The sequence below is a fragment of the Pseudomonas sp. GW823-FHT06B06 genome (genome assembly GCF_058795195.1).
This window is the reverse complement of the sequence record NZ_JBXAHO010000002.1, coordinates 56421-112615: the sequence shown is the minus strand read 5'-3', so window position 1 is coordinate 112615 and position 56195 is coordinate 56421. Positions and strand designations below refer to the sequence as shown.

The following is a 56195-nucleotide window of genomic DNA, read 5'->3' as shown; positions in this document are numbered from 1 at the left end:
TGAGCAATCCACCGAGAAACAGACCCAATGAGTGAGGCGGCGGTCCAGATGGACGACGCCGGCGAGCTGCGGCTCAGCGGTGTGCTGGATTATCGCACCGGCCCTCAATTGCGCGAGCAGGGGCAGGCGCTGATCAAGGCCAGCAAGGCTGCGGCCGTGGTAGTCGATTGTTCGGCGGTGGAGAAATCCAGCAGCGTCGGTCTGTCGTTGCTGTTGTGTTTCATGCGAGATGCCCAGGCGGCCGGCAAGGCGCTGAGCATCCGCGGGATGCCAGAAGACATGCGCGAAATCGCTCAGGTCAGTGAACTGACCGAGCTGTTGGCGCATCCCTAACCCGCATCTATAAAGAAGCCCCCCGTCAGAGTCCTGCTTCCCGGGGTTCGCAGGCGCGGGGCTTTTTTGTATGATGTCCGACCCGCGCGCACAGGGCGCCGATTGAGGTTGAGCATGCAGGCCAACGAAGTGAAGAGCTTTCTTGAAGGAAAGCTGCCCGGAACGAAGGTAGAAGTCGAGGGCGAAGGCTGCAATTTCCAGCTGAACGTGATTAGCGATGAACTGGCGGCGTTGAGCCCGGTGAAGCGTCAGCAGCAGGTCTATGCCCATTTGAACCCATGGATCACCGATGGCAGCATCCATGCGGTCACTATGAAATTTTTCAGCAGCGCGGCCTGGGCCGAGCGCACCTGAGCCCACGGGCGTAGAGATTCTTATGGATAAATTGATTATTACTGGCGGTGCTCGTCTTGACGGCGAGATCCGCATCTCCGGGGCAAAGAACTCTGCCCTGCCGATCCTGGCGGCTACCCTGCTGTGCGATGGTCCGGTGACCGTTGCCAACCTGCCACACCTGCACGACATCACCACCATGATCGAATTGTTCGGTCGCATGGGGATCGAGCCGGTGATCGACGAGAAACTGGCCGTCGAAATCGATCCGCGGACCATCAAGACCCTGATCGCTCCGTACGAACTGGTTAAGACCATGCGTGCGTCGATCCTGGTGCTGGGCCCGATGGTTGCCCGTTTCGGTGAAGCCGAAGTCGCGTTGCCTGGCGGTTGCGCCATCGGTTCGCGACCGGTGGACCTGCACATCCGTGGCCTGGAGGCCATGGGCGCGATCATCGACGTCGAAGGCGGCTACATCAAGGCCAAGGCGCCAGAAGGCGGCCTGCGCGGTGCGCATTTCTTCTTCGACACCGTCAGTGTGACCGGTACCGAAAACATCATGATGGCTGCAGCCCTGGCCAAGGGACGCAGTGTCCTGGCGAACGCCGCGCGCGAGCCTGAAGTCGTCGACCTGGCGAACTTCCTGAACGCGATGGGTGCCAAGGTTTCCGGCGCTGGTACCGACACCATCACCATCGATGGCGTTGAGCGTCTGCACACCACCACCTACAAGGTGATGCCGGACCGTATCGAAACCGGCACCTACCTGGTGGCCGCAGCCGTGACCGGCGGGCGTGTGAAGGTCAAGGACACCGATCCGACCATTCTCGAAGCCGTGCTGGAGAAACTCCGCGAAGCGGGCGCCGAAATCACCACCGGTGAAGACTGGATCGAGTTGAACATGCACGGCAAGCGGCCTAAAGCCGTGAACGTGCGAACCGCTCCGTACCCGGCGTTCCCGACCGACATGCAGGCGCAGTTCATCTCCCTCAACGCCATTGCCGAAGGCACGGGCGCTGTGATCGAGACGATCTTCGAAAACCGCTTCATGCACGTGTACGAACTGCACCGCATGGGCGCCAAGATCCAGGTCGAGGGCAACACCGCCATCGTTACCGGCACCGAGAAGCTCAAGGGCGCGCCAGTGATGGCCACCGACCTGCGGGCTTCGGCCAGCCTGGTGATTTCGGCGCTGATTGCCGACGGCGATACCCTGATCGACCGCATCTACCACATAGACCGTGGTTACGAGTGCATCGAAGAGAAACTGCAGATGCTGGGCGCCAAGATCCGCCGCGTTCCGGGCTAGTTTCTGCTGCATGGGCGCAGGGACGTGCCCGTTGAATTGTTGTAAGTCGAGCCGGTTTCCGGCTCGATGTGTGTCCGGCGCCATTTGCGACCGGACATGAGTACCTTGATAAGGACTGACGTTTCCCATGTTGACCATCGCACTGTCCAAGGGCCGCATCCTTGACGACACCCTGCCGCTTCTGGCTGAAGCGGGCATCGTGCCGACCGAGAATCCGGACAAGAGTCGCAAGCTGATCATTCCCACGACCCAGGAAGATGTACGCCTGTTGATCGTGCGTGCCACCGACGTGCCGACTTATGTCGAGCATGGTGCCGCCGACCTCGGTGTTGCTGGTAAAGACGTGCTGATGGAATACGGCGGTCAAGGCCTGTACGAGCCATTGGACTTGCAGATTGCCCAGTGCAAGTTGATGACCGCCGGCAAGGTCGGCGCGGTCGAGCCCAAGGGTCGCCTGCGTATCGCCACCAAGTTCGTCAACGTTGCCAAGCGCTACTATGCCGAGCAGGGCCGTCAGGTCGACATCATCAAGCTCTACGGCTCGATGGAGCTGGCGCCGCTGATCGGCTTGGCCGACAAGATTATCGACGTGGTCGACACCGGTAACACGCTGCGGGCCAACGGCCTGGAGCCACAGGATTTCATCGCGGCCATCAGCTCCCGGCTGATCGTCAACAAAGCTTCGATGAAAATGCAGCACGCCCGTATCCAGGCGTTGATCGACACCCTGCGCAAGGCAGTGGAGTCTCGACACCGCGGCTGATTCACCCGCGCGACTTTGAGTTGCGCCGTCTATCCGCCTCATAGCCAGAATTCTCAGGTGCCCAAGCGGATCGAATGTTAGCTTCGGGCGCCTGAGTTTTTTGCCAATCCTATGAGGCTCTCGCTATGACCGCACCGACTGCAATTCGCCGACTCAACGCTGCTGACCCGGATTTCGCACATCATCTGGATCATCTGCTGAGCTGGGAAAGTGTGTCTGACGACTCGGTCAATCAGCGGGTGCTGGACATCATCAAGGCCGTGCGCGAGCGTGGCGATGCCGCGTTGGTGGAGTTCACCCGACAGTTCGACGGGTTGGACGTCGCCTCCATGGCCGACCTGATCCTGCCGCGCGAGCGCCTGGAACTGGCGTTGACCCGCATTACCGTGCCACAGCGCGAGGCCCTGGAAAAAGCCGCGGCCCGCGTACGCAGCTACCACGAGAAGCAGAAACAGGACTCCTGGAGCTACACCGAAGCTGACGGCACCGTGCTGGGCCAGAAGGTCACGCCGCTCGATCGCGCCGGTCTGTACGTGCCGGGCGGCAAGGCGTCGTACCCTTCTTCCGTGTTGATGAACGCGATTCCGGCCAAGGTTGCCGGTGTGACCGAGGTGGTCATGGTGGTGCCGACCCCGCGCGGTGAAATCAACGAGCTGGTGCTGGCTGCTGCCTGCATCGCGGGCGTTGACCGTGTGTTCACCATCGGTGGCGCACAAGCTGTTGCCGCGCTGGCTTATGGCACCGAAAGCGTGCCGCAAGTCGACAAAGTGGTTGGCCCGGGCAACATCTATGTCGCCACCGCCAAGCGTCACGTGTTTGGCCAGGTCGGTATCGACATGATTGCCGGCCCGTCCGAGATCCTCGTGGTATGTGACGGCCTGACTGATCCTGACTGGATCGCCATGGACCTGTTCTCCCAGGCCGAGCATGACGAAGACGCCCAGGCGATCCTGGTCAGCCCGGATGCGGCCTTTCTCGATCAGGTCGCCGCGAGCATTGCCAAACTGATGCCGACCATGGAGCGCGCCGAGATCATCGAAACCTCGATCAACGGCCGTGGTGCGCTGATCCAGGTGCGTGACATGGAGCAAGCCATCGAAGTGGCCAACCGCATCGCGCCGGAGCACCTGGAGTTGTCGGTTGCCGATCCGCAAGCCTGGCTTCCACAGATCCGTCATGCCGGCGCCATCTTCATGGGTCGCCACACCAGCGAAGCACTGGGCGACTACTGCGCAGGCCCGAACCACGTATTGCCGACTTCCGGCACGGCGCGGTTCTCGTCGCCGCTGGGCGTATACGACTTCCAGAAACGTTCGTCGATCATTTTTTGCTCGGAACAGGGCGCGTCCGACCTGGGTAAAACCGCTTCCGTGCTGGCCCGTGGCGAGTCGCTGACTGCCCACGCCCGCAGTGCCGAATACCGCATCATCGACGACAAGCAGGGGAACTGAGATGAGTAAATTCTGGAGCCCGTTCGTCAAGAACCTGGTGCCTTACGTACCGGGCGAGCAGCCAAAGCTGGCGAAACTGGTGAAGCTCAACACCAACGAAAACCCGTACGGTCCATCGCCCAAGGCCTTGGCTGCGATGCAGGCCGAACTGAACGACAATCTGCGCCTGTACCCGGACCCGAACAGCGATCTGCTGAAAAATGCCGTGGCCAAGTACTACGGCGTGCAGAGTAACCAGGTATTTCTCGGCAACGGCTCCGACGAAGTGCTGGCGCACATCTTCCACGGGTTGCTGCAGCACGATCAGCCGCTGCTGTTCCCGGACATCAGCTACAGCTTCTATCCGGTCTATTGCGGGCTGTACGGCATCAAGTTCGATGCAGTGCCGCTGGACGAGCAGTTCCAGATCAATCCTGCGGACTACGCAAAACCGAACGGCGGGATCATTTTCCCCAACCCGAACGCACCGACCGGTTGCCTGTTGGCGCTGGAGGCGGTCGAGCAAATCCTCAAGGGCAGCCCGGACTCGGTGGTCGTGGTGGATGAGGCTTACATCGACTTCGGTGGCGAGACGGCAATCACGTTGGTAGACCGTTATCCGAACCTGCTGGTGACCCAGACCCTGTCAAAATCCCGCTCCCTGGCGGGCCTGCGGGTTGGCTTGGCGGTGGGGCATCCGGACCTGATCGAGGCGCTGGAGCGGATCAAGAACAGCTTTAACTCCTATCCGATCGATCGCATGGCGAACGTCGGCGCGGCGGCGGCGTTCGAAGATCGTGAGTACTTCGACAAGACGTGCCGATTGGTCATTGAGAGCCGCGACAAGGTGGTCGCGCAGTTGCAGGCTAAGGGCTTTGAAGTGCTGCCGTCGGCCGCGAACTTCATTTTTGCCCGTCACCCCAAGCACGATGCGGCAGGCCTGGCAGCTAAACTGCGCGAGCAAGGTGTGATCGTCCGGCACTTCAAGCAGGAGCGAATTGCCCAGTTCCTGCGGATTTCGATCGGCACGCCTGAGCAAAACCAGGCCCTGATCGACGGCCTCGGCGACCTCTGAACCACAGCCAACCCTGTAGGAGCGAGCATGCTCGCGATGGACTAGAGAACGCAGTGGGGTGTCAGGCTTCCAGCGTTATCGTTGACGACCATCGCGAGCATGTTCGCTCCTACAGGGGTTTTGTGTTGATCGCTTAGTTTTCTTCTTTCTCTTTGACCGGTGCCGGTGCCGGTGCCGGTGGCGGGCGCAAGCCGATTTCCGCCGTGAGCTTGAGTTCCTTGCCGTTGCGCATCACCTCGATCGTGACCTTATCGGTCGGCTTGATCCGCGCGACCTGGTTCATCGAGCGTCGGCCATCGCCAGCCGGTTCGCCGTCGATGCTGAGAATCACGTCGCCCAGTTGCAGGCCGGCTTTCTGCGCCGGACCGTCGCGGAAAATCCCGGCGACGACGATGCCCGGACGCCCCGACAGGCCAAACGACTCCGCCAGTTCCTGGGACAATGGCTGCACTTCAATACCGAGCCAGCCGCGAATCACCTGGCCGTGTTCGATGATCGATTTCATCACTTCCATGGCCAGCTTCACCGGAATCGCGAAGCCAATGCCTTGTGAACCTCCTGACTTGGAGAAGATCGCCGTGTTAATGCCGGTCAGGTTGCCGTTGGCGTCCACCAGCGCACCGCCGGAGTTGCCGGGGTTGATCGCGGCGTCGGTCTGGATGAAGTCTTCGTAGTTGTTCAGGCCCAGCTGATTACGCCCGGTGGCACTGATGATGCCCATGGTTACGGTCTGGCCGACGCCGAACGGGTTGCCGATGGCGAGGGCCACGTCGCCGATGCGGATGTTGTCCGAGCGGCCGACAGTGATCGAAGGCAGTTTCTTCAGGTCGATCTTGAGGACCGCGAGGTCAGTTTCCGGGTCGCTACCAATCACCCGAGCCAGGGTTTCACGGCCGTCCTTGAGCGCCACCACGATCTGGTCGGCACCGCTGGTCACGTGGTTGTTGGTCAGGATGTAGCCTTCCGGGCTCATGATCACGCCGGAGCCCAGGCTCGACTCCATGCGTTTCTGCTTGGGCGAGTTGTCGCCGAAGAATCGACGAAACTGCGGGTCCTCGAACAGCGGATGATTGGGTTTGTTGATGACTTTGGTGGTGTACAGGTTCACCACCGACGGCGCGGCGGTGGTTACCGCGTCGGAATAGGACACCGGGCCTTGCTGCATACTGGTGGTTTGCGGGGCCTGTTGCAGGTTGACGTCGAGGCTTGGAAGCCCGACCCACTGCGGGTAACGCTGGATGATTAACAGAGCGACAAGCACGCCGGCCAACAGCGGCCAGCCGGAAAAACGCAGCGCCTTGAGCATTAAGTACGTCCTGAGAGAGTTGCAGGCGGTATGAGACCGCTCATAATGACGCGCATTATACGAGGCCACGCGTGCCTCTGAACGGGATATTTAGGAGTCTTTTATGGCCGTCGCCCTGAGCACCCTGGTCGAAGAAGCCGACCGTTACCTCGCTAGTTCGAAAATTGCCGATTACTGCCCCAACGGCCTGCAGGTCGAGGGCCGGCCGCAGGTGATGCGCATCGTCAGCGGCGTCACCGCCAGCCAGGCCTTGCTCGATGCTGCGGTGGAGGCCAACGCGGATCTGGTGCTGGTGCATCACGGCTACTTCTGGAAAGGCGAGAACCCGTGCATCACCGGCATGAAGCAGCGCCGCCTCAAGACCCTGCTCAAGCACGACATCAGCCTGCTGTCCTATCACCTGCCGCTGGACCTGCACCCTGATGTTGGCAACAACGTGCAGTTGGCACGGCAACTGGACATCACCGTCGAAGGTCCGTTGGACCCTGACAACCTGAAGATCGTCGGCCTGGTCGGTTCGTTGAACGAGCCCGCCACCCCCCGGGATTTCGCCCGCCGTGTGCAAGAAGTCATGGGCCGCGAGCCATTGCTGATTGAAGGCAGCGCAATGATCCGCCGCGTTGGCTGGTGCACCGGTGGCGGTCAGGGCTACATCGACCAGGCGATACTGGCGGGCGTCGATCTGTACCTCAGCGGCGAAGCCTCGGAGCAAACCTTCCACAGCGCCCGTGAAAACGACATCAGCTTCATTGCTGCCGGGCACCACGCCACCGAGCGTTACGGCGTGCAGGCGCTGGGTGATTACCTGGCGAAACGGTTTGCCCTTGAGCACATCTTCATCGATTGCCCGAACCCCATCTGACACTCAACCCCGAACCCTGTAGGAGCGAGCCCGCTCGCGATGGTCGTCAACGATAACGCTGGAAGCCTGACACCCCGTGGTGTTCTCAGGTACATCGCGAGCATGCTCGCTCCTACAGGCGACGGGTTTCGCCCAAACAGGCGGGCATATTCATATGCTCTTTCGATCTAGTTCGCGTCCTCATTAGAAGGGGGCGCTGTGCTAGGATTCCCCGCTCGAACACGGCCCGCTGGCCGTTCATAAGAATGTTTTCGTGAGTAGCCATGGTCGACAAACTGACGCATCTGAAACAGCTGGAGGCGGAAAGCATCCACATCATCCGCGAGGTGGCCGCCGAGTTCGACAACCCGGTGATGCTGTACTCCATCGGTAAAGACTCCGCCGTGATGCTGCACCTGGCACGCAAGGCGTTCTTCCCCGGCAAGCTGCCGTTCCCGGTGATGCACGTCGACACCCAGTGGAAATTCCAGGAGATGTACAGGTTCCGCGACAAGATGGTCGCCGAGCTGGGCCTGGACCTGATCACCCATGTGAACCCCGACGGCGTGGCACAAGGCATCAATCCGTTCACCCACGGCAGTGCCAAGCATACCGACATCATGAAGACCGAAGGCCTGAAGCAGGCCTTGGACAAATATGGTTTCGACGCCGCCTTCGGTGGTGCCCGCCGCGACGAAGAGAAGTCCCGCGCCAAAGAGCGTGTGTACTCGTTCCGCGACAGCAAGCACCGCTGGGACCCGAAAAACCAGCGCCCCGAGCTGTGGAACGTCTACAACGGCAAGGTCAACAAGGGCGAATCCATCCGCGTATTCCCGTTGTCGAACTGGACCGAGCTGGACATCTGGCAGTACATCTATCTGGAAGGCATCCCGATCGTCCCGCTGTACTTCGCCGCCGAGCGTGAAGTCATCGAGAAGAACGGCACCCTGATCATGATCGACGACGAGCGCATCCTCGAACACCTGAGCGATGAAGACAAAGCGCGCATCGTCAAGAAGAAAGTGCGGTTCCGTACCCTTGGCTGCTATCCGTTGACGGGCGCGGTGGAGTCCGAGGCCGAAAGCCTCACGGACATCATTCAGGAAATGCTCCTGACGCGAACTTCCGAGCGCCAGGGCCGTGTCATCGACCACGATGGCGCAGGCTCGATGGAAGACAAAAAACGTCAAGGTTATTTCTAAGGGGCTGTCATGTCGCACGCATCTGATTTGATCAGCGAGGACATCCTCGCCTACCTGGGCCAGCACGAACGTAAAGAGCTGCTGCGCTTCCTGACTTGCGGTAACGTCGACGACGGCAAGAGCACCCTGATCGGGCGCCTGCTGCACGACTCCAAGATGATCTACGAAGATCACCTGGAAGCGATTACCCGCGACTCGAAAAAAGTCGGCACCACCGGTGAAGACATCGACCTGGCACTGCTGGTCGATGGCCTGCAGGCCGAGCGTGAGCAAGGCATCACCATCGATGTCGCGTACCGCTATTTCTCCACCGCCAAACGCAAATTCATCATTGCCGACACCCCCGGCCATGAGCAGTACACCCGCAACATGGCCACCGGTGCCTCCACCTGTGACCTGGCGATCATCCTGGTCGACGCCCGCTACGGCGTGCAGACCCAGACCCGTCGCCACAGCTTCATCGCCTCGTTGCTGGGCATCAAGCATATCGTCGTTGCCATCAACAAGATGGACCTCAAGGACTTCGACCAGGGCGTGTTCGAGTCGATCAAGGCTGACTACCTGCAGTTCGCCGAAGGCTTGAAGATGAAGCCCACCACGATGCACTTCGTGCCGATGTCTGCGCTCAAAGGCGACAACGTGGTGAACAAATCCGAGCGCTCGCCGTGGTACACCGGCCAGTCGCTGATGGAAATCCTCGAGACCGTGGAAGTGGCGGGCGACCGCAACTTCACCGACCTGCGTTTCCCGGTGCAATACGTCAACCGTCCAAACCTGAACTTCCGCGGTTTCGCCGGCACCCTGGCCAGCGGCATCGTCAAGAAGGGCGACGAAGTCGTGGTGCTGCCGTCGGGCAAGAGTAGCCGCGTGAAATCCATCGTCACCTTCGAAGGTGAACTGGAGCACGCAGGTCCAGGTCAGGCGGTAACCCTGACCATGGAAGACGAGATTGACATCTCCCGTGGCGACCTGTTGGTGCATGCCGACAACGTGCCGCCGGTCACCGACAGCTTCGAAGCGATGCTGGTGTGGATGGCTGAAGAGCCGATGCTGCCGGGCAAGAAATACGACATCAAGCGCGCCACCAGTTACGTGCCGGGCTCCATCGCCAGCATCGTCAACAAGGTCGACGTGAACACCCTGGAAGAAGGCCCGGCCAGTGCGCTGCAGCTGAACGAAATCGGTAAGGTCAAGATCGCGCTCGACGCGCCGATTGCCCTCGACGGTTACGACAGCAACCGCACCACCGGCGCATTCATCATTATCGATCGCCTGACCAACGGCACCGTCGGTGCCGGCATGATCGTCGCGCAGCCGTTGGCGCATGGCACCAGCACCCACCACGGCAAGCTGGCCCACGTCGCTACCGAAGAGCGCGCGCAGCGCTTTGGCCAGCAACCCGCCACCGTGCTGTTCAGTGGCTTGTCGGGCGCGGGCAAAAGCACCCTGGCTTATGCAGTCGAGCGCAAACTGTTCGACCTGGGTCGTGCGGTGTACGTGCTCGATGGCCAGAACCTGCGTCACGACCTGAACAAAGGTCTGCCGCAGGATCGCGCCGGGCGCACCGAGAACTGGCGTCGTGCCGCGCACGTGGCGCGTCAGTTCAACGAAGCCGGTCTGCTGACCCTGGCAGCGTTCGTTGCTCCGAGTGCCGAAGGTCGTGAACAGGCTCGGGAGCTGATCGGCAAAGAACGCCTGCTGACGGTCTACGTCCAGGCCTCGCCGACGGTCTGTGCCGAACGTGACCCGCAGGGCCTGTACGCGGCGGCCGGGGATAACATCCCGGGCGAGTCCTTCCCGTACGACGTGCCGCTGGATGCCGATCTGGTGATCGACACCCAGTCCGTGTCGCTGGAAGACGGCGTGAAGCAGGTGCTGGAATTGCTGCGCAAGCGCGGCGCGATCTAAGCGCTGGCCGCAAATAAAAAACCCGCCGATGAGTGATCATCGGCGGGTTTTTTATTTCTGGGAGGCCCCCTTCGCGAGCAGGCTCGCTCCCACAGTTGATCTTCGGTGAACATTAACCTTGTGGGAGCGAGCCTGCTCGCGAAGAGGGCAGAACATTCACCGAACTACTTCGATGGATACTCGCGGTGCATCTGCGCAAGCAGAGCATCCTTGTCCTGCCACATCTGGTTGATCCAGCCCTGGAACTGCAGGCGATACTCACCGTCCTGGTCGTAGTTCTTGCCTATGAACTGCGGCGGAATCTTCAGCTCTTCAAAGTGCACCACCACATCCGCAACATTCCCGCACAGCAAATCCCGGAAACCCGGGCGCCCGGCTGGATAATGGATCGTCACGTTGACGATGGATTCCAGTTGTTCACCCATGGCATCTAGCACAAACGCAATCCCACCGGCCTTGGGTTTCAGCAGGTACTTGAACGGCGATTTCTGCTGGGCATGCTTGCCTTCGGTGAAGCGCGTGCCTTCAACGAAATTGAAAATACCCACCGGGTTGTTGCGAAACTTCGCACAAGTCTTGCGCGTGGTTTCCAGGTCCTTGCCTTTCTTCTCCGGGTGCTTTTCCAGGTAGGCCTTGGAGTAGCGCTTCATGAACGGAAAGCCCAGTGCCCACCAGGCCAGGCCGATCACCGGTACCCAGATCAACTCCTGCTTGAGAAAGAACTTCAGCGGCTGGATACGTCGATTGAGCACATATTGCAGCACCAGGATGTCGACCCAGCTCTGGTGATTGCTGGTGACCAGGTACGAGTGTTGATAGTCCAGGCCTTGCAGGCCGCTGACGTGCCAGCGCGTGCGACGGACCAGGTTCATCCAGCCTTTATTGACGCTGATCCAGGCTTCGTGGGTATGGCTCATCAACCAGTGTGCAATGCGTTGGGTGAATGCGAACGGCAGGACCTTGATCAGCGCCACACAGAACAGGAACGAGCACAGCAAAATCGTGTTCAGCGCCAGCAGCAGCGCGGCGATCACGCCGCGCGCCGGGGCAGGTAGAAAATCCAGCATTTACACATCCATAGGTCGGTTGGCCGCCTGAATCGCGGTCAGGGCAATCGTGTAGACGATGTCGTCGACCTGCGCGCCGCGCGGCAGATCGTTCACCGGTTTGCGCAGTCCCTGCAGCATCGGGCCGAGGCTGACGCAGTCGGCGCTGCGCTGTACGGCTTTGTGGGTGGTGTTGCCGGTGTTCAGGTCGGGGAATACGAACACAGTGGCGCGACCGGCCACCTGGCTGTTCGGTGCCAGTTGCCGGGCCACGGTTTCGTTGGCGGCGGCGTCATACTGCAACGGGCCGTCGATCAGCAACGAGTTTTGTTGTTCATGGGCAAGCAACGTCGCCTCGCGTACTTTCTCGACTTCCTCGCCACTGGCTGATTCACCGCTGGAATAACTGATCATCGCCACACGCGGAGTGATGCCGAATGCCGCCGCCGAGTCGGCGCTTTGCAGGGCAATCTCGGCCAGTTCGACGGCGCTCGGGTGCGGGTTCATCACGCAGTCGCCATAGACCAGCACTTCTTCGGGAAACAGCATGAAGAACACCGACGACACCAAGGTGCAGCCCGGTGCGGTCTTGATCAGTTGCAGTGCCGGGCGGATGGTATTGGCGGTGGAGTGAATGACGCCCGACACCAGGCCGTCGACTTCATCCAGCGCCAGCATCATGGTGCCGATCACCACGGTGTCTTCCAGTTGCTGCTCGGCCATCGGGGCGTTGAGGCTTTTGCTCTTGCGCAGGGCGACCATCGGCTCGACGTAGCGTTCGCGAATCAGGTCAGGGTCGAGAATTTCCAACCCCGGCGGCAGTTCGATGCCTTGCGCGCGGGCCACCGCTTCGACATCTGCAGGCTTGGCCAGCAATACGCATCGCGCAATGCCTCGGGCCTGGCAGATGGCGGCGGCTTGTACGGTCAGCGGTTCGCTGCCTTCCGGCAGGACGATGCGCTTGTTGGCGGACTGGGCGCGCTGGATCAATTGATAACGGAACACCGCTGGCGACAGGCGCATTTCCCGAGGCGTACCGCAACGCTGGTGCAGCCAGTTGGCGTCCAGGTGGCTGGCGACGAAATCGGTGATGATTTCTGCGCGCTCGCGGTCGTCGATCGGGATTTCCTTGTTCAAGCCATTGAGCTGGTTGGCGGTGTCATAGGACCCGGTGCTCACCGACAACACGGGCAAGCCCGCCTGCAGGGCGCCGCGACACAAGTCCATGATGCGCGGGTCGGGCAGGGTGTCGCTGGTCAGCAGCAGGCCGGCCAGGGGTACGCCGTTCATGGCCGCGAGGCTCACGGCGAGGATGATGTCGTCACGATCGCCCGGGGTTACCACCAGCACGCCGGGCTTGAGCAGTTCCACGGTGTTGCGCATGGTCCGCGCGCAAATGATGATCTTGGTCATGCGCCGGGTTTCGTAGTCGCCGGCGTTGAGTACCTGTGCGCCCATCAAGTCCGCTACGTCTCGAGTGCGCGGCGCATTCAGTTCCGGCTGATATGGAATACAACCGAGCAGACGGAAGTCGCCACTGCGCAACAGCGGCGAGTGTTCGTTCAGACGTGCGGCGAAGGCCTCCATGCTTTCCTCGGTCTTGACCTTGTTGAGGATCACGCCGAGGACTTTCGGATCCTTGGGGCCGCCGAACAATTGCGCTTGCAGTTCCACTCGGCCAGACAATTCGGTCAGTACTTCGTTTTCCGGTGCCGAAACCAGGATCACCTCGGCATCGAGGCTCTTGGCCAGGTGCAAGTTGACCCGCGCGGCATAGCTGGCGCTGCGGGTCGGGACCATGCCTTCGACGATCAACACATCCTTGCCGATGGCGGCCTGCTGATAAAGGGTGATGATTTCTTCCAGCAACTCATCGAGCTGGCCGTCGCCGAGCATGCGCTCGACATGGGCCAGGCCCAAGGGTTTTGGCGGTTTCAGGCCGTGGGTGCGCGCCACCAGCTCGGTGGAGCGTTCAGGGCCGGTGTCACCTGGATGGGGCTGGGCAATCGGCTTGAAAAAGCCAACCTTGAGGCCGGCCCGCTCGAGAGTGCGCACCAGCCCGAGGCTGATGGAGGTCAGGCCCACGCCAAAATCGGTGGGTGCGATAAAAAAAGTTTGCATGCGGATTCTCTAAAGGTGCATGGCAATGGTGCCGGCCTATAACTGGCCAACTACCGAAATTCAGTCGCCAAGGTTATCGCTAACCGAGCCTTGTGCGCACCAACCGCAATCAAAGGGCTGGCCTATTTTTTCCTGGCGCTGCGCAGGGTCCATGACCCAGGCCCGCAATTGCCAGGGTGGCTGATGGCGCAGGTGTTGGGTATGGCCGCACGAAAGCTCGGCCACCCAGTGGCCGTCCTCGTCCTGATGGAAGCCTGTGATCGTCGCACCCCGTCTGTCCGGGTTGTGTTCGCTTTCGGGCGATTGCTTCGCTAAACTGGGTCTTTCTATATTCTTATGCAAAAGGTCTCGCCCCATGCTGATCGCCGCCAATAAGGCTGTCTCCATCGACTATACCCTGACCAACGACGCTGGTGAGGTCATCGACAGCTCCGCCGGCGGCGCGCCGCTGGTCTACCTGCAAGGCGCAGGCAACATCATCCCGGGCCTGGAAAAGGCGCTGGAAGGCAAAGCAGTCGGCGACGAGCTGACCGTAGCCGTTGAACCGGAAGATGCCTATGGCGAGTACGCTGCCGAACTGGTCAGCACCCTGAGCCGCAGCATGTTCGAAGGTGTCGACGAGCTGGAAGTGGGCATGCAGTTCCATGCTTCCGCTCCGGACGGCCAAATGCAGATCGTGACCATCCGCGATCTGGACGGCGACGACGTCACCGTAGACGGCAACCACCCATTGGCGGGTCAGCGCCTGAATTTCCAGGTCAAGATCATCAACATCCGTGATGCCAGCCAGGAAGAAATCGCTCATGGCCACGTCCATGGCGAAGGTGGCCATCACCACTGATTTCTGCGCTAAGCTCAGATAGCTGGAGAGGCGCCCCGAGGGCGCCTTTTTAGTCTGCGGCTGTTCCAGGCGACACCACCAAGTGGCTGTTTCGAGAAGAACACGGGAATCTGGAGTACGTCATGAGTGCTTTTCACGAACTTAATTTGACAGCCCTGGATGGCCAGGTGCTGCCTCTGGCACCTTTCAAGGGGCAAGTCGTGCTGGTGGTCAACGTGGCCTCCAAATGTGGCTTGACGCCACAGTACGCGGCGCTGGAAAACCTCTACCAGCAATACAAAGGTAAAGGCTTCAGCGTGCTGGGCTTGCCATGCAACCAGTTTGCCGGTCAGGAACCCGGTACCGAGCAGGAAATAAAGAACTTCTGCAGCCTCAACTATGGCGTGACCTTTCCGTTGTCCAGCAAGCTGGAAGTCAACGGTCACGAGCGTCACCAGCTGTACAAGTTGCTGGCAGGCGAGGGCGCGGAGTTTCCTGGTGACATCACCTGGAACTTCGAGAAGTTCCTGCTGGGTAAAGATGGTCGTGTGCTGGCGCGGTTTTCACCGCGTACGGCGCCGGATGATCCGAGTGTTGTTCAGGCAATCGAGAAAGCGTTGGCCTGACATATCCCTTCGTAGGAGCCGGCTTGCTGGCGATGGTCGTCAACGATGACGCGCATCGCCTGACACCACGCAGTGTTTTCGAGTCCATCGCCAACAAGCCGGCTCCTACAACGTCCCCCTTTTGATGTTTAATCACCCATATCAATAGTGCTGTTCAGCGCGTGCAAGCCTCCATATTATAGCCGTCATAAAGACTATTCCCGTGGAGCGTCCCCATGCCCGTCAAAGCCTTGTTCAAACCGTTCCACCTCGGCACCCTCGAACTGCCGACCCGCGTCGTCATGGCGCCGATGACCCGTTCGTTTTCGCCGGGCGGCGTACCGAATTCCAAAGTGATCGAGTATTACCGCCGTCGCGCTGCGGCCGGCGTGGGCTTGATCATCACCGAAGGCACCACTGTCGGGCACAAGGCTTCCAACGGCTACCCGAACGTTCCGCAGTTCTACGGCGAAGCGGCGCTGACGGGCTGGAAAAAAGTCGTCGATGCGGTGCATGCCGAGGGTGGCAAGATCGTTCCGCAGCTGTGGCACGTCGGCAGTGTGCGCCGTATTGGCACCGAGCCGGACGCCAGCGTGCCGGGTTATGGTCCGTCGGAAAAAGTGAAGGACGGTCAGGTCGTGGTTCACGGTATGACCAAGCAGGACATTCAGGACGTGATCGCCGCGTTCGCCCAGGCGGCAAAGGATGCCCAGAGCATTGGCATGGACGGCGTGGAAATCCATGGTGCCCACGGCTACCTGATCGACCAGTTCTTCTGGGAAGGCAGCAACCAGCGCACCGACGAATACGGCGGTAGCCTGGCCAACCGTTCGCGTTTCGCCATTGAATTGATTCAGGCCACGCGTGCAGCGGTCGGCGAAGGTTTCCCGATCATCTTCCGTTTCTCCCAGTGGAAGCAGCAGGACTACACCGCGCGCCTGGTGCAAACACCTGAGGCGTTGGGCGAATTCCTCAAGCCATTGTCCGATGCCGGGGTGGATATTTTCCACTGTTCGACACGCCGTTTCTGGGAGCCGGAGTTCGACGGTTCCGAGCTGAACCTGGCGGGCTGGGCCCGCAAGCTCACTGGCAAGCCGACCATCACCGTAGGCAGCGTAGGCCTGGACGGTGAGTTCCTGCAGTTCATGGTCAACACCGACAAGGTGGCGCAGCCGGCCAGCCTGGAAAAACTGCTGGAGCGCCTGAACAACGACGAGTTCGATCTGGTGGCGGTCGGCCGTGCACTGTTGGTGGACCCCGACTGGGCGCAGAAAGTACGTGACGGTCGCGAGGAAGACATCCTGCCGTTCAGTCGTGAGGCGTTGATGACGCTGGTTTAAGCGGCGTCTGGAAGAATGCTTTCACGAGCAGGCTCGCTCCCACAGTGGTTATGCGTTGTACACAAAACCTGTGGGAGCGAGCCTGCTCGCGAAGACTGACTGAATGGCACCCAATATCTCAGGGCAGAGTCGGTGCATTCGGCACCACCACCTCCCCAACACAGGCCCCCCGCAACTGCCCCTCGAACTGCTCGACAATCGCCGCCCACCCCTGCCGACTGGCATGCTGGCGCGCATTGAGCCGCACACAGCGCAAGGTTTCGCGCTTCTCCAGCAACCACGTCGCGGCGTCACAAAATGCCTCTTCATCCCCCGGCATTGCCAGCACGCCGTTGTAGCCATGACGAATATGTTGCGCCGCTGCCGCCTGGTCGTAAGCCACCACCCCCAGTCCAGAGGCCAATGCCTCAAGCACCACATTGCCGAAGGTCTCGGTCAGGCTTGGGAACAGAAACACATCCCCGGACGCATAGTGACTGGCCAGGGCTTCACCGCGTTGTGTCCCGCAGAAAATCGCCTCGGGTAACTCGCTTTCCATCAGCTGTCGTTGCGGACCATCGCCCACCACGATCAGTTTCAGAATGCGCTGTGGATAAGTGCCCTTGAGCGTGTCGAAACAGCGTTTGAGCAAACCGAGGTTTTTCTCCGGTGCCAAACGGCCTACATGGATAACGGCAATGTCCTTCTCGCCCAGTCCCCATTGCTCGCGTAGCGCATTCAAGCGTTTGCTTGGGTGAAACAGCTGGCTGTCGACGCCGCGGGACAGCAATGCCAGGCGCTCGAAATGCCGACGTTCCAGCTCCATGCGCTGGCTGACACTGGGCACCAACGTCAGGTTCGAGCGATTATGGAACCAACGCAGGTAATGGGTCAGCAATCGAGTCAGCATGCCGAATCCATACTGGCTGGAGTACTGCTGGAAGTTGGTGTGAAAGCCGCTCACCACTGAAATACCCAGGCGTCGTGCCGCGCGCAATGCCGACAATCCCAAAGGACCCTCGGTGGCGATGTACAGCACATCCGGGCGATGACGCTTCCAGCGCCGCAGCAGCTTGTGCATCGACGACTGCCCCCATTGCAATCCGGGATAGCCCGGCAGCGGCCAGCCCCGGCACAGCAACAACTCATCGTCACTGCTCGCCGATTGATCGCAGCCCTGGCGTGGTCGCACCAATTCCACCTGGTGCCCGCGCGCGCGCAAACCGTCGCACAGGCGGCCAAGGGTATTGGCCACGCCATTGATTTCCGGAGGGAAGGTTTCGGTGATCAGGGTGATATGCAGGGCTGTCGTCATGGCCCCAGTGTCGGCTGAGGCCATGTCGGCGTTGTGACGACGAGATGATGGATTTGTGACCGATCTAGCGTTGGGTCACCAGATTCTCCGCCCCACGCTCGCGCACCCAGAACAAAGTCGCCCCGGCCACCGCCGCCGGCATCATCAGGATGTTGACCACCGGAATCAGCAACACCAGGTAAACACTCCCGCCGAAACTCATGCTCTGCCAGCGCTTTTCGCGCAACCAGGCGAGCATCTCGTTCCACCCAAGCTTGTGGTTGTCCGCCGGGTAGTCGATGTACTGGATCGCCATCATCCACACGCCGAACACCAGCCACAGCGGTGCCGCGATGATGTTCACCACCGGGATGAACGAAAGAATGAACAACCCGAGCGCCCGGGGCAGGAAATACCCGAGCTTGCGCATTTCCCGTGCGAGGGTACGGGGGATCATGGCGATCAGCTCACCCCAGCTGAAGGCCGGGAAGTCGTCGGTGCCGCGCACCACCACTTCGACTTTCTCTGCGAGAAAACCATTGAACGGCGCAGCGATGACGTTGGCCAGCATGGTGAAGGTGAAGAACACCATCAACACCACCAGCACGACGAAAATCGGCCACAGGATGTAACTGAGAAAACTCAGCCACTCGGGCAGGGACGGCATCAGTGTATCGACCCACAGGCTGAACTGATGGCCGGCCAGGTAGATCAATCCGACGAACAGCACCAGGTTGATTGCCAGCGGTAACAATACGAACAAACGCAAACTGGGGCTCAGGACCAGCTTGAGGCCTTCGCGCAAGTATTGCGGGCCGGACAGAACGGGGGCGGGCATAACAGGCTCCGGGCAGTGGGAAACGCGCCGACCTTACCGGCTTTGCCTGACCGGCGAAAGCGCGACAGCGACATCGACATTAACTGTAACAAAGGCGTCCTGGGAAACACTCTGTGGGGATAGAGACCACCTATGAGCTGGATTGTTAAACCGTATTTCCTTAATCTTCGCCCCCTCGATACGCTGCACCCAATCTTTTTACAGGACTGTCGAGTTCAAGCCTTCCCCAAGTGCTTTCAATGGTCCTTTTTTATTCCCGCCGGTCAGCCGGCGTTCCGCGCCAGGTATTCCGGGCCGGTCAACAGGAGCAGGTCATGTCTGAAGTTCGTCATTCGCGAGTGATTATTCTCGGTTCCGGCCCTGCCGGTTACAGCGCCGCCGTCTATGCCGCCCGTGCCAACCTCAAGCCACTTTTGATCACCGGCATGCAGGCCGGCGGTCAACTGACCACCACCACTGAAGTCGACAACTGGCCGGGTGATGTCCACGGCCTGACCGGCCCGGCGTTGATGGAGCGGATGCGTGAGCACGCCGAGCGCTTTGAAACCGAGATCGTTTTCGATCACATCAATGCCGTGGACTTCGCCGCCAAGCCTTACACCCTGACCGGCGACAGCGCGACCTACACCTGCGACGCCCTGATCATTGCCACCGGCGCCAGCGCTCGCTACCTGGGCCTGCCATCGGAAGAAGCGTTCATGGGCAAAGGCGTTTCGGCCTGCGCGACCTGCGACGGTTTCTTCTACCGCAACAAGCCCGTGGCTGTGGTCGGTGGCGGTAACACCGCTGTCGAAGAAGCCCTGTACCTGGCCAACATCGCCAGCACCGTGACCCTGATCCATCGTCGCGAAACCTTCCGCGCCGAGAAGATCCTGATCGACAAGCTCAACGCTCGCGTGGCCGAAGGCAAGATCATCCTGAAGCTGAACGCGACCCTGGACGAAGTCCTGGGCGACAACATGGGCGTGACCGGTGCCCGCCTGAAGAACAACGACGGCAGCTTCGACGAAGTGAAAGTCGATGGCGTGTTCATCGCCATCGGCCACACCCCGAACACTTCGTTGTTCGAAGGGCAGTTGACGCTGAAAGACGGCTACCTGGTCGTACACGGCGGCCGTGACGGCAACGCCACTGCGACCAACCTCGAAGGCATCTTCGCCGCCGGTGACGTGGCTGACCACGTCTACCGCCAGGCGATTACCTCCGCTGGCGCCGGTTGCATGGCGGCACTGGATGCCGAGCGTTACCTGGACAACCTGCAGAACGCTTGATCCTGTAGAAAAGAAAAAACCGGCTTCTGCCGGTTTTTTTGTGGGCAACACAAATGCCCCCCTGTAGGAGCTGCCGAAGGCTGCGATCTTTTGATCTTGATCTTATACAAAGCAAGATCAAAAGATCGCAGCCTTCGGCAGCTCCTACAGGGGACCGTATGTTCAGGTTAACTTCTGCAGGCACGCCTCAAGGATGTCGAGGCCTTCTTCAAGCACAGCCGCTTCAATCGTCAACGGCGCCAACAGCCGAATGATGTGCCGCGATTTTCCGCTGGGCATCAGCAACAACCCGGCGTCCCGGGCCAGGGCCAGCAGTTGCGTCAACTGCGCCGAAGCGGGTGTGCCGTCGGTCTTGATCAGCTCAATGCCGCGCATCGTGCCCACGCCGGTCAGGCGACCCAGGTACGGCGACAGCTTGTTCGCGTGCCAGGTTTCAACGCGACTGACTATCGCTTCCTCCTGTTGTGAGCCCCAGGCTCGCAGATTGGCGTCCGTCATTTCATCCAGGGTCGCGAGCGCTGCGGCACAGGCGATCGGGTTGCCGGAATATGTACCGCCAAGCCCACCCTTGGGCAAGTTATCCAGCAGCGACTTACGCCCGACCACCGCACCCAGCGGCATGCCGCCGGCGATGCTTTTGCCCAACAGGATCAGGTCCGGTTCGATGCCCAGGCGCGAGAACGCAAACCGCTGGCCAGTGCGGCCAAAACCAGACTGGATTTCATCGGCAATCAGTACGATGCCTTTTTCGTCGCAAAACGTGCGCAGCGCCTGGGCGAACTCGACATCCATGGCCAGGAAACCCGCTTCGCCCTGCACGGGTTCGACGATAAAGCAGGCCACGTCCTCGACGTCGATCTCGACGCTGAACAGGCGCTCCATGGCCTTGAGCGCCTCGACACAGGTCACGCCGTTGTCCCGGCTGGGGAACGGCAAGTGATACACCGGCCCCGGCAACACGCCGACTTTCTGTTTGTAGGGGGCAACCTTGCCGTTGAGGTTGAGAGTGGCCAGCGTGCGGCCATGAAAGGCGCCATCGAAGGCAATCACGGCTGTGCGACCAGTCGCGCCACGGACGATCTTCAGTGCATTCTCCGCTGCTTCGGCGCCGCTGTTGGTGAGCATGCCGCTGACCGGGTAATCCACCGGAATGAACGCCGCCAGGCGATCCATGAGCTCAAGGTAGGGGGTATGGGGCGCGGCGTTGAAGGCGTAGTGGGTCAGCCGCGTGGCCTGTTCGCGAATGGCTTCGACGATACGGGGATGGCAGTGACCTAGATTCAGTACGCCGATGCCGCCGACAAAGTCGATGTAACGTTTGCCGTCGGTGTCCCAGACCTCGGCATTTTTGCCGTGGCTGAGCGTGACAGGGTGGACGATATTGATCGACTGGCTGATGGTTTCGCTGCGCATGGCTGACCGGCTCGGAAGAAGGAAGATTGTTTTTATCTAAGCCGGGAGCAGCGGTGCCCGGCAAACGAAATAAAGTCGCCGGGTTAATCTTTAAAGTCGGGATGTGCAAAAGATCAAAAGATCGCAGCCTTCGGCAGCTCCTACGGGCGCACCGCCATGTTGCGAATGAACTAGATCCTGTAGGAGCTGCCGCAGGCTGCGATCTTTTGCGTCTGAATCAGCGGCGGGTCAGCGGCCGTCGGGTGAATTTCACACCGGCCAGGCCATGCTCGATCAACGCACGGATATTGCCGTGATCGCTGCCCTCGGGTGTCGCCAGCACCGAGCGGTAATGCTCGCCGAACGCCAGCAGCGCTTCTTCATCGCTCAGGCCTTCCAGCAGGGCCAGGCCCAGCGTCTTGCACGAACCTTCGTTCTGCCCGGCGGCGTTTTCCACGCCGCCATTGGTGAAGGCCTGGGGCTGGTAATCGTAGCCGGCGGCAATGAATGCCAGCGTATCGGCGAAAGCGTGTTCGCCACTCTTGAGGCTGGCGCGCAGGGTGTTCAAATCACTCATTGGGTTTTCCTTTGGCGAACGCCGCTTGTTGTTCGGCGCTGGCTTCTTGCTGATATTGGGCTTTCCACTCGGCGTACGGCATGCCGTAGACCACTTCGCGGGCTTGATCGAGGCTGACCTCGATCTGGCGTTCATCGGCCGCTGCCTTGTACCACTTGGACAGGCAGTTGCGACAGAAGCCCGAGAGGTTCATCAGGTCGATGTTCTGCACATCCTTGCGGCTGTCCAGGTGGGCCACCAGCCGGCGGAAGGCGGCGGCTTCGAGCTCAAGGCGTTCTTGATCGGTCATAGGGGGGTCTCTTCGAGACAGCTTCAAGCGGCAAGCTTCAAGCTGCAAGATGGATGGCGGTGGCTTGTAGCTTACCGCTTGAAGCTTGAAGCTTGAAGCTTAGCGGCTTGCCGCGAGCGTTATCGACACCGACTCGGCGAAGCGCAAGGCGTGGGGCTTGTCGACTTCGACCTCGGCGTACAGCACCGACGCGTTGGCCATGACCAGGTCCAGCAGCTCCTGGGTCAGGCGTTCGAGCAGGGCAAAGCGATTGCCTTCCACGTGGGCGATGATCGCCTTGGTGATGGTGCGGTAGTTCAGCGCGTGATCGATATCGTTGTCGCGCACCGCTTCCTGGGCTGCATAGAGGATGGTCAGGTTGATCAACACATCCTGCTTGTTGAGGATCTCGTCTTCGTTGATGCCAATGTAGGTGCGCAGGCACAGGTCCTTGACCCGGATGCGCGCCATGCCTGGTTGAAGTTGTGGCATTGCTACTTGCTCCGTCCAATCAATTGCAGGAACTCCTGGCGGGTATTGCTCGACTCGCGGAAGGCGCCGAGCATCACCGAGGTGTTCATGGTCGAATTCTGTTTCTCGACGCCGCGCATCATCATGCACATGTGCTGTGCTTCGATGACCACGGCAACGCCTGCCGCGCCGGTTACCTGTTGCACGGCGTCGGCGATTTGCCGGGTGAGGTTTTCCTGGATCTGCAGGCGACGGGCGAACATGTCCACCAGCCGGGCAATCTTCGACAGACCCAGCACCTTGCCCGTTGGAATATAAGCCACATGCGCCTTGCCGATGAAGGGCAGCAGGTGATGTTCGCAGAGGGAATAGAGTTCGATGTTGTCGACGATCACCATTTCATCGTTGTCGGAGGCGAACAGGGCGCCGTTGATGATTTCCTCGACACTTTGCCCGTAACCGTGACACAGGTACTGCATGGCCTTGGCCGCGCGCAGCGGGGTGTCACGCAGGCCTTCGCGCTCGGGGTTTTCACCGAGGCCGATGAGGATCTCGCGATAGCTCTGTGACAGGCAGTTCTGATGTAGGGAAAGCGTCATGGAAGATCCTCGGGACACTTATTTGATGTGCCTTCCGCCGTTGACGGTCAGGGTCGTGCCGGTGACATAAGGGTTATCGAGCAGATAACGCAAGCTCTGGTAGATCACTTCGCTGCCAGGTTCGATGCCCAGCGCGGATTTGGCCAGTGCCTTGGCGCGATAGTCGGCATCGTCGTCGGCATTGAACAGTAGCAGGGCGGGTGCGATCGTGTTGACCTTGATGCCGGGCGCGTATCGGGCGGCGAAGGACAGGGTCAGGCTGTCGAGCCCGGCTTTGCTGGCGCAGTAGCCGATGTGCTTGCTGCTGCCCTTGCGGGTCACATCATCGCTGATGTGCACGATGTCGGCGGGGCTTGAGCGTTCGAGCAGGTCGGCGCAATGCAGGTTGATCAGGTAGGGCGCCAGCATGTGCACGTTGAACATGCGGGTGAATGCGGCGGCATCGGTGTCCGCCGTCTCGGCCAGCCATTCTGAAGCGTTATGGATGATTGCCCGCAAGCTGTCGGTGTGTGTTTTCAGTTGACTGATGAAGGTGACGATCCCGGCTTCGCTGGAGAAATCCGCGAACAGCCCGATCGCGCCCAAATCGCGCAGGATTTGTACGCCGGGACGTTCGCTGCGATAACTGAAAATCACGCGATGGCCATCATCGAGCAATCGCTGCGCGCAATGCAGGCCTACACGCTGGCCGGCACCGGTGATCAGAATGGGGGCTGCAGAAGAGGTCATGAACGGCTCGCATCGCGGTAAGAGCAAAACTATACCAGCGACGAGCCGTGAACCTACAGGTTTCGGGTCTTCGGTTGCGCAGGCGCAACGCCGTGGTGGCGGCTGTATTTTGGGGCAAGCAAGTACTATTCCTGATTTCCCTTCCAGGCCGGTGACCTTGGTAACAATCTATTTCTTGAATGATTGAGGTGTAGGGGAGGTAGAATGGGCCCAGATAATTACATGGACGTAGGCCTATAAATGCCTGTCTTGACCGACGTTGCCCCGGGTGTGTCGCCAGCGCTCTCCCTGGAACGGGAAGAGCTTTTCCCGATTCGCGAAGTGGCGCGCCTGACCGGTGTGAACCCGGTCACGCTTCGCGCATGGGAGCGTCGTTATGGCCTGATCGTACCCACTCGCACCGAAAGCGGGCATCGCCTGTATTCGATGCAGGACATTGAGCGGGTCCGAAGCATCCTCAACTGGATCGAACGCGGTGTGGCGGTCAGCAAGATCGGCAAGATCCTGGCCAAGGCAGAGCCGTTACAGGTATTGGCTCACATCATCCCCAGCGATCTGGTGCAGGCGGATTACGCACAGTGGCAGCAACAGCTTGCAGCCGCGGTCAGTGCGTTTGATGACATCCGGCTGGAGCAGGTCTACGGGCAGATTTTTTCCAGCTACTCCCAACCGGTGGTTTTCCAGGACATTATTCTTCCACTGTGGAGGCAATTGCTGCAGCGCCAGGATACGTTCGGCCGGGCCAGCGAATGGCTGTTCCTCGATGGCTTTCTGCGCTCGCGGGTGGTACAGCGCCTGCTGCTAATCCGTGACCGGCACCCCCGGCGAGTCATTGTCAGCGCCTTGGCGGGCCAATGTCGCGAGCTTGAGTTGCTGATCGCCGCCCTGTTCCTCGGCAACGATCAAATGGGGGTGCGGGTGCTGACCACCGGCCAACCGTTCGACGAACTGACGCTGGTCTGCGAGCGGATCAAGCCAAGGGCGCTGGTGCTGGTTTCCAATCATGTCCCCACCCCCGACTTGCCCCGGAGCCTGAATCGCCTGGCGATGAGCCTGGATTGCCCCTTGCTCCTGGCTGGGGATGCCAGTGACCTGGCGCAGGAAAGCCTCGCCGGGTCATCGATCGGATGCCTGGGCAACGAAGGTATGGTGATGCGCCAGCGCCTGAACCAATTTCTGGCCGGCAGCCTGGATACCTGAAGGTCAGAGGTGCAGGGTTGGATGCGCCAGGCGATGCTGTTGCAGAATGAATTGACGCAGGCGCTCGGTTTCGTCCAGGTCGTTCTGGCTCAACTGGTAGGCATAGAAACCCTGTTCGGTTTCTTTTTCGAGGGTCCCGCGCAAGGCGATGCGCTCATAGCCTGAGGGGCTGAACCACAGGGCGAAGTGCTTGGGTGCCTTGGTCTTGTTGCGAATCTCCAGCAAAACCCCTTTGAACGATACTTCGTGCACCCACAAGGTGCCGGGTTGACCCTTGGCGTTTTCCAGCGCAACCGGCTCGTCGAGCACCAGTCGCCACGGCCGGACCGATGGCCCGCCTTCATAAATACTCGGCACGCCCAGGCGCAGGTGCATGGCATGAAACTCGTCTTCCACCAAGTGCAGGGGGAAGGTCATTTGCTGGTTTTCGAAGTTGGCTTGAAGGGTAACCTGTTCATGCGCGGCCAGGCGCGTGAGCAGGTCACGGATCTGCGATCCACCATTAACGAGCAGACTCGACGTCGCATCCCGCACGTTCAGTTGCGGGTTGTGTTGCATGGTCTGGATAAAATCCAGCTCATCCTGGGTCAGGAGCGCGTCGCGTTGCATGGTTAGGCTCGAAAAATTTAGTTACAGAGGCTCTGGTGATTGTAGTTAATGACAATTAATTCACCGTTTAGTTTTTGCCGTTCGTCGCTTTGAGCGCAGCAAGCTCCGCCTGGACTTCTGCCAGTTGTGCTTCAAGCAGTGTCACTCGCTGTTGCGCCTTGACCTGCAGGGTGACGTCCTTCTGCACTCCGATAAAATAAACCTGCCCGTCATTCGGATTTTTCACCGTCGAAAGCGACAGCTCGTTCCAGAATGGGGTGCCATCCTTGCGATAATTGCGCAGGATTTCCCGGCAGGAGCCTTCACTGTTCAATGCGTCACGAATTTTCGGCAGGGCGTCCTGATCACGGTCGCCCGACTGCAGGAAGCGGCAATCCTGGTAGAGGATTTCTTCTCTGGTGTAACCGGTCAGGCGTTCGAAGGCCGGGTTGACGTAGATCAGGATCTTGTCTTGATCGCCTTCTTTCTCAGCAATCACGATACCGTCGTTGGAGGCATTGATCGCCAACTGCAGCAGTTTCGCGTTGATCATCGGTGATACCCTTCCTTGTTGGTTGTCTGTGGGATTCTAAAAGAACAATGCAGACCGTGCTGTTAATATCCCGGTCTTTTATTCAGCGTCAGGATCAGATTGATGAAAGTCGCCATCATTTCCGGCTCGGTATACGGCACGGCTGAAGAAGTTGCCCGCCACGCCGCCAGTATTTTGAAAAACGCCGGTTTCGAAACCTTCCACAACCCGCGGGCAAGCCTCGCCGATATTCAGGCCTTCGCTCCCGAAGCCTTTCTGGCTGTAACGTCGACCACCGGCATGGGCGAGCTACCGGACAACCTGCAACCCCTGTACTCGACGATTCGAGACCAGTTGCCCGCCGCCTGGCGAGGCTTGCCAGGGGCCGTCATCGGCCTGGGCGACGCAAGCTATGGCGATACCTTTTGCGGCGGTGGCGAGCTAATGCGGGAGTTGTTCGGTGAGCTGGGCATTCGCGAAATCCTGCCGATGCTGCGCCTGGACGCCAGTGAAAGCGTGACCCCTGAAGCGGATGCCGAGCCTTGGCTGGCGGAACTGATCGACGCGCTGCGGGGCTGATCGGTAACGCGGGTGCACCGGCAGCCAGGCCATGGATCCAAACTCTTCGAGCCGCTGACTCGCTCGGCCATCAAGCTGGCTGCCAATGCAACTACGCGAAGCTCGGAGGGTGACTAGACTCGGTAGTTATTGGAAACACTCCATAATAAGAACCGAGGTTCCTTGCCGTGAGCGTAGCCCCCGTCCAGTCGTCCTCCTCCTGTGTCAAAGACCAGGTCAGCGCTGCCGAGTGGCAGGCCCGCGTCGACCTCGCTGCCTGCTATCGCCTGGTCGCCCAGCATGGCTGGGATGATCTGATTTTCACGCACATCTCCGCCAAGGTGCCGGGCACCGAAGATTTCCTGATCAACCCATACGGTCTGATGTTTCACGAAATTACTGCGTCGAGCCTGGTCAAGGTCGATCAGTCCGGCAACAAGTTGATGGACAGCCCCTACGAGATCAATCCGGCGGGGTACACCATCCATAGCGCGGTGCATGAGGTTCGTCACGATGTCGTGTGCGTGCTGCATACCCATACCGCTTCGGGCGTGGCGGTGTCGGCGCAGCGACAAGGCATTTTGCCGATCAGCCAACAGTCGCTGTTCGTTCTTTCCAGCCTGGCGTATCACGCCTACGAAGGTGTTGCGCTCAATCACGAGGAAAAAGCGCGGCTGCAAGCCGACCTCGGAGAAAACAACTTCCTGATGTTACACAACCACGGTCTGCTGACCTGTGGGCCCAGCATCGCCGACACCTTCCTGATGATGTTTATCTTTCAACGTGCCTGCGACATCCAGGTCATGGCGCAGAACGGTGGGGCTGAATTGATTGCCATCGAACCGCAGATTCTGGCGGGTGCCAAGGCGATGATCGCCGGTGTCACCAAAAGTGCTCAAGGAATGGGCGGAGCGCTGGCTTGGCCGGCGTTGCTGCGCAAGCTCGATAAACTGGACCCGGGGTACAAACTCTAATGCAACTCGCCGAGATTCCCCTGAGTGTCTGGCGCAAGCGCGGCCAGACTTTCATGTTCCATGGCCAAGCTATCCGTTACTGGACGGCGGGGCAGGGTGAGCCGTTGTTGCTCATCCATGGCTTTCCCAGCGCCAGTTGGGACTGGCATTACCTTTGGCAACCACTGGCCCAGCGCTATCGGGTAATTGCCTGTGACATGCTCGGATTCGGCGACTCGGCCAAACCGGTGGATCACGAGTACAGTTTGCTGGAACAGGCCGATTTGCAGCAGGCGCTGCTGGCTCATCTCAACGTCGAGCAACCGCTGCACCTGCTTGCCCATGACTACGGCGACAGCGTGGCCCAGGAGCTGTTGGCCCGGCATTACGAAGCGCGCATCGACCTCGCCAGTTGCGTATTCCTCAATGGCGGGTTGTTCCCCGAAACCCATCGCCCGGTGCTGGTGCAAAAACTCCTGCTCAGCCCGTTGGGATGGATGATCGGCCGTGCTTTTAGCCGTGATGGCCTGGTGAAGAGTTTCCGTCAGATCTTCGGCCCGCAAACTCGTCCCAGCGAGAGCCAGATGGACGATTTCTGGAGCCTCGTCGAAAGCAATCACGGGCCACGGGTCATGCATAAATTGATTGCCTACATCCCCGAGCGGCGAACCCAGCGCGAGCGTTGGGTCGGCGCGATGCAGCGCGGCGAGGTGCCGCTGCGGGTGATCGATGGCGAGGTCGACCCGATCTCCGGTGCCCACATGATCGCGCGCTACCGTGAGCTGATACCCAACCCGGACACGGTCCTGCTCAGCGACATCGGTCATTACCCGCAGATCGAGGCGCCCTGCCAGGTGCTCAAGCACTACCTGGCATTCCGCGACCGGACGACCTCACCGCCGCTCAAGGTGGCTTGTTCGTAGCAACCGGCTTGCCGGCGAAGGCGCCCTTGAGCACGGCGCCGCCTTTCCGGGCGCTCTCACCCCCGTAGGAGCGAGCATGCTCGCGAAAAACCTGAGAGCACCTGGGGGTGTCAGGCTCCCCGCGTCATTGTTGGCTACCATCGCGAGCATGCTCGCTCCTACAGGTTCCCACCCGCCGCGAAGCCATAGGTGGCCGTTACCGCAGCAATGGATATCTACGCGGTCGACAAACAACAGGTCGGCCGCCAGGCCGCCTCGTGTTCATCATCCCCCTACCTTATCGCACACCATTCAGCCTCCCCCCTGTTCATTGTGACCCGTAGCGCCGTGCCTGAAACTCCAAGGCAATGTCCTGGCCTGCTGGAGTTCCCCATGAATGAGTCTGTGCGTTTCGAAGATAAAGTCGTGATCATCACCGGTGCGGGTGGCGGCCTGGGACGGGCGCACGCACTGCTGTTCGCCAAGCAGGGCGCCAAGGTACTGGTCAACGACCTCGGCGGTTCGACCCAGGGCGAAGGCGCCAACGCCTCGGCGGCAGACCGCGTGGTCAACGAAATCCGCGACGCGGGCGGCACCGCCGAGGCCAACCACGACTCGGTCACCGACGGCGACAAAATCGTCCAACACGCCCTCGACGCCTTTGGCCGCGTCGATGTAGTGGTCAACAATGCCGGCATCCTGCGGGACAAGACCTTCCACAAAATGGAAGACGCCGACTGGGACCTGGTTTACCGCGTCCATGTCGAAGGCGCCTACAAAGTCACCCGCGCCGCCTGGCCGCACCTGCGCCAGCAAAACTACGGGCGAGTGATCTTCACAGCGTCCACCTCGGGCATCTACGGCAACTTCGGCCAGTCCAACTACGGCATGGCCAAACTCGGCCTCTACGGCCTGACCCGTACCCTGGCCATCGAAGGTCGCAAGAACAACATCCTGGTCAACGCTATCGCTCCCACCGGCGGCACCCGCATGACCGAAGGCCTGATCCCGCCGCAAGTGTTCGAACAACTCAAACCGGAACTCGTCAGCCCGCTGGTGGTGTACCTGGCCAGCGAAAACTGCCAGGAAACCTCCGGGCTGTTCGAAGTGGGCGGCGGCTGGATGGGCAAGGTGCGCTGGGAACGCAGCCTCGGCGCCGGTTTCGATCCGCGGGTGGGGTTCTCCCCGGAAGACGTGGCGGCGCATTGGCAGCAGATTTGTGATTTCGAAGGGGCGGCGCATCCGAAGGACAACATTGAGGCGCTGAAGGAGATGATGGGGAATTTGCAGAAGTATTCGTTGTAATAAATTGAAAAAGGGGGCAAGTGTGAGTGCTTGCTCCCCTTTTTTACGCGTGTTATCCGGCTTTGAATCCGGTTTTTCCGTTATCTAGTCGCCACTGTTTTATTGCATTTATCACACCTTTCGGGCTGTCCTCAATGCCCTCTCTAGGGTCATACAAAATTCCTGTGCCATCGGGATGCTCTGAGGTGGTAACAATGTTCTCAACAATTGCATCGTGTTCTTCTTCAGAAGCGTAAGTACCTTCGAACAAACGTTCGACCAGAGCCATGTATTCGGCTTCTGTGTATTCTTCCAGTTTGCCCTTAAGAGTCATTCTTTCACTCCTTTTGCCTTTGTGTGAGTTTGGATGTGCGATTTAGGTGTCATTATTTGAAGATTATCCATGTCGTAGACTTCGCCGCCTTGCGCGATTGGGATGATATGGTGGACTTCATACTTGATTCTCTTACCCACTTGATCTTGAGGAAAGGCAGCTGGGGCGAGCCCCTGCTTCATGTCCATTTGCCTCAGTTTTGTAAACTGGCCGTTCAATAGCTCATCGTTACTCACAGCTTTCCAAAATTCGCTGCGGAAACTGTTAAATGTCGAAAATCTCCGTCCTCGGAGTTTATCCGCAATCTGCGCGGGAATCGGTGCACCTTCGGGCATTGAGGCAGTCCCCATCCAATTTCCAGATACTAACTGTCCTGCACCGCTAGTTACGCCGGGCTCGCTCCGCCGATCCCTGAACACCACAAACTGCGGCGGAATCCCCGATTCGACCGGGAATACGTAAATGAAACCTCCAAAGCTATAGAGATCCAGCTCCGGGTTTTCGTCGATCCTTCCTTCGAGGTCGGTTGCGGTAGCTCCGGTGTAGGGGGCAGCGTCCGGTTGTGCCGCAGGAAGAGCTGTTGATACATCGCCCGGGCTGACAAGTGGCGTCCATGTCATGCCGGGCGACTGGGCGGTTGCGCTCTCGCTCCTGTAAACATTCAGAGCCGGATCGTAGGTCGCGAAACGCACCGGTACTTTGCGCGACACCGAGGTGCCATTCGTGGCAGCGACGGAAAACTCTGTGGTGTTATCCACAGACCGGGAGCCGATCGCGACCGGCAGTTCGATGTCTCCATTGGCCTGGGCGATGGCATTCAGTGCGCCGGCGTCGTAGGTCGTTAAATCCGAGAGCGGCAGGCTCAAGGCGTACGGTTCTTTGTTGTCCCGCAGTGCGTAATAAACAAGCGCTGCGACGCCAACAACTATCACGACGCCTGACGCTGTCCCGACGGCTGCTGCCAACGCCGTGATTGCAGTGGCTGCGGCCGATCGCAGAGCAGTCCTGATCGCGAGGTTGGTGACCGCATCGACTGCCAGGGTTCCTGCTGCAACGGTGAACACCGGACCGCTTGCCGCCGCCGCGCCCGATACTCGAAACGGACGACTGCCCTTTGCGGCATCAAGAGCCGCCATTGCATCCCGGAGCGCTTGCTCCTCCGCTTTCCGTTGATTTTCGAGCCGCAACTGCTCGGCTTGCCGTTGAACATCGGCCTCGGCTTCCAGACGAGCCTGTTCAGCTGCGATGTAGCGTGCGGCAGCTTCAGCGGCAAGCCGCGCTTGCTCGGCAGCCACTCGTTCGGCTTCTGCCAATGCTGCTAATCGGACCTGCTCTTGAGCATGGGCGAGTGCTTCAGCTTCTGCCCTGATGCGTGACTGTTCGGCAGCGACGCGTTGTGCTTGCTGCTCCGCGGCAACCCGGCGTTCTTCAGCTTGCGCACCGGCAAGTAGATTCTGTACGTGTACCTGCTGACTATTCAAAAGTTGAATGTGCTCTGTCAGCAGCTTTGCGGAGTAGCCAGCTTTAAAAGACGCAACCCATTTTGAATAGGCAGGACCATAGGGCGTTACTGCCCCATCCAAAGCTTGAGCTCTGGCAAGGTAATCACCAATGGTTGAGTTGAGTGGGCTGAGCCCGTAAAAGGAGTCGGCGAGTGACGTCTGCGTGTGCAGTTGAGTCGTCTTCTGCTGAGTTAAAATGTTTCTGATGTTCAGTTCGTGCTGGTATGCCTGTGCGGTTGTCGATACTGCGGCCGGGAATTGGGCTCTCAGGTTCGCCAGGTCAGCCTCGATTGCTACTCCTGAATTTGCGGAATTAACCGTATAGTCAGCTTTAACGGCGTTTTCCGTAGCTTTAATATTGTCCCGGGTTTCGCGCCTTAGTCCTTCTGTGTTTGTAATGCCAGAGCCCATTCCTCCAGCTCGTGTTGGTGGAATTCGAAAACCACCACCTTGAGGGTTTTTCCCTGGTTTTGGTTGTGCTCCTACATGAGTTGTTTCTAAATAAACTGTGCGATCTTCTCCTCGGATATCAATTGGCGGCAGGGGCAACGGTGGTCCTTGTTTCTCTGACATTGGTTATTCTTTCTTGTGCGTGATTAATCGATGCTGCCGAATAATGCTACGCCAGGAATGTTTGGGACGGGTCTGAGGTGGTTGTGAGCTATTACATATAAAATTGAAAGGGGTTTCGCGGTATTAGATGCGCAAGCAGGAAACTCCCGCGCATTAAAAGAAATTTCTTATGCAGTTATAGGAAGTATTTTGTAGGACGTGTTTTCAACTATAAGGTTGGACGGTACCGCAAAAACCGCCACCCATAAAAAGGTTCTTTACTCAAGCTTGGGAAACATAAAAAACAAGAACGCCGATCCGTTGAGATCGTTTATATCCCGGTAGGAGCGAGCATGCTCGCGATGGTCGTCAACGATGACGCTGGAAGTCTGACACCCAGCGGCGTCTTTGAATTCATCGCGAGCATGCTCGCTCCTACAGGGGAAAAAAGCCCGAAAATAAAAAAGGCCGCTGCAAACGCAGCGGCCAAAGAAGACGTTGGATCCAGGAGCTACAAATCAACGTCGATGTACACGGGGTGATGACTCGATACGTTCAAATCATCTGAAATCTGTCGCGAACGGCGGGAGGGGAACACCTTCCGTTGCTTCGCGCTTTGCGGCTGTTGTCCCCAAAGCGCAGGGCAAGGATAAGTCTTTGCCGGCAAGGGAAAAATAGCGATCAGGGAGATGCACCGTTACCGCTGGCGCAACAGTCCTGCCTGGCAGCAGCCTAGACCATATTTTCAATTGATGCCGCCACATCCAGTGCATCTATGCCCCCGCCTGATCCCCCGTGCCATGCAACCAGTCATCCTTTCGAGCGACACCACGAATACCTCCTTGGTGCGCTTATCGCTCCCGGCGTGCGGCAGTAGGGTGTGGCCTTCTGTCACTCACCGGGGAAGACGCATGACAAAAACAACAATGCGCGCCATCTTCACTCCGCAGGCGCTGGCCGCTGCGGTGGCCTTGGGGTGCTGTGCCCAGGCGCAGGCTCTTTCATTCAACATTGGCGAAATCGAGGGCACGTTCGACTCTTCGCTGTCGGTCGGTGCGAGCTGGGGCATGCGCGATGCCGATGATGCGCTGGTCGGTATCGTCAACGGTGGCAGCGGGCAGGCGTCGACCGGTGACGACGGGCGACAGAATTTCAAGAAGGGTGAAACCTTCTCGAAGATCTTCAAGGGCATTCACGACCTCGAACTTAAATACGGCGACACCGGCGTGTTCGTCCGGGGTAAGTACTGGTACGACTTCGAATTGAAGGACGAAGACCGGCCGTTCAAGCCGATCAGCGATCACAATCGTAAGGAAGGTTCCAAATCGTCCGGTGGGCAAATCCTCGATGCCTTCGTCTATCACAACTACTCCATCGCCGACTTGCCAGGAACGGTGCGCGCCGGTAAGCAGGTGGTCAGTTGGGGCGAAAGCACCTTCATCGGCAACTCGATCAACAGCATCAACCCGGTCGACGTGTCCGCTTTTCGCCGTCCCGGTGCCGAGATCAAGGAGGGCCTGATTCCGGTCAACATGCTGTTCGCCTCCCAAGGCCTGACCGACAAGTTGACGGTGGAAGGCTTCTATCAACTGGAGTGGGACCAGACCGTCGTCGATAACTGCGGCACCTTCTTCGGCGTCGACGTGGTGGCCGATGGTTGCAACAAGGGCTACACCGTGGCCAGCCCGGCGATTGCGCCATTGCAGCCGATTGCCGCCGCCTTTGGCCAGGGCTTCGAGGTTACCCGCGAAGGGGTGGTCGTTCCTCGCGGCCAAGACCGCGATGCCCGGGATTCCGGGCAGTGGGGCACGGCGTTGCGCTGGCTGGGGGACGACACCGAGTACGGTCTGTACTTCATGAACTATCACAGTCGCACGCCCAACGTCGGTACCACCACGGCTGGCCTGTCCACCCTGGCGAGCATTCCGGCAATTGTCGCGACCGCCAACCGTATCGCTCCCGGTAGCGGTTCGGGCCTGGCGCAAAGCGTGATGCTCGGTCGCGGCCAGTATTACCTTGAGTACCCAGAAGACATTCGCCTGTATGGCGCGAGTTTTTCCACCACCTTGCCCACTGGTACGGCGTGGACCGGCGAGATCAGCTATCGCCCCAACGCGCCGGTGCAGGTCAACACCAATGACCTGACACTGGCGATGCTCAACCCTATCGCCGGTGGCGCGGCGTCACCGATTGCGACCTCGCCTGGGGCCGATAACAAAGGCTATCGACGCAAGGAAGTGACCCAGGTCCAGAGCACTCTGACGCACTTCGTCGATCAGGTCGCAGGCGCGGATCGCCTGACCCTGGTTGGTGAAGCCGCGGTGGTTCACGTCGGTGGCCTGGAGTCGCGCAGCAAGTTGCGCTACGGCCGCGACTCGGTGTACGGGCAATACGGTTTTGGCGGCGACACCGATGGTTTCGTGACCTCGACCTCCTGGGGTTATCGTGCCCGCGCCATCCTCGATTACAACAACGTCATCGCCGGGATCAATTTTCGGCCCAACCTGTCGTGGTCCCACGACGTCGCCGGCTACGGCCCCAACGGGCTGTTCAACGAAGGTGCCAAGGCCGTCAGCCTCGGCGTCGATGCGGACTACCGCAACACCTATACCGCAAGCCTCAGTTACACCGACTTTTTCGGGGGTGACTACAACGTGCTCGAAGACCGCGATTTCGTGGCGTTGAGCTTTGGCGTGAACTTCTGACCTGGCTGAAAAAGGATGAATTCGATGCGCAAGATGATTCTGCAATTGGGCTCCGCCCTGGCCTTGAGTTTGCTGGCCGTCAACGTGATGGCGGCGGTATCGGTGGAGGAAGCGAACAAGCTTGGTACCAGCCTCACACCGCTGGGCGCCGAGAAGGTCGGCAATGCCGCTGGATCGATTCCAGCGTGGACCGGCGGCATTGCTAAAAATGCGGGCGCAGTGGACAGCAAGGGCTTTTTGGCCGATCCGTTCGCCAACGAAAAGCCCTTGTTCATCATCACCGCAGCCACGGTCGACCAGTACAAGGACAAGCTGTCCGATGGCCAGGTCGCGATGTTCAAGCGTTACCCGGAGACCTACCGGATCCCGGTCTATCCGAGCCATCGCACGGCAGCGCTGCCACCGGAAGTGTATGAAGCGGCCAAACGCAGCGCACTGAATGTGACACCCACCAACGACGGCAACGGCCTGGCCAACTTCACCGGCAATCGCTACTACGCCTTTCCGATTCCGAAGAACGGGGTCGAGGTGATCTGGAACCACATCACCCGTTATCACGGCGGTAACCTGCGTCGCACCATTACCCAGGCAACGCCGCAGTCCAATGGCGATTTCACGGTCATCCGCTTCAAGGACGAAGTGGCAGTGCCGTCGCTGCTGGGTGACCTCAAGCCAGGCAGCGATGAAAACGTCCTCAACTATTTCAAGCAGGAAGTCACCGCGCCGGCCCGTCTGGCGGGCAACGTGCTGCTGGTTCACGAAACCCTTGACCAGGTCCAGGAACCCCGTAAGGCCTGGATCTACAACGCAGGTCAGCGCCGTGTTCGACGGGCGCCGCAAGTGGCCTACGACGGTGTGGGCACCTCTTCCGACGGTTTGCGCACCACCGACAACTTCGACATGTTTTCCGGCGCGCCGGATCGTTATGACTGGAAGCTGATCGGCAAGAAAGAGATGTACATACCCTACAACAGCTACAAACTTGACTCGCCCGACCTCAAGTACACGGATGTGATCAAGGCCGGGCACATCAATCAGGACCTCACCCGTTATGAACTGCATCGGGTCTGGGAGGTCGTCGCCACGGTCAAGCCCAATGAGCGGCACGTGTACGCCAAGCGTCACATGTACATCGACGAAGACACCTGGCAGGTTGCCCTGGCTGACCACTACGACGGTCGTGGCCAGCTCTGGCGAGTGGCAGAAGGGCACGCGCAGTTCTACTACGATCATCAGGTCCCGGCCTACACGGTCGAAGCGCTGTACGACCTGATCGCCGGTCGCTACATAGCCTTGGGGATGAAGAATGAGGAGAAACGCAGTTTCGAATTCAACATTGCTGCAAAAGCTGGGGACTACACGCCAGCGGCGCTACGGAGCACAGGTGTGAGGTAGATTTCCTACAGCTGTTACACAAAAAGGTGACCTTTTGGTCACCTTTTTTATAGGGCTTGATCAGTGTGTTGAATACTTCTTCAACAAGCGCTCAACAGAGGACTAGGGTGGCGCCACAAAAATAAAAAAGGCGCACCACTATGACTGCCATGACGACGTGTCTGGACCGTCCTGGACTCCTGCCCCGATTGTCTCCCCATCACTTGTATCGCGCGCGCCTGGTTGAACCGTTGCTGGCCTCGACGGCGCGGGTGAAATTGCTCTGTGCACCGCCCGGCAGCGGCAAGAGTGCACTGCTCGCAGAATGCATGTTGAGCGCGCCGGCAACCTGTGAGGTGCGCTGGCTGCCCTTGGCGGGTGAGGCGATCAGTGTGGGTGGCTTTTGCCAGCGCCTGGCGCGAACGCTGGGACTGAAAACCTCGGATGAGTCCGAATTGTTGGAATATCTGGCTCGATTACCGACAGCCACCTGGTTGTTTATCGATGACTATTGCCGTGTCCCTGACCCGGAGCTGGACCTGTTGCTCGACCGGTTGTTGGCCAGCAGCAGCCCGATGGTCACCTGGTGGCTGAGTGGGCGGCGGCGTCCGCAGTGCAACTGGCCACGGTTACTGCTCGATGATGAATTGTACGATGGCGATCGCGCTGCGCTGGCGTTCAATCAAGGGGAAATCGAAAAGCTGTTGCATCACCTGGAACCGGCCCAGGCCGCGAAAGGTGCCGAGAGGATTTTGCGTCACAGCGGTGGCTGGTGCGCCGGGGTGCGGATCGCGCTGCTGCAAAAATGCGACTGGACGCGTCACGACACCCTCTGCGGTCGACCGGACACCCTGCACGACTACCTCGAGCATGAGCTCTTCGCCAACCTGACACCGGAATTTGCCGAGGCTTGGCGGGTGCTGGCGCTGTTGCCGCGATTCAACGCCCGGCTCAGCGATCACCTGTTCGGTGCGGGCGAGGGCGCGCAATACTTGAGTGTGTTGCAGGCGCTGGGCTGTTTCATCGAACCCTGGCAAGACTCGACAGACTGGTTGCAGGTTTTCGCCCCCCTGGCCCTGTTGATGCGCGATGAACCATGGCCGGCCGCCCGCTTCTGGCATCGTCGTGCCTGTCAGTGGTTCGTCGCTGAACAGGACTGGAAGGCCGCGTTCGAACAGGCTTTGCTGGCGCAAGAATTCGAGGTTGCGGTCAGCCTGTTGCAGCATTTCAGTTTCGAGCAGTTGTTCGAAGAACAGACCGTGGTACTGCTGCTGCGTTTGCACGAGCAACGCGGTGATGAACTGCTGTTCGGCTCGCCGCAACTGGTCGGCCTGATCACCGCGGCCCTGTTGTTTGCCGGGCGTTTCGAGCAGGCGGCCGAATGCATCGAACAGTTGTCACGCTTCACGCCACAGCCGTCGGCAACCCTGCAAAGGCAATTGATCGCCCGTTGGCAGGCTCAACAGGGTTGGCTCCTGCATTTGCTGGGGCGCATGGAAGCGTCACGGGCACACTTTCTCGAGGCACTGGGCGAGCTCGACCTGGAGTGCTGGCCTGCTCGGCTGATGTGCCTGTCCGGCTTGACGCAACAGGCCTTGCTGCGGGGCGAACTCGACGTCGCACAGGCGCTCAACCGCGAGGCGTTGTGCCTGGCCCGGGCGCAAGGTTCACTGGTATTCGAAGGGTTGCTGGAACTCGATCACGCTCAATTGCTCGAGCAGCGGGGCGCGTCCTGCAGGGCTGATGACCTGCTCGCCAACATGCACGGCCTGCTTTGCCAGCAGCATGCGAACGCCGAACCCTTGTTGGGACGGATCGCCCTGCGTCGTGGCCGATTGAACTTGAGTCTGGGCCGGGCGCAACAAGCTGCCACTTACTTCGAGAGCGGCCTGCAGATCTGTCTGCGCAGCCAGGACAAACGAGCGCTTTATGGTTTTCTGGGGCTGGCGCAACTGGCGGCCAATCGCCTGGATTACGCCCAGGCTTTCGACCTGCTGCGTGACGCCGAGCGGATGATGCAGCAACGGCGGATTCCCGAAACGGTGTATCGCAGTGCCTTGCTGCACACCAGTATCCAGTTCTGGCTGCAACAAGGGCGATCGGAACTGGCTCATGAGGCCCTGATACGGGTGCTGCGTCACTATCGCGGGCCTTGTGCACGCCAGGCTCCACCGGCAACGCTGGAGCTGGTTGACAGCCTGGAGTATCTGCTGGTCCTGGCCGAGGTTTACCTGGGGCGGGCACAAGCGCCTCTGGAGCGGCTTGAAGCCCAACTGCAACGGGTCAGTCAGCGGGGAATGGTGGCACTGCAAGCGCAATTGCACCTTGCCGTGGCTGAAGTCGCCTGGCTCAAGGGCGATCCGGACGCTGCCCGGCAATCGCTGGCGCAAGGATTGGCATTGGTTGAACGGTGCAACCTGCAACAGGCCTTGTGCGATTTGCAGTTGCGCCAGCCGCTACTGCCGCAAGCCATTGGGTTGACCGGGTTAGGCGATGATCACCAGGCGCCGGGTGCACCGCAAAACCGTTTGAGCCAACGGGAAATACAGGTGCTGCGGTTAGTGGCGCAGGGCAACTCCAATCAACAGATTGCTGATCTGTTGTTCATTTCCTTGCACACGGTCAAGACCCATGCGCGACGTATCAATGGGAAGTTGGGTGTGGAGCGCAGGACGCAAGCCGTGGCCAAGGCGAAAGTATTGGGTATTGTTACTTGATGTACGAATTCTAAGGCGTTTTGTTTGTTCATGAATGCACACAAGTTTCGGGGTGTGCTTCCATGGCTGTAGTGTTTATATGTCTGGAATCGCCCCGATAGTTTCAGTTTCTCAGTTTAATTTTTATACGAGTTAATAGGGGCGCAATAACGACCAACATAATAATTTATGCAAAAAGGACAGTGCATGGAAATTAATGGATTAACCAATGAGTCCGCGTACAAGCTTCAAGAAGAAGTTTTACGCCCCTCCAGGAAAACACCACAGCTGCCGGATTGGCTGCAACGTGCAAGTGAGGAGGATCGCCAGTACTACTTTGATGCTGAGCAGTCCCTGACTGAAAGCGAACAGGCGCTGGATGCACTGCTTGGAGAAGTTAAGTCGCTGAAGGCGTTCGCCAGGTTTCAAGCGCGGGAAGTTGTTCGACTACTCAGCGGTGAAGTGGTGGACCCGGACTATATTTTCGTCCGCACTCACTACACTTTCTTCGTCGGCGAGCGAAAGGTTGTGCAGAGCAATCGCTTGACGCTTCCCGAATTCATGCTCAACGATTTGTACGGCTCCACCACCATTGCGCTGGAGATCAAACTGGAAGGGGACGCGCTGCCGTCCGGCGTGACCGCAGACGATATTCTGGAGGTGATGGTCGGCGCGAGCATGCGCAAATTCCATGCGGAAAAATTCGAAAAGAAGTACACGGACGAAGCGGTGCTTCAAGCGCAACAAATTCTGTTGAGTAGTCGTATAGGTCTGAGTTCATTCAGCGCGAAGCTGCAGGGCCATATCAGTGACGAGAGCCTGCAGATCGTCGCTATCTCCTCGCAAGGTGATGAGCGTTGTTCCATGGGAGCGCTCTCGTTGGGTGATGCGAAAGGCGCTTTCGAGGGGATGATTGTCTGCTGCGGGCCGCAGGGCGAAGAAGGGCTTTGTGTGCTGTATGCACCGCAGGCTCCGGGTGGCAGGAGCTGGTATGAGTTCGCGAGCTTCAGGCAGTTGAATTTCCATTTGTTCGATTGGACCGCAAAACCCGAAGGGCGCAGTTATTTGAGCCGCCAGACATTGGCCAGTGAACGCGCCAGCCTGGACGCGTACATGAGACGTCTCCAGGACCTGCCGAGCCAGTGGTGTGGTATCCAGCGCAGCCCTTGGCCAAACAGCGCAGAGGGTGCATTGCGCCAGGGGGTTATGCTGCATGTCGATTGGTTGCGCGGGGAAATGCAAGCGGTCGTTCCTGCCGGGTATCGCTCGGCCACCACCGCCCAGCGACAATGTTTTGCGCGGTTGAACATTGAGCTCAAGGGTTTAACCAAACTTGCAGGGCGCGAGGCAGCGTTGATCAGTTACGAGGACTTCGCCTGCAAGCTGATCAAGAAGCGTGCAGAGGAAGTCCTGGCGCAACACGGCGAAACCGTCGACATAGATCCTGACCTGATTGTGGTGAGGCTTGATGATTCCAAAGAGATGACCTTGTCCCGGATGATCATCGATGAACATCACATTACCGAAGAAAGTGGTCCGACTCATAACCGCGGAATTTACCCGTCCATTCGTCTATCACCCGGCCATCCACCTGTTTCCGATCTGCTGATCAAATATGTGCCAGGCTGGTCAAGAACGTTGCGCCCAGGTGAGCAGTATCTCGCCATGTTAAAGGCCGATTACCTGGACCAGGATGCCCCGGACTATGCCTTGAAACGTGACGTCTACGTCGATCTGCGGCGCCATGAAATGCATCGTTCAGCGTTGGAAGCGCTGTTCTGTGGTCATATTGAACGCAAGCAATATGAGCAGATTGAACAGCTCATTGAGCAGTCGCGCGAAGTGGAACCTGATCCAATCTCGCATGTTGAAGATCCCGAGTCTCCTCAACGCGAGGGTCTCTACAGGTTTTATCTTCAAAACTGCCGGGTTGACGGCATTTATGTGTTCCGCCTCATGCGCAATGGCGCTGCGGATGATTTGCTGTATACCCCACATGCGCCGGATTGCCGATCGTTCAGACCCTTGGCCGAGTTTGCCAGATCGGTGAAAACGGCAGAACTTGGCAGTTATTACAGCAAGCGAGTCAAGTTCACGCAGCAGAAAGTTGTCAGTGCATACCTTGAGAAAGTGAAGCTGCGTAGTATCGAGGACATTCCTCATTTGCAGTCCGATAGCCGAGTCCGCGATTTCTCCCGTTGCTACACCGATGCAATGGCTCAGATCGTTGACGACGTGGATGCCAAGACCACCAGTCTTGGGGAGATTGTCAGCAAGCTGATCTACGATAATGCAATCGTGGCAGTCACCGTTTTTAGCCTCCCTTTCGCACCTATCGGACTCGCCTTGAGTGCTGTGGTGATGACCAACGCGGTGTTTGAGGGGGCGAAGGCGTACATGGAAGGGGACCACGAGAAGATGTTCTCGAGTTACCTCGATTGCCTGTTGGAGCTGGCTACGATGCGCATCGGAAAGCTAGGTTTTTCAATGGCGCAGAAGGCCATTGCCAAGCAGGTCGGCAATGTTAATACCTGCATGGGCGTAATCTCTGCGTGCACCGGCAAAACGGTGGACCTGGCCGTCGTCAGCGAACTGATAAAGCAGTCGCTCGCCGAGCCTGACTCCAGCGAGCAAACGATTTTGATGTAATCCGGCTAGCCGGTGATCGTGGGCGGTTCATAGCCCATCCGCCAACTTACGGCCCGTGTCGCCGCCAGCAAGCGCTGCGCCGCCGGGCCGTTTTCGTCGGCATGAAACAACGAGGTCGGGCCGACAATGGTAATGACTGCCACCACATGCCCGGCGGCGTTGAACACCGGTGCCGACAATGCATCGACACCAGGCATCAGTAAACCGTGCACGTGATGCAAGCCGCGGCCGCGGATCTGCCCACATAGCGTTTCATAGACTTGATCATCGCTGAGGGCGTGAGCGCCGGCCGACAGCAGTTCCTGCTCACGCAACTCCACGGTTTCACGCTTGGGCAGGTACGCGCCAAACACCAGGCCCGTGGAGGAGCTGAGCAAGGGCAACACCGACCCCAACTGTGTCACCACCGTCACCGCCCGCACCGCCGGTTCGATGTGCACCACGGTCGCTCCCTGATTGCCCCACACCGCCACGAAACAGGTTTCGTTCAAGTCGTCGCGCAACTCGGCCAACGGTAGGGCGGCGACTTTCAGCACGTCCATACTGTTGAGTGCCGCCAATCCGACGCGCAAGGCTTCACGGCCCAGGCCGTAATGATTGGTCGCCGCATTCTGTTCGGCAAAGCCACTGGCGATCAACGCCTGTAGGTAGCGGTGAACCTTGCTCGCTGGCATTTGCACGTGCTCGGCCAGGCGCGAGAGTGAAGTCGAGGGCGACAACTCGGCCAAGGCCTTGAGGATGTCAGTACCCACCTCGGCCGAGCGGACTTTCTGTTTACCGTTGCTGTCAGGCTTTTCCATGGAGGCGTTGTGATCCCGGGACGAATGGGCGTCTTTATAGCTTGACGGTCAATCCCAATCAAATTACGTTAAGCGTAATTGAATTACGATAAAAATAACCCCGACGTGCCACGAACTCTGCAACAGAGCGACCGGCCACTGTCGACTCCCTGTTCAGGAGGCTCCATGAACTCCGATTCAACGACGCCAGCGCTGGCCTATCAGTCAGGCTTCGGCAACGAATTTTGCAGTGAGGCATTGCCTGGGGCACTTCCCGTTGGCCAGAACTCCCCGCAAAAAGCGCCTTACGGCCTCTACACCGAACTGTTCTCCGGCACTGCGTTCACGATGGCACGCAGCGAAGCACGGCGGACGTGGATGTACCGGATTCAGCCTTCGGCCAATCACCCGGCATTTATCAAGCTCGATCGGCAATTGGCCGGCGGCCCATTAGGTGAAGTGACCCCCAATCGCCTGCGCTGGAACGCGTTGGACATTCCCGCCGAGCCAACCGATTTCATCGATGGCCTGGTGAGCATGGCGGCCAACTCCAGCGCGGATAAACCGGCGGGGATCAGCATCTACCAGTACCGCGCCAACCGTTCCATGGAGCGCGTATTCTTCAATGCCGACGGCGAAATGCTGCTGGTGCCGCAACAGGGGCGTCTGCGCATCGCCACCGAACTGGGCGTACTGGAAGTGGAGCCGCTGGAAATCGCGGTATTACCTCGCGGGCTGAAATGGCGCATCGAACTACTCGACCCACAAGCGCGCGGTTACATCGCCGAGAACCACGGTGCGCCGTTGCGCCTGCCGGATCTGGGGCCGATCGGCAGCAACGGCCTGGCGAATCCGCGTGATTTCCTGACGCCGGTGGCTTGCTACGAAAACCTTCAACAGCCCACGACGCTGGTGCAGAAGTTCCTAGGCCAGTTGTGGGGATGCGAGCTCGACCACTCACCGTTGAACGTGGTCGCCTGGCACGGTAACAACGTGCCTTATAAATATGACCTGCGCCGTTTCAACACCATCGGCTCGGTCAGCTTCGACCACCCGGACCCGTCGATCTTCACGGTGCTGACCTCGCCGACCAGCGTCCACGGCTTGGCCAACCTCGATTTCGTGATCTTTCCGCCACGCTGGATGGTCGCTGAGAAAACCTTCCGTCCACCGTGGTTCCACCGCAACCTGATGAATGAATTCATGGGCCTGATCCAGGGCGAATACGACGCCAAGGCCGAAGGTTTTGTGCCCGGTGGCGCTTCTCTGCACAGCTGCATGAGCGCTCATGGGCCAGATGGTGAGACCTGCACCAAAGCGATCAACGTCGACCTGAAACCTTCGAAAATCGACAACACCATGGCCTTCATGTTCGAGACCAGCCAGGTGCTGCGCCCGAGCACGTTCGCCCTCGATTGCCCGCAACTGCAAGACAACTACGATGCCTGCTGGGCTACCTTCCCAGCCACTTTCGACCCGACCCGGAGATAACCCATGACGCAAACTTCCATTACTCGCAGCTGGGTTGCTTCGGCCAACGGCCACGAGGATTTCCCGCTGCAAAACCTGCCGCTGGGCGTGTTCAGCGTGAAGGGGGCAGCGCCCCGTAGTGGCGTGGCCATTGGCGAGCATATCTTCGATCTGGAAGCGGCACTCGATGCCGGCCTGTTCGATGGCGCTGCAAAGGCTGCGGTCGAAGCCACCCGTGGCGGTCAGTTGAATGCGTTCTTCGAATTGGGTCGCGAAGCTCGCGTAGCCTTGCGTGAGCGTTTGATAGAATTGCTCAAGGAGGGCAGCACCCTGCGCGGCAAGATCGAAGCACAGGGCGCGAAGTTGCTGCCTCTGGCTGCCGATTGCCAGATGCATCTGCCAGCGAAAATCAATGATTACACCGACTTTTACGTCGGCATCGAGCACGCTCAAAACGTTGGCAAACTGTTCCGCCCGGACAACCCGTTGCTGCCCAACTACAAGTATGTGCCGATCGGCTATCACGGCCGCGCCTCGACCATCCGCCCGTCGGGCACCGACGTGCGCCGTCCCAAGGGCCAGACGCTGCCAGCCGGTCAGACTGAACCGACATTCGGTCCCTGTGCACGCTTGGACTACGAATTGGAACTGGGCATCTGGATCGGCCAGGGCAACGACATGGGCGACTCCATAGCCATTGGTGACGCCGCTGATCACATCGCCGGTTTCTGCCTGCTCAATGACTGGTCGGCACGTGACATCCAGGCTTGGGAATACCAGCCGTTGGGGCCATTCCTGTCGAAGAGTTTCATCACTAGCATTTCTCCGTGGGTCGTGACGGCCGAAGCGCTTGAGCCGTTCCGTCTTGCCCAGCCGGCACGTCCGGAAGGCGATCCACAGCCGCTGCCGTACCTGTTCGATAAACGCGATCAAGCCGCTGGCGCATTCGACATCGAACTGGAAGTCCTGCTGCTCACCGAAGCCATGCGCGAGCAGAACCTGCCGGCCCATCGCCTGACCCTGAGCAACTCGAAACACATGTATTGGACCGTGGCGCAAATGGTGGCGCATCACAGCGTCAATGGCTGCCAGTTGCAGGCCGGTGATCTGTTCGGTTCGGGCACCTTGTCCGGTCCTCAAAGCGGCCAGTTCGGCAGCTTGCTGGAGATCACCGAAGGCGGTAAGAAGCCGATCGAACTGGCCTCGGGCGAAGTGCGTAAATTCCTCGAGGACGGCGACGAGATCATTTTGCGTGGCCGTTGCAGCCGCGAAGGGTTTGCCTCCATCGGCTTCGGTGAATGCCGCGGCAAAGTGTTGCCGGCTCGCTAAGGGGATCGGTTCATGGAACTCTATACCTACTACCGCTCAACGTCGTCCTATCGGGTGCGTATCGCGTTGGCGCTCAAGGGCCTGGATTACCAGGCGCTGCCAATCAACCTGATTGCGCCACCGGGTGGAGAGCATCGCCAGCCAGCGTACCTGGGCATCAATCCGCAAGGCCGCGTGCCGGCATTGCGCACCGACGAAGGCGAGCTGCTGATTCAGTCACCGGCGATCATCGAGTACCTGGAGGAGCGTTATCCACAGGTACCGCTGCTGTCCAAGGATCTCGTTGCCCGCGCCCATGAGCGTGGCGTGGCGGCGCTGATCGGCTGCGATGTACATCCGCTGCACAATGTCAGCGTGCTCAATCGGCTGCGCCAGTTGGGCTTTGATGAACCGCAGGTTCTTGAGTGGATTGCGCACTGGATCAACCAGGGGCTGGCGACCGTGGAGCAGCTGATTGGTGATGAGGGTTACTGCTTTGGTTCGCAGCCCGGGTTGGCGGATGTGTACTTGATTCCACAGTTGTATGCCGCCGAACGCTTCAACATTTCCCTTGAGGCTTATCCGCGAATCCGCCGGGTAGCGACGCTGGTCGCCAGCCACCCGGCGTTCATCAAGGCGCATCCAGCTAACCAGCCTGACACGCCTTGATTTGCATATACCCGTAGGAGCGAGGCTTGCCCGCGAAGAACGATAACGCGGTGCTGTAGGGTTCAGTGGACGATGGAATTAGGAGGCAAATGCCCAAGTCGCTCGGTCAGGCGAATCCGCTGGATCGGATCGTCGCTGAGCAGCAATGCATGTTCCAGGTCGAAGCGCTCGGCATTCGGGCAGTCCAGCCGTTGGTACAGGCTGGCCCGGGCCAAGTAGTCGGAGGCGCTGGCGTTGCCCAGTTCCAGTACGCGTTCGGCGTCGATCAACGCGCCAATGTAATCGTCGTGGGAAAGATGTAGCTGGCGCAGGTTGCGTGACAGGCGTTGAAGCATTTGCGCGGGTGTGGCCGTGACCAGTTGCTCAGCGTTGAGTTGCATGTTCGGGCCATACTGGCGATGCAGCAGCTCCCGGCAATCGTTGGGATAAAGGCGCCGGCCGCCACAGGGGTCGAGCAGATGATCGGCACCTGGCACCCGCAGCAGGAAATGCCCCGGGAAATTGACGCCGACCAGCGGAATCTCCAGGCCTCTGGCCAGTTCCAGGGCTATCATCGCCAAGGCTAATGGCTGCCCGCGGCGACGCACCAGGACCTTATCGAGCAATGCCACTTGCGGCCGCAAGGGGGCGAAGTCATCCTGGGCGAACCCCAATTCGACCATGCGCCTGAGCAACGGTTGCGCCAACTCGCTCACGGGTAACATCGGCAAGCCGCTACTGACCCGCAGTTGCAGCTCCTTGAAGTGCGCCAACACTGCCTCGGGGTTAACCTGCTTGTCATGTTCGACGGCGATCCACAGCGCCGCCTCGAACAGCGCAGGCGGTGATCGTTGCAGGCAGGCGAAAAAAGATTGGCGCGGCGTCATGAAAATCTCCGGGCTATGCCTCGTTTTAGACCGGTCTTTGCCATTCGTCCAGTACCGCACAGGGGCTAGTTTCGGTTATTTCCTAAAGCTTGCATGGCGCTTTTGCTTATTCCGGTGCGCTTCTGCAATTTTTGTGCACAAGCCTATACTGGCGACTACAAGAAGTGATTCGGGAGCCTTACGATGTTCGCTCTCATGCAAAGCACTCGCCTTGAATCGCTGCATCTGAGCGTCGACCCGGCCACCGGGTTGAAGGCGGTGATTGCCATTCATAACAGCCGTTTGGGGCCTGCTCTGGGCGGTTGCCGTTACCTTGCCTATCCCAGCGACGAGTCTGCAGTCGAGGATGCGGTGCGCCTTGCCCAAGGCATGAGTTACAAGGCGGCCTTGGCCGGTCTGGCCCAGGGCGGCGGCGTGGCGGTGATCATTCGCCCCGTTCACGTGGCCAATCGCGCTGCACTGTTTGAAGCGTTCGGGCGTTGTATCAATCAACTCGACGGGCGCTACATTACCGCCATCGACAGTGGCACCTCGGTGGCGGACATGGATTGCATTGCCCAACAGACCCAACACGTCACCAGCACCACATCGGCCGGCGACCCCGCGCCTCACGCGGCGATGGGCGTGTTTACCGGCATCCGCGCCACGGCGATGGCCCGGTTGGGCAGCGATAACCTCGAAGGCCTACGCGTCGCCATCCAAGGCCTGGGCAACGTTGGATTTGCCCTGGCAGAGCAGCTGCACGCCGCCGGCGCCGAGCTGCTGGTCAGCGACATCGACCACGGCAAGGTACAACTGGCGATGGAGCAACTTGGCGCGCACCCGATAGCCAACGACGCATTGCTAAGCACACCTTGCGACATTCTCGCGCCGTGCGGTCTGGGCGGGGTGCTGAACAGCCACAGCGTGACGCAACTACGCTGCTCGGCAGTGGCCGGTTCGGCGAACAATCAACTGACCCATCTGGACGTCGCCGACCAGCTGGAAAGGCGGGGCATCCTGTATGCGCCCGACTACGTGATCAATGCCGGCGGATTGATCTATGTTTCGCTCAAGCATCGTGGCGAAGACTTGGGGACCATCACCGCGCACCTGTCGAAAATCAGCTCGCGGCTCACCGAAGTCTTCGCCCACGCCCAGGCGGAAAAACGCTCTCCGGCTCGCGTGGCAGACGAGTTGGCGGAGAAGGTGCTGTATCGATAAAAAATCAAAAGATCGCAGCCTGCGGCAGCTCCTACGGGGGCTGCTTACTTCGGGGTTTTCGCGGCTTTGGCAGGCTTCGTCGGGGCCACCGGCTCAGCGATTGCCTCTTCAACGGGTATTGCCTCTTTAACCGACTCTACGACTTGCGCTGGCGCTGTGAGCAGTTCGGACAAGGCGTCCGGCTGGCTCTTGAACGCCTTGGCGAACACGTCGCGGTTTTTCGCCATGTAGATCCCGACTTCTTCCACTTGCTGTTCGGTCAAGGACGGAACAGCTTTTTGCAATACGTCAGCCAGCAACTCCGCCAGCTCGAGCATTTTGTCATGACGGTCAGCTTCGGCTTTATCCATGATTTATCTGACCTCAAAGTGCCTAGATAGCGGGGGGATGAGAGCTCCGCAGCCCCGCGTCCCGTCAGACCTGCGACGTAAGGTCTTGATTAGTCCAGTCAACTGGTTTACGTTAAAAATGTGCCAATGTAGCACCGTAGGTTGTTAGATAGTTGGCAGACGACGGAGTTATCCGCGGCCCAGCATCTGTACCTTTAAGACATAAACTAATGTCAAGGTGCGGATATATGGGCGGCAAAAATATATTTATACGTTTTTTGTTTGAAATTCTCACCGGTTATCAATTGCTGTCCGTGCTAGTTGATTATAAGTCAACTAGCTGTCTTAAGTTAAGATCAAACTACTCGATTGGGGATGGCTTATTAAAGTCGCTTTGGTCGCAGGCTGATAAAATTCATTCGAAGACAACTTCTGCAACTGATGCTGAAGGAGATGTCTCATGCCTGGACTAACTAGAAGAACTAAATCAGTTAGGACTGTAGGGTTAGAGTACAAGGTTCTTAAGTTTTCACATCAACACGTAGCTAGGTACCAGTTGGTGGCAGTAGAAACGTTTGTACCTTGTCTTAGCGCTAGTCTGTACGAAGTAGCGTATTCAATGGGTAATCGTCGCTATAAGGCGAGTATTCGTACAGTGCTCTACCACGTTGCCTTTTTATTCACATGGGGAAACATAACTGGGCTCGATATCGAGCGCATGCTGCTTGAGGGGAAAGGACTAGATTTTAGATGTGTAAGAAAATTTGCCAATTGGCTTGAGAAGATTATATCGCCGCCGGTTGATGGGACCCAGATAAACAAATATGTTTGTAAGATCTTACAAAGCTGCAGCACTTTCTCAATTTGGTTTGTTGAGAACTATACACCTTTGTTTGCTACCGGTATTGACGTCAATGTTAGCTATATTCGTTTAATTGAAAGCCATAAGAAAGTTTGGTCTAGTGTAATGGTGAGCGGCAGAAAAGAGCTAATCGCGCATGACCTGACGGACGATGAATTGAAAAAAATAGAGGGGTTTTTAGTAGGGCAGCTTTCAAGTGCGAACGTGACTCGCGGCTTGAATCTAAGAAACTACATCATGTGGCGCTTAGTTAGAAGGTTTGGATTAAGGCTAGGCGAGTTGTTAGCATTACGCCTAGTGGATATTGATCTGACTGGTTTATATCCTTTTTTGGAAATTATCCGCATAGAGGATAGAGGGGCAGATTATTCTGATCCGCGAGCTCCCAATAATCCACTTGTTAAAACTTTTGGTAGGCGGCTTTATTTTAGTCCTGGTGATGAGGGGATGATTAGAGCCATTGAGGAGTATGTAGATACATATAGAGTTAAAAGAAAAATAAAAGGAGGGTTTACAGCTTATCTAGACCACGAATTCCTGTTGATCTCTCACGGTAACGCCTCGCTGGGTAATCCACTATCCTGTTCAGCGGCAAATAAAGTCGCTGGCATGATTAGCAATGAGTGTGTCAAAGCTTTTCATTGGCATCTCGTACGCCACGCTGTGTTCAATAGGCTTTACGAAGCTGCAAGTTTGCTAGAGAACAATTCTACGGAAATAGATCACGTAGTTTACATGGGAGGATGGAGTAGTCCTGACTCATTAAAAGGTTATGCTCGGCGCGCGATTCGGGATAAGGCAAGAAGGGAGTTGATGAGGTTAAATTTTGAGGGGTAAGCAATGGGTATTGAAGTCAATGATTCTGGTGAATTTGAAGATGAAGTCGGGCGGCTATATGTAAGATGTAATGCTGATCCGAGTAGTCCATTTTTCATTGATGTGACGACAGATTATGTTGAAGCGGTGTGGAGAAGGGCTAGATATTCTATTGATCTAAGCAGATACCAGCTCCCAGTAGTAATTATTGAGGTGGTCAAAAAGTACCTAGTGCACAAGCTTGAGTCGGTTTGCCCTAGAATCCTGAGCTCAGTGCACGCGGGGATCTCTTGCTTGGAAAGGCACTGGCAACCTTCATGGAAGGACTTTTCAGATATGTCTCTCGGGAAATTGTTGAGCGTTATGACATCATCCCATGCGGAGGCGACCGAGTTTCGAAGGTTCTACATTTACGCTGCTTTTCAGGGGTTGGCAGGTGCGGACGAGATTCATGCATTGGAGTTAGAGGCTATAAGGCTTAAAAAGCCTCACCCAACTTTAAGGATACTGGAATGGCACGAGACGCGCGGGGCGCTAACAAGCTCCGAAATTGAAGTGGTTCGAAAAGCAATGATCATTTCTGCAGAGGGGGAATCCACGGCGGATTTCACCTCAAGGCTGTTTACTTGGATCTCGTTCGAAACATTAAAGAGACCTATCCAGTTGCATGAAATGTTCCGTGATGCATTGTGGGTACCCGATTCGATGGCAGAAGGGGGCCAATATTTCCTTAGAATGCCTAAGGCAAAATATCAAACAGGACAGGCGTCAGAGCTTTGGCCCATAACTACTCAACTTGCTAATGCCATTCTCGAGTACTCCTCATCTCCTAAGGTTAAGGCGTTACAGGAAAGGACTGGGAGGTTGTTAGTGAGTTCAAGGGAGGGAGAATCATCAAATTTTGGACGGGCGATAACTGGCTGGTGTAGCAGATTAAAGCTGATCAGTCCGCGTACGAATAGGCCTCTAATCTTGACACCCTATAGAATCCGACATAGCGGAGCTACACAGATGGCCGCCCAAGGCGCGTCTAGGGACGAGATACAATATGTACTTGAGCATGACTCCGTGCATGCAGCTGATGCTTACATTGACTGTTTGGCTTCTGAGTTTTGCCCGTTGTTGGAGCGAGCAAACAGAAAATTAGGTGGGATATTCTCAGAGTTAAATGGTTTATTTTTCGCCGGTCAGCTTGGGCATAAGAGTTCGGGGATGCCTATATTGATACCGGTCGTAAATCAGCCAGCTATAGTAGGGGAATGTGGCAAGTCCGGATCTTGTGGGCATCATCCATTTTTTAATTGTTACAATGGTTGTAGGTATTTCATTGCCTGGCGCAACGCAGACCATAAAAAATCTTTAGATTACCTAGAGTCTGAATTAGAAAGATGGGGTAGAGCTGAGGGTGGAAAGGAAAGGAGTAAGATACTGAAAGAGCTGGAGCGCGTATACCAAGCGGTTAACGATGTTATGGCTAGGATCAATAGTGGGGAATGACGAAGATGGATATTCACTCAAAGTTGCGTGGTCATGGCCTCCCAGAGCCTTTGATAAATTTGGCAGCATCACTTGTTGAGGGGTTAAAGCCTTCAGTCGATTTTTTTTGTGATGAATGGAATATTCTCGACTGGGTTGAACGCCCTGGAAATCTGTCGCAATACAATTTGAGATTTTGCCGTATTAGAAATGACGAGCTTAGATTAGTTGCTAAAGTGTATATAGCAGCAAAGCGAGTCCAAGCGGGTGTAACCGCTGATGGTGCATTCGCCTCCATCGAGGCATTAGTTAGGCTTGATTTGGAAATGGGTAGTAAAGAAATCTCACGATTGAATCTATTGGATTTTAAAGCGGTTGAAAGGACCTACGCAGAGCGCGGGGTGACCGGGAAGATTTCAACTTTAACAACACTTCAGGGCTTTGCTAAATGGATGCAGAAGCGAATTGGTTTAAGGGTAATCTATGATGCTCCAAAAGGCAGATGTAAGTATGGCCGGCATGGAAGTGAAGAGGGAAGAGAGCGAAAGTTCCTACCTACAGAGGTGATTAGAGATTTATTCGGATTGGCCACTCATCCAGAACTTTCTTTTCGGGATAGATTTTATATTAGTGCGCTAGTGATTAACGCAGCTGTGGGCGGTAGAATCAATGAGCTGGCATGTCTTCCTGTAGATTGCTTGATACAGCAAGAGGGGAAATGGGTTATAAAAATATTTCCCGAAAAGGGAGGGCGATTGTACTTCCGACCATTTCCGCAAGATTTATACCCAGCAGTACGCGCAGCGGTAGAATTTATCACTGAACATACTGCGGAAGGGCGTCGTATTGTTAAGAAAATGAGATTGAATCCAGGGGTGAATTGGAAGGAAGTAAAAAAAACGCCTATTAGTTTGAAATATTATGCGCGTAAGTTTGTCGCGAAATGGGTGAGCGAATTCGATTTGTATACGCCGCGAGGGGTTTATTATCAATCTACAGGGCAATTTGTAGATGTAATTCAGTTGGTTGGACGCCTCGGGCGTGTGTCTGAGGTCGCGGCATTTCTGGGTGCCTCTACACGAACAGTTGTCAAGTTGCTTCAATGTCAGAAAGCTATGAATTCTAAGATATTTATGTATGAGAAAGCTTGGAATGAATATTTGCCTTTGACTTCAAATGTATATAAGTGGCGAAGCAGGTTGAGGCGCCACCCTCATGCTATATCGTTGCAGCGTCTTGAGGCATTTTGTGAAGTTACCTTCAATCCATCATGGATGCGTGAGATTGTTGACGATATCCTTGATGAGGCTTTGTTGTGTCAGCTTGAGAATAAAACTTTTCCATTTCAGCCTGATTTTGAGTTCGAATTAAACTTTGCTCGAAAAATTCTGCCTACGATCCAAAAGAATGGTGTGGCAATTCTAGAGCCGGAAAATTCATTATTCATTATCCCGCGGAATTTGTTGACATTTTCTAATGCTAAGAGTGATAGGGAATTTAGGAAGGTTTCGGTTGGTATGTTTCAAGGGTGGCTTGATGGTACATCAAGAACTGAAGAGTCATTATTTAAGAAATTTAATGTCCTCGATCCTCGTACCGGTGAAGTGGCTGAGTTTTACTGGCATGATATTAGGCATTGGCTCAATACTGTCTATAAGCAGGGAGGTTTATCTGATGTTCAGGTGAACCTGATCCTAGGACGTTCAGACCTCACGCAGGCTCAGGTTTATGATCATACACCAGCTTTAAGCAGATCATTGATTCTGCAGGATATGATTGAAAGTGTTAGGCAAGATAGAGCTGTGGGGGTTATTCAAACAACTTTCAATAAACTTAGAATTGAAAATCGTCAAGCCGCAGAGGAATATCTTTCAGCAGCCATTCGTGTGGTTAATCCAATGCCACATGGAGCGTGCGCTCACAACCTTGCGTTGAAACCATGCCAGCACAGTCTGTCATGTTTGGCGAAGGGGACAAATGGCAAGCCTTGCGAGGATTTAATAGTGAACGTTCAAGATGATGCGCAGCGTCTGGAAATTGAAAGATTGAGCCGAGACGCTAACTTAATAAAGAATCATATCTTAACTGCTGGAGGGGAGTTGAGTCCGCAATACCAACATTTCAAAAATATTGAACTGTCGGCTGATTTTCTGTTGAATGAGATTTTTAAAAAGAATTAATATATCGGGGGGCTTATGCAGCTCAGAGGTGAGCGTCTAAAGGGGTATCTCAATTCTAAGATTTTGGAATTGATAAGTGTTCGCCAAAAAGAAATTGGAGGATATGTTTATAGCCAAAAAGAATTTTCTAAATACGCAGGAGTTTCTAGAGAGACAATCAGGAAATATCAATCTGAAATTGACGCTTGCTTGCGGTCTTGTCTAGTTTCAAAGATTAATCATGATGGCGATGCTAAATACAGGAATCTTCAAGAAAAGAATCATAAGCTTCAGCGTGAAGTTGTTATGGTGCGGACTATGTATGAAGCGATTCGAGTTCAATACATTGACCTTATCGAGGCAATGCTAAGTCACTCGATTGATATTAGTATCTTGATGGTAAAACCTGTTGGCCCCGGAGAGCTAGATCGTACTGGTGGGAATTGCGTTTTATGTGGTGGATCTCTAGATTCCACTGTCTGATTGGTAGTTTTCCAATCGGCAACCCAGAGCGATTTTTGCGATTAATGGCTGGATTGTTGGCTTTCGTTGCCCCGTTCCGCCACGACCGTCCTATCAGTACTCTGAGTGGATTGCGTATCACTAAATTTCTCGTGGTCTGGTCTCCTTGACTCCGGGTCAATGGGTGGTGCTTGTTGGTTTGACATGCTTATTGCGAAGATAAGTGCTGTTGGAATTAAAATTTAACTGTCAATGTAGTAGGCGCTGGATAATCAGTCGAGCTGTTTCCAAGGCTAGGCGGTTGGTCGCTTACAGCTTCTCAAGAACATAGCCCACGCCTCGGAGCGTGTGGATAAGCTTCGTCTCGAAAGGATCATCGATCTTGGCTCTGAGCCTTCGAATCGACACCTCTACAACGTTTGTATCGCAGTCAAAGTTCATGTCCCAAACCTGTGAGATGATCTGCGTACGGCTCAGTACCACCCCCGTGTTGCGCATCAGGTAGTGCAACAGTGCAAACTCTTTTGTAGTCAAATCGATGCGCTGGCCATCCCTGAAGGCTCTGTGACGGCTCTGGTCGAGTTCGAGGTCAGCTACACGAATTATCTCGACGGATGCAGGGTGGTCAGACCTGCGCATCAAGGCGCGGACCCGGGCCAGCAGTTCTGGGAACTCAAATGGCTTGATTAGGTAGTCATCTGCACCGTTCTCCAGGCCCCGAACCTTATCTGCTAGGCGACTTCTAGCCGTCAGCATCATGATACGAGAAGGGCAGTTTTTACGTCGCAACAGTTCAAGCACCTGCCACCCATCCATCTCCGGCAGATTGATATCAAGGATGATCAACTCATATTCGTGCTGCTTGGCCAGGAATAATCCATCTGAACCGGTATGGACGCAATCTACAACATAACCGCATTCAGTAAGGCCTTGACGCACATACTCCGCAGTTTTTACTTCATCCTCAATTACCAGAATTCGCATGGGATTTTGTCTCGACATCACTGAGCAATTAACCGCGCACGCGCGCCGGCGTTATTGAAATGAATGGTAAATCAAAAAGAGTTGTCTGGGGGCTAAATTACGGATTTGTAATTTCTAGGTAATATATTTGATAGTCTGGCGTTATATCTTGTCGCGGTTTGGGTTTGACAGATGCGAGCCCTCTCTCCAATAGGTGATTTGACCTTATGAAGTACTGGGTTATTCTATTCTTTGTTCTGGTTTCATTCCGTTCAGATGACGGCGAAGTTCCCCTCATTGAGGAGGCTGGACATTGGTGTAGCCATGAGCTGCATCGACATGCGATGCATGAACTCGAACAACTGCTCGAATTTTAGATAAAAAAAGGCGCCCAAAGGGCGCCAAATATTCACCTTTTACCAAAGGAGCACTTAAGCCACTCAAGGTGAATGCGTAATGCACGTTTTTCTGAGGGGCCAGTTCATGGAAAACTGATCCGATCAGAGAATTACAGAATAGAAAGCGGGTATTCAATGATCACGCGAGTTTCATCAAGGTCCGATTCGAAAGCAGTGGCACGCGTGGTAGCTTGGCGCAACCGGAAGGACAAGTCTTTAGCCGGGCCGGTTTGAACGACATATTTCACCTCGACGTCACGCTCCCAACGTTTTTGATCGGTGAGCGGATTGCCGTTGTCGTCGGTACGCATGTAGAACTGGTTGGCGTTCGAGTAGTCTGCGCCCGAACCCCTTGCGTAGCGGGTCATGAACGTCAGACCAGGAATACCGTAGCTGGTGAAGTTAAGGTCATAACGCATCATCCAGGAGCGTTCTTTCGGCGAGTTGAAGTCGCTGTACTGGATCGAGTTGTCTACGAAGATTGAGTCCGACTGACGCAGGTAATCAAAATCGTCATCGCCATTGTTGCGCTGGTGTGACAGGGCCAAGGTGTGGGCGCCGTAGCGAACACCGACCTTGGCACTCCAGATATTGTTGTCGAACTCGCCCAGTCGGCGTTTACCTTCATCCACGGCTTTGTAGTAGTTGAACCCACCAATCAGCGCGAGGTCATCGCTCAGTGGGTAGGCGAAGCTGGTACCGGCGTAGTACTGGTTCCAGACATCTTTCAACTGGCTGCCGTAGACACTCACGGTC

The 56195-nt window shown here is 57.4% G+C and carries 52 protein-coding genes and 1 pseudogene (2 of these 53 cut by a window edge); 32 read left to right on the top strand and 21 right to left on the bottom strand.

Annotated features, from left to right (window positions below; translation table 11 throughout):
* The 7 genes from AC1Q8Q_RS02185 to hisC all read left to right on the top strand — a co-directional run.
* On the top strand, positions 1-31 hold the 3' end of the coding sequence (locus tag AC1Q8Q_RS02185; protein ID WP_020796648.1) for an MlaC/ttg2D family ABC transporter substrate-binding protein. Its footprint begins 623 nt before the window's first position; the window shows 31 of its 654 coding nt (coding positions 624-654); its start codon lies off the left edge, out of view; the stop codon is at positions 29-31.
* The gene (locus AC1Q8Q_RS02180; RefSeq protein ID WP_033044847.1) at positions 28-333 is read left to right on the top strand and encodes an STAS domain-containing protein; all 306 of its coding nucleotides are present in this window, start codon (positions 28-30) and stop codon (positions 331-333) included. Before AC1Q8Q_RS02185 ends, AC1Q8Q_RS02180 begins: the two co-directional genes overlap by 4 nt.
* 114 nt (positions 334-447) lie before the next feature.
* Entirely contained in the window at positions 448-687 is a 240-nt protein-coding gene (locus AC1Q8Q_RS02175) for a BolA family protein (protein WP_020796650.1), read from the top strand.
* Between the two features lie 22 nt (positions 688-709).
* On the top strand, positions 710-1975 hold the full coding sequence (gene murA, locus AC1Q8Q_RS02170; protein ID WP_020796651.1) for a UDP-N-acetylglucosamine 1-carboxyvinyltransferase: 1266 nt from the start codon (positions 710-712) through the stop codon (positions 1973-1975).
* 127 nt (positions 1976-2102) lie between these two features.
* Positions 2103-2738: an ATP phosphoribosyltransferase gene (gene hisG / locus AC1Q8Q_RS02165; RefSeq protein WP_008018703.1), complete on the top strand. Its 636-nt coding sequence runs from the start codon at positions 2103-2105 to the stop codon at positions 2736-2738.
* A 125-nt stretch (positions 2739-2863) separates the two neighbouring features.
* Positions 2864-4189, top strand: coding sequence for a histidinol dehydrogenase (hisD, locus tag AC1Q8Q_RS02160; protein ID WP_020796652.1), 1326 nt, complete (start codon positions 2864-2866; stop codon positions 4187-4189).
* A 1-nt stretch (position 4190) separates the two neighbouring features.
* Positions 4191-5243 carry a histidinol-phosphate transaminase gene (gene hisC, locus AC1Q8Q_RS02155; RefSeq protein ID WP_020796653.1) on the top strand — a complete coding sequence of 351 codons (1053 nt, stop codon included), beginning with the start codon at positions 4191-4193 and terminating at the stop codon, positions 5241-5243.
* Positions 5244-5376: 133 nt separating this feature from the next.
* Here the strand turns inward: hisC and algW are convergent, their stop codons facing one another.
* Positions 5377-6549: a Do family serine endopeptidase AlgW gene (algW, locus tag AC1Q8Q_RS02150; RefSeq protein ID WP_168757238.1), complete on the bottom strand. Its 1173-nt coding sequence runs from the start codon at positions 6547-6549 to the stop codon at positions 5377-5379.
* Between the two features lie 103 nt (positions 6550-6652).
* Here algW and AC1Q8Q_RS02145 point away from each other — a divergent pair, with 103 nt between their 5' ends.
* From AC1Q8Q_RS02145 to cysN, 3 genes are all read left to right on the top strand, one after another.
* A complete protein-coding gene (locus AC1Q8Q_RS02145) occupies positions 6653-7411 on the top strand; it encodes a Nif3-like dinuclear metal center hexameric protein (protein ID WP_020796655.1) in 759 nt (252 codons plus the stop codon).
* 263 nt (positions 7412-7674) lie between these two features.
* The gene (cysD, locus tag AC1Q8Q_RS02140; protein ID WP_020796656.1) at positions 7675-8592 is read left to right on the top strand and encodes a sulfate adenylyltransferase subunit CysD; all 918 of its coding nucleotides are present in this window, start codon (positions 7675-7677) and stop codon (positions 8590-8592) included.
* A 9-nt stretch (positions 8593-8601) separates the two neighbouring features.
* The gene (gene cysN / locus AC1Q8Q_RS02135) at positions 8602-10500 is read left to right on the top strand and encodes a sulfate adenylyltransferase subunit CysN (protein WP_020796658.1); all 1899 of its coding nucleotides are present in this window, start codon (positions 8602-8604) and stop codon (positions 10498-10500) included.
* Positions 10501-10664: 164 nt separating this feature from the next.
* Here the strand turns inward: cysN and yihG are convergent, their stop codons facing one another.
* From yihG to AC1Q8Q_RS02120, 3 genes are read right to left on the bottom strand one after another with little or no spacing between them, the layout of a single operon-like run.
* Positions 10665-11567: a 1-acylglycerol-3-phosphate O-acyltransferase, YihG family gene (gene yihG / locus AC1Q8Q_RS02130; RefSeq protein ID WP_168757239.1), complete on the bottom strand. Its 903-nt coding sequence runs from the start codon at positions 11565-11567 to the stop codon at positions 10665-10667.
* Positions 11568-13667, bottom strand: a complete 2100-nt coding sequence (pta, locus tag AC1Q8Q_RS02125) for a phosphate acetyltransferase (RefSeq protein ID WP_033042906.1) — start codon at positions 13665-13667, stop codon at positions 11568-11570.
* Positions 13668-13727: 60 nt separating this feature from the next.
* Positions 13728-14054, bottom strand: a complete 327-nt coding sequence (locus AC1Q8Q_RS02120; RefSeq protein WP_033042908.1) for a DUF3565 domain-containing protein — start codon at positions 14052-14054, stop codon at positions 13728-13730.
* On the opposite strand from AC1Q8Q_RS02120, the gene AC1Q8Q_RS02115 reads away from it, so the two are divergent.
* From AC1Q8Q_RS02115 to AC1Q8Q_RS02105, 3 genes are all read left to right on the top strand, one after another.
* Positions 14023-14508, top strand: coding sequence for an FKBP-type peptidyl-prolyl cis-trans isomerase (locus tag AC1Q8Q_RS02115; RefSeq protein ID WP_008054392.1), 486 nt, complete (start codon positions 14023-14025; stop codon positions 14506-14508). The two genes, AC1Q8Q_RS02120 and AC1Q8Q_RS02115, sit on opposite strands and share 32 nt — an antisense overlap.
* 122 nt (positions 14509-14630) lie before the next feature.
* The gene (locus tag AC1Q8Q_RS02110) at positions 14631-15113 is read left to right on the top strand and encodes a glutathione peroxidase (protein ID WP_020796663.1); all 483 of its coding nucleotides are present in this window, start codon (positions 14631-14633) and stop codon (positions 15111-15113) included.
* A 215-nt stretch (positions 15114-15328) separates the two neighbouring features.
* Entirely contained in the window at positions 15329-16432 is a 1104-nt protein-coding gene (locus AC1Q8Q_RS02105; protein WP_033042909.1) for an NADH:flavin oxidoreductase, read from the top strand.
* Between the two features lie 118 nt (positions 16433-16550).
* On the opposite strand, the gene AC1Q8Q_RS02100 is transcribed toward AC1Q8Q_RS02105, so the two are convergent.
* Both AC1Q8Q_RS02100 and cysZ read right to left on the bottom strand, forming a co-directional pair.
* Positions 16551-17750, bottom strand: a complete 1200-nt coding sequence (locus AC1Q8Q_RS02100; protein ID WP_042955297.1) for a glycosyltransferase family 4 protein — start codon at positions 17748-17750, stop codon at positions 16551-16553.
* Between the two features lie 40 nt (positions 17751-17790).
* Positions 17791-18543, bottom strand: a complete 753-nt coding sequence (cysZ, locus tag AC1Q8Q_RS02095) for a sulfate transporter CysZ (RefSeq protein WP_020796667.1) — start codon at positions 18541-18543, stop codon at positions 17791-17793.
* A gap of 314 nt (positions 18544-18857) precedes the next feature.
* On the opposite strand from cysZ, the gene trxB reads away from it, so the two are divergent.
* Entirely contained in the window at positions 18858-19814 is a 957-nt protein-coding gene (gene trxB, locus AC1Q8Q_RS02090; protein WP_033042914.1) for a thioredoxin-disulfide reductase, read from the top strand.
* Between the two features lie 162 nt (positions 19815-19976).
* On the opposite strand, the gene AC1Q8Q_RS02085 is transcribed toward trxB, so the two are convergent.
* The 6 genes from AC1Q8Q_RS02085 to folM form a co-directional block, all read right to left on the bottom strand.
* Positions 19977-21227: a 2-aminoadipate transaminase gene (locus AC1Q8Q_RS02085; RefSeq protein WP_033042618.1), complete on the bottom strand. Its 1251-nt coding sequence runs from the start codon at positions 21225-21227 to the stop codon at positions 19977-19979.
* 217 nt (positions 21228-21444) lie between these two features.
* Positions 21445-21783 (bottom strand): HopJ type III effector protein, encoded by a 339-nt coding sequence (locus AC1Q8Q_RS02080; protein WP_432669010.1) that lies wholly within the window; start codon positions 21781-21783, stop codon positions 21445-21447.
* Positions 21776-22072 (bottom strand): DUF1244 domain-containing protein, encoded by a 297-nt coding sequence (locus AC1Q8Q_RS02075; protein ID WP_020796671.1) that lies wholly within the window; start codon positions 22070-22072, stop codon positions 21776-21778. Before AC1Q8Q_RS02075 ends, AC1Q8Q_RS02080 begins: the two co-directional genes overlap by 8 nt.
* A gap of 99 nt (positions 22073-22171) precedes the next feature.
* Complete coding sequence (gene folX / locus AC1Q8Q_RS02070; RefSeq protein ID WP_020796672.1) at positions 22172-22543, bottom strand: dihydroneopterin triphosphate 2'-epimerase; 372 nt, start codon at positions 22541-22543, stop codon at positions 22172-22174.
* A 2-nt stretch (positions 22544-22545) separates the two neighbouring features.
* Positions 22546-23121 carry a GTP cyclohydrolase I FolE gene (folE, locus tag AC1Q8Q_RS02065; protein ID WP_179056758.1) on the bottom strand — a complete coding sequence of 192 codons (576 nt, stop codon included), beginning with the start codon at positions 23119-23121 and terminating at the stop codon, positions 22546-22548.
* A gap of 18 nt (positions 23122-23139) precedes the next feature.
* Entirely contained in the window at positions 23140-23850 is a 711-nt protein-coding gene (folM, locus tag AC1Q8Q_RS02060; RefSeq protein ID WP_492614774.1) for a dihydromonapterin reductase, read from the bottom strand.
* 240 nt (positions 23851-24090) lie between these two features.
* Here folM and AC1Q8Q_RS02055 point away from each other — a divergent pair, with 240 nt between their 5' ends.
* A complete protein-coding gene (locus tag AC1Q8Q_RS02055; RefSeq protein ID WP_492614773.1) occupies positions 24091-25050 on the top strand; it encodes a MerR family transcriptional regulator in 960 nt (319 codons plus the stop codon).
* Positions 25051-25053: 3 nt separating this feature from the next.
* On the opposite strand, the gene AC1Q8Q_RS02050 is transcribed toward AC1Q8Q_RS02055, so the two are convergent.
* A complete protein-coding gene (locus AC1Q8Q_RS02050) occupies positions 25054-25659 on the bottom strand; it encodes a hypothetical protein (RefSeq protein ID WP_168757245.1) in 606 nt (201 codons plus the stop codon).
* Positions 25660-25726: 67 nt separating this feature from the next.
* Entirely contained in the window at positions 25727-26191 is a 465-nt protein-coding gene (locus AC1Q8Q_RS02045) for a PAS domain-containing protein (RefSeq protein WP_492614772.1), read from the bottom strand.
* A gap of 102 nt (positions 26192-26293) precedes the next feature.
* Here AC1Q8Q_RS02045 and AC1Q8Q_RS02040 point away from each other — a divergent pair, with 102 nt between their 5' ends.
* The 4 genes from AC1Q8Q_RS02040 (at position 26294) to AC1Q8Q_RS02025 (ending at position 29888) form a co-directional block, all read left to right on the top strand.
* Positions 26294-26749, top strand: coding sequence for a flavodoxin (locus tag AC1Q8Q_RS02040; RefSeq protein WP_492614771.1), 456 nt, complete (start codon positions 26294-26296; stop codon positions 26747-26749).
* A 167-nt stretch (positions 26750-26916) separates the two neighbouring features.
* A complete protein-coding gene (locus tag AC1Q8Q_RS02035; RefSeq protein ID WP_020796679.1) occupies positions 26917-27702 on the top strand; it encodes a class II aldolase/adducin family protein in 786 nt (261 codons plus the stop codon).
* Entirely contained in the window at positions 27702-28604 is a 903-nt protein-coding gene (locus AC1Q8Q_RS02030; protein ID WP_020796680.1) for an alpha/beta fold hydrolase, read from the top strand. The genes AC1Q8Q_RS02035 and AC1Q8Q_RS02030 overlap by 1 nt, the downstream gene beginning before the upstream one ends.
* A 372-nt stretch (positions 28605-28976) precedes the next feature.
* A complete protein-coding gene (locus AC1Q8Q_RS02025; protein ID WP_020796681.1) occupies positions 28977-29888 on the top strand; it encodes an SDR family oxidoreductase in 912 nt (303 codons plus the stop codon).
* A gap of 52 nt (positions 29889-29940) precedes the next feature.
* On the opposite strand, the gene AC1Q8Q_RS02020 is transcribed toward AC1Q8Q_RS02025, so the two are convergent.
* Complete coding sequence (locus AC1Q8Q_RS02020; RefSeq protein ID WP_020796682.1) at positions 29941-30201, bottom strand: bacteriocin immunity protein; 261 nt, start codon at positions 30199-30201, stop codon at positions 29941-29943.
* Complete coding sequence (locus AC1Q8Q_RS02015) at positions 30198-32276, bottom strand: pyocin-S2/colicin E7-DNase domain-containing protein (RefSeq protein ID WP_492614770.1); 2079 nt, start codon at positions 32274-32276, stop codon at positions 30198-30200. The genes AC1Q8Q_RS02020 and AC1Q8Q_RS02015 overlap by 4 nt, the downstream gene beginning before the upstream one ends.
* A 332-nt stretch (positions 32277-32608) precedes the next feature.
* Between AC1Q8Q_RS02015 and AC1Q8Q_RS02010 the strand changes: the two genes are divergently transcribed.
* The 5 genes from AC1Q8Q_RS02010 to AC1Q8Q_RS01990 all read left to right on the top strand — a co-directional run bounded on the left by AC1Q8Q_RS02010 (position 32609) and on the right by AC1Q8Q_RS01990 (position 41679).
* Positions 32609-32797, top strand: a complete 189-nt coding sequence (locus AC1Q8Q_RS02010; RefSeq protein ID WP_083348235.1) for a hypothetical protein — start codon at positions 32609-32611, stop codon at positions 32795-32797.
* Positions 32798-33166: 369 nt separating this feature from the next.
* Positions 33167-34960 carry a DUF1302 domain-containing protein gene (locus tag AC1Q8Q_RS02005; RefSeq protein WP_083348236.1) on the top strand — a complete coding sequence of 598 codons (1794 nt, stop codon included), beginning with the start codon at positions 33167-33169 and terminating at the stop codon, positions 34958-34960.
* Positions 34961-34984: 24 nt separating this feature from the next.
* On the top strand, positions 34985-36355 hold the full coding sequence (locus AC1Q8Q_RS02000) for a DUF1329 domain-containing protein (protein WP_492614769.1): 1371 nt from the start codon (positions 34985-34987) through the stop codon (positions 36353-36355).
* 140 nt (positions 36356-36495) lie between these two features.
* A complete protein-coding gene (locus tag AC1Q8Q_RS01995; protein ID WP_492614768.1) occupies positions 36496-39051 on the top strand; it encodes a helix-turn-helix transcriptional regulator in 2556 nt (851 codons plus the stop codon).
* Between the two features lie 186 nt (positions 39052-39237).
* On the top strand, positions 39238-41679 hold the full coding sequence (locus AC1Q8Q_RS01990; protein ID WP_492614767.1) for a dermonecrotic toxin domain-containing protein: 2442 nt from the start codon (positions 39238-39240) through the stop codon (positions 41677-41679).
* 5 nt (positions 41680-41684) lie between these two features.
* Here AC1Q8Q_RS01990 and AC1Q8Q_RS01985 read toward each other — a convergent pair whose 3' ends face one another.
* Entirely contained in the window at positions 41685-42479 is a 795-nt protein-coding gene (locus tag AC1Q8Q_RS01985; RefSeq protein ID WP_020796689.1) for an IclR family transcriptional regulator, read from the bottom strand.
* A 165-nt stretch (positions 42480-42644) separates the two neighbouring features.
* On the opposite strand from AC1Q8Q_RS01985, the gene hmgA reads away from it, so the two are divergent.
* The 3 genes from hmgA to maiA are packed head-to-tail and all read left to right on the top strand — an operon-like array spanning position 42645 to position 45905.
* Positions 42645-43949: a homogentisate 1,2-dioxygenase gene (gene hmgA, locus AC1Q8Q_RS01980; protein WP_020796690.1), complete on the top strand. Its 1305-nt coding sequence runs from the start codon at positions 42645-42647 to the stop codon at positions 43947-43949.
* Between the two features lie 3 nt (positions 43950-43952).
* Positions 43953-45257, top strand: a complete 1305-nt coding sequence (gene fahA / locus AC1Q8Q_RS01975) for a fumarylacetoacetase (protein ID WP_033039329.1) — start codon at positions 43953-43955, stop codon at positions 45255-45257.
* 12 nt (positions 45258-45269) lie between these two features.
* Entirely contained in the window at positions 45270-45905 is a 636-nt protein-coding gene (gene maiA / locus AC1Q8Q_RS01970) for a maleylacetoacetate isomerase (RefSeq protein WP_020796692.1), read from the top strand.
* Positions 45906-45967: 62 nt separating this feature from the next.
* On the opposite strand, the gene AC1Q8Q_RS01965 is transcribed toward maiA, so the two are convergent.
* Positions 45968-46771, bottom strand: a complete 804-nt coding sequence (locus tag AC1Q8Q_RS01965; RefSeq protein WP_020796693.1) for a SirB1 family protein — start codon at positions 46769-46771, stop codon at positions 45968-45970.
* Between the two features lie 183 nt (positions 46772-46954).
* Between AC1Q8Q_RS01965 and AC1Q8Q_RS01960 the strand changes: the two genes are divergently transcribed.
* On the top strand, positions 46955-47974 hold the full coding sequence (locus AC1Q8Q_RS01960) for a Glu/Leu/Phe/Val dehydrogenase family protein (protein ID WP_020796694.1): 1020 nt from the start codon (positions 46955-46957) through the stop codon (positions 47972-47974).
* A gap of 161 nt (positions 47975-48135) precedes the next feature.
* Here AC1Q8Q_RS01960 and AC1Q8Q_RS01955 read toward each other — a convergent pair.
* A pseudogene (locus AC1Q8Q_RS01955) lies at positions 48136-48324 on the bottom strand (YebG family protein); the annotation flags it as partial.
* 598 nt (positions 48325-48922) lie between these two features.
* On the opposite strand from AC1Q8Q_RS01955, the gene AC1Q8Q_RS01950 reads away from it, so the two are divergent.
* The 4 genes from AC1Q8Q_RS01950 to AC1Q8Q_RS01935 are packed head-to-tail and all read left to right on the top strand — an operon-like array spanning position 48923 to position 54099.
* Entirely contained in the window at positions 48923-50002 is a 1080-nt protein-coding gene (locus tag AC1Q8Q_RS01950; RefSeq protein ID WP_492614766.1) for a site-specific integrase, read from the top strand.
* Between the two features lie 3 nt (positions 50003-50005).
* A complete protein-coding gene (locus AC1Q8Q_RS01945) occupies positions 50006-51478 on the top strand; it encodes a site-specific integrase (RefSeq protein WP_080761392.1) in 1473 nt (490 codons plus the stop codon).
* A 5-nt stretch (positions 51479-51483) separates the two neighbouring features.
* Positions 51484-53637, top strand: coding sequence for a hypothetical protein (locus AC1Q8Q_RS01940; protein WP_139273551.1), 2154 nt, complete (start codon positions 51484-51486; stop codon positions 53635-53637).
* 15 nt (positions 53638-53652) lie between these two features.
* Positions 53653-54099, top strand: coding sequence for a hypothetical protein (locus tag AC1Q8Q_RS01935; RefSeq protein ID WP_125923840.1), 447 nt, complete (start codon positions 53653-53655; stop codon positions 54097-54099).
* A gap of 288 nt (positions 54100-54387) precedes the next feature.
* On the opposite strand, the gene AC1Q8Q_RS01930 is transcribed toward AC1Q8Q_RS01935, so the two are convergent.
* Both AC1Q8Q_RS01930 and AC1Q8Q_RS01925 read right to left on the bottom strand, forming a co-directional pair.
* Positions 54388-55062, bottom strand: a complete 675-nt coding sequence (locus AC1Q8Q_RS01930) for a heavy metal response regulator transcription factor (protein WP_400631102.1) — start codon at positions 55060-55062, stop codon at positions 54388-54390.
* Between the two features lie 487 nt (positions 55063-55549).
* A protein-coding gene (locus AC1Q8Q_RS01925) for an OprD family porin (RefSeq protein ID WP_034137067.1) crosses the window boundary here: on the bottom strand, positions 55550-56195 show its 3' end. 698 nt of this gene lie beyond the right edge of the window; only the last 646 of its 1344 coding nucleotides appear in the window; its start codon lies off the right edge, out of view — the gene reads right to left on this strand; the stop codon is at positions 55550-55552.

What these genes read in the sequence shown, in the direction of transcription:
- AC1Q8Q_RS02100 (WP_042955297.1), bottom strand. Translation starts at nt 17,750, where the DNA reads ATGGCCTCAGCCGACACTGGGGCCATGACGACAGCCCTGCATATCACC.
- maiA (WP_020796692.1), top strand. Translation starts at nt 45,270, where the DNA reads ATGGAACTCTATACCTACTACCGCTCAACGTCGTCCTATCGGGTGCGT.
- AC1Q8Q_RS01995 (WP_492614768.1), top strand. Translation starts at nt 36,496, where the DNA reads ATGACTGCCATGACGACGTGTCTGGACCGTCCTGGACTCCTGCCCCGA.
- AC1Q8Q_RS01960 (WP_020796694.1), top strand. Translation starts at nt 46,955, where the DNA reads ATGTTCGCTCTCATGCAAAGCACTCGCCTTGAATCGCTGCATCTGAGC.
- AC1Q8Q_RS02015 (WP_492614770.1), bottom strand. Translation starts at nt 32,276, where the DNA reads ATGTCAGAGAAACAAGGACCACCGTTGCCCCTGCCGCCAATTGATATC.
- AC1Q8Q_RS02025 (WP_020796681.1), top strand. Translation starts at nt 28,977, where the DNA reads ATGAATGAGTCTGTGCGTTTCGAAGATAAAGTCGTGATCATCACCGGT.
- AC1Q8Q_RS02040 (WP_492614771.1), top strand. Translation starts at nt 26,294, where the DNA reads ATGAAAGTCGCCATCATTTCCGGCTCGGTATACGGCACGGCTGAAGAA.
- folE (WP_179056758.1), bottom strand. Translation starts at nt 23,121, where the DNA reads ATGACGCTTTCCCTACATCAGAACTGCCTGTCACAGAGCTATCGCGAG.
- AC1Q8Q_RS02080 (WP_432669010.1), bottom strand. Translation starts at nt 21,783, where the DNA reads ATGAGTGATTTGAACACCCTGCGCGCCAGCCTCAAGAGTGGCGAACAC.
- AC1Q8Q_RS02000 (WP_492614769.1), top strand. Translation starts at nt 34,985, where the DNA reads ATGCGCAAGATGATTCTGCAATTGGGCTCCGCCCTGGCCTTGAGTTTG.
- AC1Q8Q_RS01930 (WP_400631102.1), bottom strand. Translation starts at nt 55,062, where the DNA reads ATGCGAATTCTGGTAATTGAGGATGAAGTAAAAACTGCGGAGTATGTG.
- AC1Q8Q_RS02005 (WP_083348236.1), top strand. Translation starts at nt 33,167, where the DNA reads ATGACAAAAACAACAATGCGCGCCATCTTCACTCCGCAGGCGCTGGCC.
- AC1Q8Q_RS02030 (WP_020796680.1), top strand. Translation starts at nt 27,702, where the DNA reads ATGCAACTCGCCGAGATTCCCCTGAGTGTCTGGCGCAAGCGCGGCCAG.
- AC1Q8Q_RS02110 (WP_020796663.1), top strand. Translation starts at nt 14,631, where the DNA reads ATGAGTGCTTTTCACGAACTTAATTTGACAGCCCTGGATGGCCAGGTG.
- AC1Q8Q_RS01990 (WP_492614767.1), top strand. Translation starts at nt 39,238, where the DNA reads ATGGAAATTAATGGATTAACCAATGAGTCCGCGTACAAGCTTCAAGAA.
- AC1Q8Q_RS02010 (WP_083348235.1), top strand. Translation starts at nt 32,609, where the DNA reads ATGCTCGCGATGGTCGTCAACGATGACGCTGGAAGTCTGACACCCAGC.
- AC1Q8Q_RS01935 (WP_125923840.1), top strand. Translation starts at nt 53,653, where the DNA reads ATGCAGCTCAGAGGTGAGCGTCTAAAGGGGTATCTCAATTCTAAGATT.
- hisD (WP_020796652.1), top strand. Translation starts at nt 2,864, where the DNA reads ATGACCGCACCGACTGCAATTCGCCGACTCAACGCTGCTGACCCGGAT.
- AC1Q8Q_RS01965 (WP_020796693.1), bottom strand. Translation starts at nt 46,771, where the DNA reads ATGACGCCGCGCCAATCTTTTTTCGCCTGCCTGCAACGATCACCGCCT.
- AC1Q8Q_RS01945 (WP_080761392.1), top strand. Translation starts at nt 50,006, where the DNA reads ATGGGTATTGAAGTCAATGATTCTGGTGAATTTGAAGATGAAGTCGGG.
- AC1Q8Q_RS02045 (WP_492614772.1), bottom strand. Translation starts at nt 26,191, where the DNA reads ATGATCAACGCGAAACTGCTGCAGTTGGCGATCAATGCCTCCAACGAC.
- AC1Q8Q_RS02180 (WP_033044847.1), top strand. Translation starts at nt 28, where the DNA reads ATGAGTGAGGCGGCGGTCCAGATGGACGACGCCGGCGAGCTGCGGCTC.
- AC1Q8Q_RS02145 (WP_020796655.1), top strand. Translation starts at nt 6,653, where the DNA reads ATGGCCGTCGCCCTGAGCACCCTGGTCGAAGAAGCCGACCGTTACCTC.
- hmgA (WP_020796690.1), top strand. Translation starts at nt 42,645, where the DNA reads ATGAACTCCGATTCAACGACGCCAGCGCTGGCCTATCAGTCAGGCTTC.
- AC1Q8Q_RS02115 (WP_008054392.1), top strand. Translation starts at nt 14,023, where the DNA reads ATGCTGATCGCCGCCAATAAGGCTGTCTCCATCGACTATACCCTGACC.
- cysZ (WP_020796667.1), bottom strand. Translation starts at nt 18,543, where the DNA reads ATGCCCGCCCCCGTTCTGTCCGGCCCGCAATACTTGCGCGAAGGCCTC.
- AC1Q8Q_RS01940 (WP_139273551.1), top strand. Translation starts at nt 51,484, where the DNA reads ATGGATATTCACTCAAAGTTGCGTGGTCATGGCCTCCCAGAGCCTTTG.
- folX (WP_020796672.1), bottom strand. Translation starts at nt 22,543, where the DNA reads ATGCCACAACTTCAACCAGGCATGGCGCGCATCCGGGTCAAGGACCTG.
- pta (WP_033042906.1), bottom strand. Translation starts at nt 13,667, where the DNA reads ATGCAAACTTTTTTTATCGCACCCACCGATTTTGGCGTGGGCCTGACC.
- AC1Q8Q_RS02020 (WP_020796682.1), bottom strand. Translation starts at nt 30,201, where the DNA reads ATGACTCTTAAGGGCAAACTGGAAGAATACACAGAAGCCGAATACATG.
- AC1Q8Q_RS02175 (WP_020796650.1), top strand. Translation starts at nt 448, where the DNA reads ATGCAGGCCAACGAAGTGAAGAGCTTTCTTGAAGGAAAGCTGCCCGGA.
- yihG (WP_168757239.1), bottom strand. Translation starts at nt 11,567, where the DNA reads ATGCTGGATTTTCTACCTGCCCCGGCGCGCGGCGTGATCGCCGCGCTG.
- fahA (WP_033039329.1), top strand. Translation starts at nt 43,953, where the DNA reads ATGACGCAAACTTCCATTACTCGCAGCTGGGTTGCTTCGGCCAACGGC.
- AC1Q8Q_RS02085 (WP_033042618.1), bottom strand. Translation starts at nt 21,227, where the DNA reads ATGCGCAGCGAAACCATCAGCCAGTCGATCAATATCGTCCACCCTGTC.
- AC1Q8Q_RS02105 (WP_033042909.1), top strand. Translation starts at nt 15,329, where the DNA reads ATGCCCGTCAAAGCCTTGTTCAAACCGTTCCACCTCGGCACCCTCGAA.
- algW (WP_168757238.1), bottom strand. Translation starts at nt 6,549, where the DNA reads ATGCTCAAGGCGCTGCGTTTTTCCGGCTGGCCGCTGTTGGCCGGCGTG.
- AC1Q8Q_RS02055 (WP_492614773.1), top strand. Translation starts at nt 24,091, where the DNA reads ATGCCTGTCTTGACCGACGTTGCCCCGGGTGTGTCGCCAGCGCTCTCC.
- cysN (WP_020796658.1), top strand. Translation starts at nt 8,602, where the DNA reads ATGTCGCACGCATCTGATTTGATCAGCGAGGACATCCTCGCCTACCTG.
- AC1Q8Q_RS02120 (WP_033042908.1), bottom strand. Translation starts at nt 14,054, where the DNA reads ATGGAGACAGCCTTATTGGCGGCGATCAGCATGGGGCGAGACCTTTTG.
- trxB (WP_033042914.1), top strand. Translation starts at nt 18,858, where the DNA reads ATGTCTGAAGTTCGTCATTCGCGAGTGATTATTCTCGGTTCCGGCCCT.
- AC1Q8Q_RS02050 (WP_168757245.1), bottom strand. Translation starts at nt 25,659, where the DNA reads ATGCAACGCGACGCGCTCCTGACCCAGGATGAGCTGGATTTTATCCAG.
- AC1Q8Q_RS02075 (WP_020796671.1), bottom strand. Translation starts at nt 22,072, where the DNA reads ATGACCGATCAAGAACGCCTTGAGCTCGAAGCCGCCGCCTTCCGCCGG.
- hisC (WP_020796653.1), top strand. Translation starts at nt 4,191, where the DNA reads ATGAGTAAATTCTGGAGCCCGTTCGTCAAGAACCTGGTGCCTTACGTA.
- AC1Q8Q_RS01985 (WP_020796689.1), bottom strand. Translation starts at nt 42,479, where the DNA reads ATGGAAAAGCCTGACAGCAACGGTAAACAGAAAGTCCGCTCGGCCGAG.
- cysD (WP_020796656.1), top strand. Translation starts at nt 7,675, where the DNA reads ATGGTCGACAAACTGACGCATCTGAAACAGCTGGAGGCGGAAAGCATC.
- murA (WP_020796651.1), top strand. Translation starts at nt 710, where the DNA reads ATGGATAAATTGATTATTACTGGCGGTGCTCGTCTTGACGGCGAGATC.
- folM (WP_492614774.1), bottom strand. Translation starts at nt 23,850, where the DNA reads ATGACCTCTTCTGCAGCCCCCATTCTGATCACCGGTGCCGGCCAGCGT.
- hisG (WP_008018703.1), top strand. Translation starts at nt 2,103, where the DNA reads ATGTTGACCATCGCACTGTCCAAGGGCCGCATCCTTGACGACACCCTG.
- AC1Q8Q_RS01950 (WP_492614766.1), top strand. Translation starts at nt 48,923, where the DNA reads ATGGGTAATCGTCGCTATAAGGCGAGTATTCGTACAGTGCTCTACCAC.